The following is a 55,445-nucleotide window of genomic DNA, read 5'->3' as shown; positions in this document are numbered from 1 at the left end:
GGCAGAGACCTGTGAACATGATCAATAAACGCAGTTGAATTTTCAAAGAGCTCCTCATGACCGCAGTCGCCCGCCGGACCTTCCTTCTGTCTGCCCTCGCCCTTGCCGCCTGTGGCAACAAAACCGAAGTTTCCCGCAACCGCCCCTTCGATCCGCCGCTCTACCCCAATGAGACGCCGGAACTGCGGACGCTGATCAACAAATGGGCCGACCATTACGAGATTCCGCGCGAACTGATCCACCGTCAGGCGGTGCGCGAAAGCACCCACCGCCCCTGGGCGCGCAATGGACCCTATTGGGGCCTCCTGCAAATCCTGCCACAAACCGCCCGCACCATGGGCCACCGAGGTCCGGCCGAAGAGCTTTTGGACCCGAATGTGAACCTCGAATACGCGGGAAAATACCTGCGCGGCGCCTATATGGTCTCCGGCGGCGACATCGACAGCGCCATGGGCTGGTACGCACGCGGCTATTATTACGAGGCCAAGAAACAGGGGCTTTTGTATGAGACGGGGTTGCGCAGCTAACCCTTTCTTTTGTCCGGACATATCGGGTGCGCACAACAAGGGGGCAGAGCCCCCTTTTTCTTTGCCTGAACCACATAAAAAAGGCCGCCTCGTTTCCGAAGCGACCCTCTGTCCCTCGCTCTTTGGCGAGATGCCCTATCGGGCTTGTCTTATTCGTCGTCGAGGCTCTCGACGGCTTTTTCCAGCTCTTCTTTCGAGACTTCTTTCTCGGTCAGTTGAGCGTTTTCGGCGATGTAGTCGACCACTTTGTCTTCGAACAGCGGGGCCTGAATCTGCTGACGCATCTGCGGGTTTTGCTGAACGAATTCAAAGAACTGGCGCTCCTGGCCCGGGTACTGACGCGCTTGCATCATGACCGCTTGGGTGAACTCGGCGTCGGTCACTTGAATCTCTTGCTTCTGACCGATGTCGGCGAGCAGGAGGCCAAGGCGCACGCGGCGTTCGGCCAGTTTGGTGTGCTCTTCGGTGGTCTCGATTTCCGGGTGATCGTGACCGTGCACGTCCGGGTTTTCCTCGTGCCACAGCTGGTGCGCGATCTGGTTGGCTTCGGCTTCCACCAAGGACGGCGGCAGGTCGAAGGACACAACAGCGTCGAGCTGGTCAAGCAGGCCACGCTTCATCACAGCGCGGGCGGCACCGGCGTATTCGGCTTCGAGGCGCTCAGCGATCTGACCTTTCAGGGAGGCGAGATCTTCGGCACCGAATTTTTTCGCCAGTTCGTCGTCGATGGCGGAGTCAGCCGGGGCTTTGACCGCTTTGACTTTGCATTCGAACACGGCGTCTTTGCCGGCCAGGTTCTCTGCGCCGTATTGCTCAGGGAATTTCACTTCAACGTTCTTCTCGTCGCCCGCTTTCAGGCCCACAAGCTGCTCTTCGAAGCCCGGGATGAAGGAGCCGGAGCCCAGCACCAGCGGGTAGTCTTCTGCGGCGCCGCCGTCGAAAGCTTCGCCGTCAACTTTGCCGAGGAAGTCGATCACGACTTGGTCGCCATCGGCGGCTTCGCCGTCTTTGTCTTCAAAGTTCTGCGCGGTGGCCGCGAGGTTTTTCAGAGCGTCAGCGATCTCGTCTTCGCCCGCTTTGACAACGAGCTTTTCAAGCTTCACGCCCGACAGATCGGCTTCCGGGATCTGCGGCAGGGCTTCGTAGGACATGGTGACGACGACATCGTCGCCCTCTTTCCACTCTTCGCCGCCTTCCATGGTGACATTCGGCTGCATCGCCGGTTTGTCGCCAGAGGCTTCGAAGTGATCGTTCATCGCGCCATCGACAGCTTCCTGCATGGCTTCGCCAAGAACACGCTGGCCGAATTGTTTTTTCAGGAGCGCCATCGGCACTTTGCCTTTGCGGAAACCCTTCATCTCGACTTCGGGCTGGGCTTCCTTGAGCTTCTCGTTGACTTTGGTGTCAAGCTCAGCGGCGGTGATGGTGATCTGATAGCCGCGCTTCAGACCTTCGTTCAGGGTCTCGGTGACCTGCATCTTGGCGTCCTTTTTACGTTCTTACGTCTCTTCCGGCCGCTGGACCGCGACCTGATAAATCAGACGCTCTTCTAGGGGCAGAATCCCTATCGCGCAAGGCTATTCCGCCTGCATTTGCGCCTGTCGGCTCGCAATTCCCCCTGCGACGCCCCGTTCCGGGGAACGGGCTATGCAAAATGGACAGCCAAGACGTCACACCCGATAACCGAGGCACAGAAAACGCACATAATTGGGCAGGCAGTCGGTCTCCGAACGCAGGCCTTCGAAGCGCGAAGGTTAAGTTCCGCTTCTTTAAATGTCAGTGTGCAACACTTACATCTTTGGTGGACGTCCCTCAGAGCATGGATTTAAAAAAGAAAACTGTCACAGTGAGCACACAGAGGTCCTCTCGGGCATCAGGGCGTCGGCCTTTTCGGTGGGCATCCCCAATCAGTGAGCTACTCCCCATCCCTTGGACAGAATTTGGCGTAAATTAAGCTACTCTCTGCTCCTGCTGATCGGGTTGGGTTTTGTCATTTCTCAGCCAATAGACCACGGCTGGAGGCCTACCGCCAAGGGCTGAGTGTGGGCGTTGGTTGTTGTAGAAGGTCATCCATTTCCGGATGCCTGCCTTCGCTTCTGATCCGGTCTCCCAGGCATGCAGGTAGACGCACTCGTATTTCAGGGTTCGCCACAGCCGCTCAATGAAGATATTGTCGAGGGTGAGCTTGCGAACGCCCTTGCCATCCATCGAGATGCGGACGCCGGTCCGGCGCAGCCGATCCGTCCAGGCAAAAGATGTGAACTGAGATCCTTGGTCAGTATTCATGATCTCCGGCGGACCAAACTTGTGGATGGCCTCGTTCAGTGCCTCAACGCAGAAGTCCGCCTCCAGCGTGTTCGAGATGCGCCAAGCCAGCACCTTACGGGTGTGCCAATCCATAATGGCGACCAGATACAGAAACCCTCGGCGCATGGGCAGATAGGTAATATCCGAGCACCAAACTTGGTTCGGACGCTCCACCCGCAGACCTCTCAGCAGATAGGGATACGTCTTGTGCCCCTTCGCCGCCTTGCTGGTGTTGGGCTTTTGGTAGATCGGCATCAGCCCCATCAGGCGCATCAGCCGTCGTATCCGTTTCTCGTTCACCAAATGGCCGTCGTTGCGCAGGTGCCACGTCATCTGGCGGACACCGAAGAACGGCGTTTCCAGAAACTGCTCATTGATCCGCCTCATCAGGCCAAGGCTCTGCTCGGTCTCGCCTTTGGGCGTGTAGTAGAACGACGACCGCGAGAGCGACAGCAGCTTGCACTGCTTGCCGATGGACAGGTCAGGATTGGCGGGTTCAACCATCTTCCGCCTCACTTGCCGGTCCACGGTTTGAGCTTTCGTGACAACAAATCGTTGGCCACAGCCAGCTCCCCGATCTTGGCGTGCAGCTCTTTAACTTGCTCCTCGTCAATCTCGGGGACTTTCTTGCTACCACGTTCGAACACGCCGGATGCGCCTTCAAGCAACGCCCACTTCCAGATGTGGATCATCGTCAGGTGAATCCCGAACAGGTTCGCCAGCTCAGCCACCGTCCGTTCCCCCTTCAGCGCTTCAAGCGCCACCTTCGCCTTAAACTCAGGCGAATGCTGCTTCCGTTTCGACATCATTCGACCATTGTCCTCGGACCAATGGCGGACAAGGTCTCATTCTCCTTCTCGTCGAAGATCAGCAGACAACAAAGCGTAGCTTACGTCAGTGTCCGATTTTCTGGGGGTAGCTCAAAAACGAAATGCCTGGCTGGCTGGATCTGCCAACTAAAAAAGAACTCACAGATCGCGACTTGGATCAGATTGGTTTGCAAGAAGGGGATACTTTGCCATATCCGTCATATGCAATGGGCCTTAAAGACCAACTCAGGCTTTACAATGCCGCCCGAAATAGACGGGGCAAGGTGGAGGGGCAATAGCTTCTAGTCGTCCCGGAGAAACAAATTAAATGGAAGTCACTCAGCCGAGGCGAAAAGTTCCTTGCTGTCATCACAATTTCTGAACTGATTTTCACAGTCTTTTACTGGATCTCAGTTTTGCGGCATTGTAACCAATTGTCACTCTGAGCAGTTCCTGTTCCTCTGCGATATTTTTAAATTCATCAAATTAAAAATATCGCAACAGAACACCTCATGCTTCAGCTTTCAGAAACCCAACGTGTATTTCAAGTATTTCAAAACAATAACGACAAACCACACCACGAAAGCGCACAAAAGGAATAGGATCATCAACTCGCCCAAAAACATGCGAGACGCAGATAGGTAAAAAATCAGACTAACAACCACGCTAGAAGTTAAAATTGTAAAATAGTCCCTCCCATTCAGCGAAATTTTATCTCTTTTTTCCCGCTCAGCACGGTCCAGATTTTCAGCCTTAAGCAAATCCTCATCCGTTAGGGGAGTGTAAATATCGACAATATCATCAGGAATTTTTCGATAAGGTGTAGCAACCGCCCCATCACTCAACACTTGCCTAAATGCTTCAAGCAAGCGCTCCCGTTCTTTTTCATCAAGAATGTTGAAAAGAAATGATGGCCGTTCAACAGACTTAAAACGAAGTTCAACGCCAGTCGCATTTCTAGCCTTCGCTTTTTCAACTGCATTACGAACAGCAAGCCCAACGGCCAAGCCTGTACCACGCGCACTGCCATGTTGTGCCCCCTCATAGCCATATTGAGCAGTTTCGGGATCACACTCTGCAACACCACGGAGCGCTGAAAGAGGTTCAGCATGATCGAACCAATCTCCACCGACCTTTTGAAAAAGAATCATCCGTTGCTTCTTCATGTTGATGGAAATGCCAGCACCTTCATGAAAGAAAACCAGATCATCGTTTTGGAAATCGTCGATAAAAATTTCATCGTTCAACACGGAAACTTCCTTTCAGCAAACAACAAATATCCCCCCCCGGCTGTCCATCAACAAATAACTCAGGACAAATAAGTATTTCCCGTATGGGGCTCTGACACATCCCCTGATGAGCCTATGCGCTTCAATTTGGTGGTGCAAGCGTCGCTTGTTGACTGGCTTCCATTTGATCTCACTGCGTTTTTTCAGGAGATGCTCTGCGTACCCTTGTTAGACATCTACCAGCATCAGTTTCAGGATGCTGACCAACCGATAATGAAGAGACAAATAATGTTCTTCATTGCTGTGTTTCTCCGAGAACTCACCATTGGTCTGGGGTCTTGGGGGCAGGAACGCCCCTAAGTCGATGGGAAGGTTCCAAGGAAGGGAGCTATGACATGCTCCTGTCTTTGGCCTCCATGGAATGGTCTATGGGGTGTTGGGGAGAGATGACTTCTCCCTGACGAGCGATCAAACAGCGATATGTTTGCTGGCTGGCTCTGGGCTCAATGTCCTGATCCAGCCACAGCCGAGGGGATGCAACGGGGGCGCGCAGCGGGTCCCCTTGCCAAGAGGTGTGGCACTACCACACACATCTTGCGGTATCTCTTAATACCGGAAACGGCCCGAAGGGGCGCAGCGGAAGCGGGTCAGTTTGCCCCACATCTCGCCAAGATACTTAATGGACCAGTTATTGCAAAGCTGCTCCTGTCGAGGATGTCAGGTGACACCTTTGGCCGCAAAAGTTTTCGATTTAGCGTGCTGTTTACCCAACTCCTTAAAAAGAACTCCATAATTATCCGGAGCTTTTTGTCCCATTGTATAAGTTTGTCCCATTGTATAATACTGGGAAACCTTCTTTTGGGGACGAAATTTTCCTGCCATTCAAAATATGTGCGATCCCACTACGCTCATTTGAGAAAAAGCCGGTAAGCCGAATTTCAGAGTGGGACTCCCTAAATTCATAGAAACAGAAACCGCCTCGCCCTTCTGGCTCTCCTAAACCATACTCGATAAGCATCTTATTTTCATAGTGTGCGATTTGATGTTGTTCGTGGTGTGCAATCTCAATGACTTCTAACTCTTGATCAAATGTATATCCTGAAATTTCAAAGGCACGCTGCCCCTCAGCCGTATCCACGATAGAGATTTGGTATAGCCCGTAGGTATGGATTTGATCATTTTGCAGGCTGGTATTGATCCAAACTCCAATTTTATCGACTAAATTATTATGTGCGTTGAGTAAATTTTCTTTACCTTTCGAAAAACTAGTAAAAATGGGTTCACCCCACGTTTTTCGTTTCCACAATATATCGAACAGCTCCTCATAAAAACGCACGAGTTCGACACTGGAAGAGCGATACACATATGCGACCTCTTCATTAGAACGTGTGTCATGCTTTGACGAAAGCCAGCCCCAAAACACTTCCTGAGCACCACTCGCATATTCTAACAGAATAAAATTGGGGCAAGTGTTCTTATTACGGAAGACATGAATGGTGTGTTCTTTATGATTTTTACATCAATGCCTTGGCCGAGATTTACAAAACGTTTGTCAAAAACCTCTTCTGGAGTCACAACATCAAACCAGTCAACCTCGGCGTTACCGGACAACCATTTCTCGTAAAGCTTCCGAATGTCCATCGCCTCACGCCCATCAACACGAGCATTCGTTAAGTTTGGAAAATAGGTATTCTTAACTTGTTTCGCAGAGCCGATACGCGCCAAAAGCGCAGCGTTTACATCTTCACTTGTCTGAAATCGTGTAACTTTTAGAAGACCGTCGTTCTTATCTAGTGCTTCAAGAAGCTCTATGTGGTTGGAACGAAATGTCAGCAATAAACCAAACATCGTAAAACCTGCTGAAACAGTCACCCAGACGACATTATCAATGTTTGGCGCACCTTCAGCTTTAAAAGCCTCATATAAAGGCTTGAACACTAGAAAGACGGCTAAGGAGATTGCAGAATTTGCAACAGCAGAAATTTTCGTGTATGCTATTGATATTTTAAGGATATTTTTCTCATTTCCATATTTTACACTTTGAAGGGATTTATACTATGGAGCACGAACAGCGATTAGAAAATGAACGCATTGATTTAATTCACATAGGCATTACAGCGCTAACAATTCCAATATTTTTGGGCGGCCTCTATCTGTCAAGCAAGCAACAACAAACTACTACGGTCGAAATCAACTCACCCAGTGTGAGCTCTGCCCCATTTAAACCCACACCATGAGATGATTTCACACCTTGTTTTTCTAAGCTAGTTTTTTTGGGGGCTATGAGCTGTAAGATTGACGAATGCATAATTTTGCACCGCTCCAAATTGCCCTTACCCAAATCGCCGAAGTCATGGGCACACCCTATGAGCCAGAGCCCGAAATCAAGGCCCAACCAGACGATGGGTTCTGGGCTGTCGTCTCACGACCAAACGGCATTCCCTCCATCACCGTAAGCACCGGCTGCGAAGCACAGCTCCGCGCATTGTGGAAAGGCGGGTTGGATGACGGTCTGTTTCGCGGTCCAGACGGCAGCGCCATTGTCGATGATATCGACTGGCTGACCTCGATCTCCATGTCATGGCTGATCATGCATGAGCTAGAGCATTACACGCTCGGCCATTTCGACTTGGGCCGGACCCAAGCCCTGACCGAAGGGGCCGTGCCTGCACAATTCGATCTCGTGCAGCGCACTTCGTCTCGCAAGCCTGACTGGTGGCATAAACTCCCCGAACAAAACCGTCTCAAGGTGCAGCCCTGTCTTGAGCTGCAAGCCGATCATGAAGCCATCGAATACCTGCTGGATGCTTATTCTCCCGATCACTGGGATGAGTTGCGCGTCCGGGCTGCCTGTATTTCGGCGGTGATGGTGTTGATCGAACGGCAGGATTTGGCGAGTGGAACACATCACACCACGCATCCTCTGGCCGCAACACGGATATACCAGCTTCTGGGGCATCTCTCCGAGATGTGGTCGATCCCGGCGCGGATGTTGGCCGCAGAGCGAGGTGAGACCGTCCGCGCCGAAGACCTGCCCTCTGAGGAAGAAAAAGCGGCGTTTCGCACTCAGGTGGTCATTCCGACTTTTCTTGATGCGGTCACCTTGGCCCGTGTTGCCGATGTCCCGACCATTCGCAATGATCTGGGCGATCCCACGCCATTTTTCGAAGATATTGGCATCGCCAGGCGCGGGGATGTGGCGCGTTTTCCTGATCTGCAAACCAATGGCGCGCGAGAATGGGCGCGCTTGGTGGCGACCAACGTCAAAATCCTACCACTATTGTCGATTACGTCGCCTTAACCTCCACCCGAACGGCATAGAGATCGCATCTGTCCAGCCGCTCTGGGAGCTTGCCTTGGTTCATCAAATGATAGCGGTTGCGCGCGGTCAGGATCAGGAAGTGGTGCTATCCAGTGTCTTCGTCTTCGCTCAAGGATTCGGGCTGTCCCTCTGCCGTTTGCGGCAGAAGCTGCATACCTTCTTTGATCCGGCAGGCTTGTTCTTCGCCGTCTGCGCCAAGTGGAAGAGGGTGCCATTCTCCTTTGTAGCCTTGGAACGCCACGGCAAAGCCCGGGTTGATCGCATCCAACTCTAAGCAGAAGCTTTCGCCCAGTTCCAACACCGCATCTGGTGGCAAGTGCTGGCGTTTGCGTTTGACCAAACCCAGTTCGTCTGTCGTCGGCACGACATGTAATCGGCCTTGATGCGCTGCCTCTGTAATATAGGCCTCTACATCGCGCACCACCCGAAACGGGAATAGAGTCTCATTGGTCTTTTGCGCCAGCTCGTAATGATGTTCAGCCAGATAGTCGTAGAGCTTTTGGCTTTTCTCTCGTGCAAGCTTGCCATTGCGCAGATTGGCCATATCGCCCCAGTCATGATCGGAAGGCTGTCCCAACGCCGTATTCAGCAACACCTCAAGCGCTGTGCCGGTTGCCGAAGCAATCGCTTTAGTCACGGAAAACAGCTTCTTCCGCTCCGCGTTGCTCGCCTTGGACCAATCAAACGCCTGAGCGTCATTCTCTGTTTCTGTCATCAACATACCCCTCAAATAAATTACCCCAATTGACCCGCCCCTGACCCAAGAGGAGCGGGACTTTGACCAGTATCCTACCCCTGTCTGCTTGGGAAAAGTCAAAATAACGCTTTGAGAAATAGGATTTCTATCTTATTGTGTTCTATATTTGTTCTCATGCGGCACGATGATTGACGCGCACAGAAACAAAGCCCTTCCCCCAACCCAAAGGAGACACGAACCGCCAAAGGAGCCCAGCCATGTCCGCATCATCTTCCCCGCCCAACACAAAACCCCGCCTCACCATCGACTGGGACGCCTATTTGCCGTTCTTCGAAGACAGTGATATTCTCGAAGAGCAAAAGCGCGCCTTGATCGAAGCGCTCTGGTCTATTGTGATCAGCTTTGTCGATCTGGATTTCGAGCTGGGCGGCACATTGGCGCAAGCCTGTGGACAAGAGGTGTCTTTATCTCCTGCGCTCTCGCCTGATGTGGTAAACTCAGAGCATACACAGCAACAGCAAGAACAAAGTCCGTCTTTGGGAGACCTCCCACAGGCCGAAGAAGGGAGTCACCATGAGCAATAAGAATTCTACGCCACCCACCGCCGTCATTTACTGTCGTGTGTCCTCCAGTGCCCAAGAGGCCGAGGGCCACGGTCTCCAATCGCAAGAAACCCGTTGTCGCGAGTTTGCCGCCGCCAAAGGTTATGAAGTTGCGGCGGTGTTTCCTGACACCTTCACAGGCGGCGGCGACTTTATGAAACGCCCCGGCATGGTGGCGTTGCTGTCTTTCTTGGACGCCCAGCCAGATCAAAAATTCATCGTGATCTTCGATGATCTCAAACGCTTCGCCCGTGATACGCGTTTCCACCTCGATCTGCGTGAAGCCTTTCGATCACGAGGAGCCACCATCGAATGCCTGAACTTCAAGTTCGAAGACACGCCCGAGGGCGAGTTCATCGAAACCATCATGGCGGCACAAGGTGCGTTGGAGCGCAAACAAAATGGACGGCAGGTCTCGCAGAAAATGGCGGCCCGGATGCGCAATTGCTATTGGGTCCATAATGCTCCCATCGGTTATCGCTATAAAACCGTCAAAGGCCATGGCAAGCTGTTGATCCGAGATGAACCTCTGGCCTCGATCATTGTGGAGGCCTTCGAAGGTTACGCCTCGGGGCGGTTCCAATCACAAGCCGAGATGAAGCGGTTCTTCGAGACATTCCCAGACTTCCCGCGCGCCAAGAATGGCGAGATCAGACAGCAACGTGTCACCGACATTCTGACCCATCCGGCCTATACCGGGCATAACTGCTCCGAGGTCTATGGCATCAACTAGCTCAAAGCCCAGCATGAACCGCTGATCACGCTGGCTCTGTTCAACAAGGTGCAAGAGCGCCGCCAAGGGGTTGCCAAGGCTCCGAAGCGCCCCGACATCGGCGAGACCTTCGTTATGCGCGGTATGGTGACCTGTGCCTATTGTGGCGCGTCTTTGCGCTCCTCCATCACACGCGGTAAAGGTGGCCATTACCCGTATTATCTCTGTCAGACCAAAGGCTGTGAGGCTTATGGTAAGTCGATCCCGCGTGACAAGCTGGAAGGGGATGTTGGGGACCTGATCAAAACGCTGCAACCGACCGACACGCTTATGATATTGGCCACGGCTATGTTCCGCGATGCATGGAATGCGCGGCGTGATCAGGCGCAGGATATCATCAATGCCGCCAAACGGCGGATTACGACAATTGATAAAGAGATCGCCACGCTGCTGGGCCGCATCATGGCGGCCAGCAATCACATCGTGATTCAGAGCTATGAAACGAAGATCGGTGAGCTGGAACAGCAAAAAGCGTTGATGGCCGAAACGCTGCATCACCAACCGCAAAAACCAGACAGCTTCGAAGACAAGCTAGAACCAGTCCTGACCTTCCCCGCAACCCATTGGAAACTCTGGGAAATAGGTCACATCCATGCCCGCAGACTGGTCGCCAAACTGGCCTTTGCAGAGCGCGTTGTCTATGATCGAAAACTGGGTGCTAGAACCCCGGAAATAGCCTTGCCATTCAAGGCGTTGGGGGATGTTTATACCCTTCGAAAGAAGAGTGGTGCGGGTGGAGGGACTTGAACCCCCACGCCTTGCGGCGCCAGAACCTAAATCTGGTGCGTCTACCAATTTCGCCACACCCGCGTGGCGCGTCTGATAGCAAAAGGCATTCGGGAGGGAAAGAGACAATTCCACGCCAACTCACTGAGAGCCATCGCACTGCCCAAGAAAGTCCTGTTCGGTAACACAAAATTAACATATTCTATGGAGCATATGAGGCAGAGACATATAGAGGCCCTGACATGACCTATAAAGGCAGCGGGCACGATCATGAGCACAACGACGGGAGAAATCCGTCGAAATCGCTCCACGTGCGTGACATTTTACCCAATCATGACAAGGGCTTGCCCCTTGGCACCAAGGTGATGACCGCCGACGGCATCCTTCCTGTCGAATTTCTCGAACCCGGCGACCGGGTAATCACGCGAGCGGGCATGCGGACGCTTTTGGGAATCGACACACCTGCCCCGAAACGATTCAAGCTGAGTTTTGAGCGCGAGGAAGTGATCTATGCCGACGGGCTCATGGTGATGAGCGAAACGGGCATGCCCTTCGCCGCCTGAATTTTACGCGTTCCGGAACGAGAAAAGCCGCCCCTTTTGAGGCGGTTTTTGTTTTGAGTATTTGGTGCAGCAGAAGAAACCTGATGCACTTTTAAATTTTGAGCGCACGGAAAACCTTTGGCAGTTCGTCCGGCAGGTCTTCCGCAATCAGTCCGGGACCAAAGCTGCGGGCGGCCTCGACATGCAGCCAGGCGGCGCTTTCACACGCCTGATGCGGGGGGAAGCCACGCGCCAGGAGGCCAGTGATCAGCCCTGCGAGCACATCGCCGGAGCCTGCGGTGGCGAGCCAAGGCGCGGCGCGTTCATAGACCGCCGCGTTGATCGAACAGCGCCCGTTTGGAGACGCGATGACCGTGTCCGGGCCTTTGAACAACACCGTACAGCCGGCGCGTTTGGCGGCCTCAACCGTGGCGTCGACCTTGCTATAGGCCGGGCCTTGGATGGGCGGTTCGGCGAGCTTGGCGGCAAGGTCGGGAAAGAGGCGCTTGAACTCGCCCGCGTGGGGCGTGAGGACGCAATTTTCATGCAGATTGGCAAAGCCAGTTTCGCTTTCCGAGAGCGCCGTGAGTGCGTCGGCATCAATCACCGTGGCGCGTTTGGCGGCGAGTGCATGAGGCAGGAATTCCACAGCGCGTTCGACGCCGAAACCGGGACCGATGCAGAGCGCATTGAAGCGTTTGTCGGTCAGCACACGAGACAGGATTTCCGGCGTGTCGATCTCGGTCAGCATGATGGCGGTGATCTGGGCGGCGACTTCTGTGACGGCCTCATGCGGGGTGCCGAGGGTGACGAGGCCAGCGCCGACACGCAGCGCCGCGCGGGCGGCGAGACGGGCGGCCCCGGTTTTGCCAGAGAGACCGGAGAGGATCAGGGCGTGACCGAAGGTGTATTTGTGGGAGTCACCGCCCTTATCAAGCCAGGCTTTATGGATAGGCCCTACGGCTTTAACCGGGGCATCGAGCTTCGCTGGCCTGCCTTTTGACAGGCCGATGTCCACCACGGCAAGCTTTCCACACTTTTGAGGACCATCAAAAAGGTAATGCCCACGTTTTGCGCGGTGAAAACTCACCGTCAGATGCGCTGTTGCCGAAGCGCGCCACCAATGCTCCTCGATCTCGAAGTCCCGACCACTGTCCGCGCAGAGGCCACTGGGGATGTCGACCGCCACGATGGCTGGCCTCCCGAGGGGATGGTTCGGCTCGATGGCAAAACAATCGACCATGTCCTCCATATTCCAGAACAGCTCACCAAGCTCGGGCGCAGCGCGCGTGAGCCCAGTGCCGAACAGTGCGTCCACCATAAGGCTACAGGCCCAAGTCTTACGCTCCGAGTAAGACGTAAAAGGCAGGACCTCCCCCATCTGCCCCCATCGTTCATAATTCACCTTCGCATCCGGCGGCAGCTTTTCGGGGTCGCCATAAAGAAAGACTTCCACCTCCCAGCCGCGTTGCTTCAACAGGCGCGCGATGACGAAGCCGTCACCGCCGTTGTTGCCGGGGCCACAGAGGACGACGGCTTTATAGGAGGACTGCGCGAGGTCTGGCCATTCTTCCATGACGGCCTCCACCACACCCGCACCGGCGCGCTCCATCAAGTCGAGGCCGGTGACCTCTCCGCTGTCGATGGCCGCCTTCTCGATGGCACGCATTTGCGCGGCTGTGAGAATCTCGGTCATGGCCGGCCTCACTGCCCCATCGTCGCGACAGTGCCCAAAGTCACAAAATCAATGGCGCGCATTTGTGCACCGGTCAGCAATTCTGCCATAAAAAACCTCATAAGTTTTCAAATTGCCCTTTTTGAATCCACTTCGCACAAATAATATGCACAAGGTCGCGAATCCTGTGGGCGTTTTCGCTGGCGTCAGGTTAGTCGATTGTGGCCGGATAAGAGAAATGGTCTCACAGTCACCAAATGAAATTTAGGGAGTCGAAGGTCCATGAAAAAGATCGAAGCGATCATCAAGCCCTTCAAACTCGATGAAGTGAAAGAAGCGCTGCAAGACATCGGCGTACAGGGTCTTTCCGTGGTCGAGGTGAAGGGGTTCGGGCGTCAAAAGGGGCACACGGAGCTGTACCGCGGCGCTGAATATGTTGTGGACTTCCTTCCGAAAGTGAAAATCGAGGTCGTTCTGTCGGACGATCAGGTGGATGGTGCGATCGAGGCGATCGTGGCGGCGGCCAAGACGGACAAGATCGGCGACGGCAAAATCTTTGTCTCGCCCGTCGAACAGGCCATCCGCATCAGAACAGGCGAGTCTGGCGAAGACGCGCTTTAAGGGAGGCGCATGGCGCGGAGCCGTGGGGTAATCCGGGGTCGCGCCTTTCGCCAAAACGCAATACTTAACCAAAGGACAAGGTCAAAAATGAGCATCCAAGACGTTCTCAAGACCATGAAGGACGAAGACGTCCAATATGTAGACGTGCGCTTCACCGATCCGCGCGGCAAGCTTCAGCACGTGACGCTGCGCCACACGGAAGTGGACGAAGACTTCTTTGAAGAAGGCTTCATGTTCGACGGTTCCTCCATCGCTGGTTGGAAATCCATCGAAGAATCCGACATGAAACTGATCCCGGATCCGGACTCGGTCTACATCGACCCGTTCTACGCCGAAAAAACCCTCTGCGTGCACTGCACCGTGGTTGAGCCGGACACCGGCGAATCCTATGACCGCGACCCGCGCGGCTGTGCGCAACGCGCCGAAGCCTACCTGAAATCCTCCGGCATCGGCGACACCTTCTACTGCGGTCCGGAAGCGGAATTCTTCCTCTTCGACGACGTACGTTACTCCGTCACCCCGAACAAAGTGGGCTACCAGATCGACGCCGACGGCGCTGCCTGGAACACCGACGCTGAGTTCGAAATGGGCAACCTTGCGCACCGTCCGGGGTACAAAGGCGGCTACTTCCCGGTGAACCCGTCCGACGACGGCCAGGACATCCGTGGCGAAATGCTGACCACCATGGCCAACATGGGCATGAAGGTCGACAAGCACCACCACGAGGTGGCCACGTCGCAGCACGAGCTCGGCATGATCTTCGGTCAGCTCACCGAGCAAGCCGACAACCTGCAGAAATACAAATACGTGATCCACAACGTGGCTCTGGCCTATGGCCGTTCCGCGACCTTCATGCCGAAGCCGATCAAAGGCGACAACGGCTCGGGTATGCACGTGAACATGTCGATCTGGAAAGACGGCAAGCCGCTCTTCGCTGGCGACAAATACGCTGATCTCTCCGACGAAGCCCTGTGGTTCATCGGCGGCATCCTGAAGCACGCGAAAGCGCTGAACGCCTTCACCAACCCGTCCACCAACTCCTACAAGCGTCTGATCCCGGGCTTTGAAGCTCCGGTTCTGCGTGCGTATTCCGCCCGTAACCGCTCTGGCTGCGTGCGTATTCCGTGGTCGGAATCCCCGAAAGCGAAACGTGTGGAAGCTCGCTTCCCCGACCCGTCCGCAAACCCGTATCTCTGCTTCGCAGCGCTCCTGATGGCCGGCCTCGACGGCATCAAGAACAAGATCGATCCGGGCCCCGCGTCCGACAAAGACCTCTACGATCTGCCGCCGGAAGAACTGGCCGAAATCCCGACCGTTTGCGGCTCGCTCCGTGAAGCGCTCGAAGAGCTCGAAAAAGACATGGACTTCCTCACCGCAGGCGACGTGTTCACCAAGAGCCAGATCGAAGGTTACATCGACCTCAAATGGGAAGAAGTGTACTCCTACGAGCACACCCCGCACCCGGTCGAATACGAAATGTACTACTCCTGCTAAGCGGGACGCGACGTACAGATTTGGAAAGGGCTCCCTCTCGGGGGCCCTTTTCTTTATGGATCACACCTTTATGAATCAGCGTCTTTTGCGCAGTTTCTGAAGGGCAAACGCCGGGTCCACTTCGCAACGTTCCGCCCGGATTTGCGCCCAGATCAGCCCTGTGAAAATCACCGTCCCGCCGAGGATATTGCCAACCAGTGCAGGCAGGATGAAACCAAAGAGGCCCTCTCCAACCGTAAGATGATCGGTCAGCATCAGCAAAACCGCCTCACAAGTCCCGGCGATCACATGGGAGAACCCGGCCAGAGAAATGAGCCAGGTGATCAGGATGATCAGAAACAGCTTGGACGACCCGGCGTTGGGCATCATCCAGACCAGACAGGCGATGAGCCAGCCAGCCCCCACCCCCAAAAACAACGTCTGCCAGACACCGCCCTCGACCGCATGTTCCGAGATCGTCACCAGCGCCTCAAACACCTCCGGCTCTGTGAAACGGATGTGATAGACCGCCGCGGCAAAAAGCGCCGATCCGGCGAGGTTGAACACCAAAACAATGCCCCAAAGCTGCATGATCCGCACGAACACATGATGCGTCGGACGGGTCAGAAACGGCACGACGGCGGTGATGGTGTTCTCGGTGAAAAGCTGCATTTTCCCCATGATCACAATGACAAAGCCGATGGCATAGCCGAGGTTTTCCACCAGAGGACGCCACTGCGCATCCGGCAAATGCGCATGAAACAATGCCTTGCCCAGAACCGAAAACCCAAGCGCCAGCCCCGCGATCATCGCGGACATCGCCAGAGACGAGTTTGGTCGCTGCAATTCCTCGGCGCCTTCCCGGCGGATCACCTCAAAGACCAGAGGCGCGGCCATGCTCGACGCCTCTTCGAGCACCTCTTCCTGATGCGCTTCGGATTGATGTGTTGATGTTTTCTGCGACATGTTCCGCCCCGTCTTTCGAGAGTTCACTCCCATCAGGGTCAACGCCGCAGCGGTCGCCCCTGTTCCCATCTGTTTTCATCCGCGCGGCGCTGCGGTAAGCCTTCGCCATGACCATTTCACTGCGCCCGCATCACCTTTTGTGCCTCCTGACCTATGTCGGCAAAGGCTATTCCCCTGCCTTCGTCGCGGGCTATGACCGGATCGTTGCGCGTTTGAATGCGGGCGAAGAGATCGAGATGACGGCAAGCCCGGATGACATCTGCGCGCCGATTGCCTGCGATCTCAAGGAACATTGCCACGGCACCTCGGTGATCTCGCGGGACACCCGCGCCGCGCAAGACGTGGGCCGCCTGCTCTGTACGGACATTGCCCCCGGCGCACGTCTGACCCTGACGCCAGAGATCACCGCCGCCTTGCGCACCGCCTTTGCCACAGGCGACATCCGAAGCGCCTGCCCGGGCTGCGAATGGGAAAGCCTGTGCACGACTGTGGCCAAGGGCGGCTATCCCAATGTGCGGTTCAGGCCCACGGTCGCTTGATCCCAAAGATCGTCGGACCTATTCTGCTTCCAAACCAATAAATTAATGGAATTTCTCATGACTTGCTTCCGCCTGCCCCTCGCCGCCTCTGCCCTGATCGCGCTCGCTGCCTGTGGCGGCGATGTCACCCCGGATTACGAGAGCTACAAAACCGCCAACCCCTATGGGTCCGGCGCACGACAGGTCACACCGGCCCCGGCCCCCGTCGCCACAAGTGCCGCACCCTATGTCTCTGCTACGCCCGCTCCCGCCGTCGCGGCCCCGACACCGGTCGCATCATCGGGCGCAGCATCCCGCACACCGGCCACGACAGGCAGCCGGGTCGCGTTCAAAATGACCTATGAAACCAACCGCATGGGCGGCACCGCTCGCGTCAATGGCGAGACGGTCGAAGTGCGCCGCGCGGGCAAGGCCACCTCGGGCAATGTCACCTATGTGGTGATGTTCATGGGCAAATCCGGTCAACCGACGGCGATCGCACCTGTTCAACAGCCCGGAATCGCCGCAGATGTCGTGCGCGGCATGAGCCTGTGTCAGGTGACAGAACCGGCCATGGCCTCCAGCGGCGATGTCTTGTCCTTTGTCGGCGGCGTGCCGGAGGCGCGCTATATCGTCAAGGCGGTTTGCCCCTAAGCCCCCACATTTGCACGGGGGAGACCGGAAAGTCCCCTGCCACGTCTCTCGATATTTTCCCCCTGACAGCACGGGCGCGCAGACGCACACTTGCCCCATCAAGTCAGGGGGAGCCTCATATGAGCCGTGTAAAGAGTGTTGGTTTGGCCGGGTCGACCGGTCTGTTGGTTGTGTTGGCGCAGGCAGGCGTCGCGGAAAATGCCCGCATTGTCAGTTGCGAGGCCGGGCATGGCTGTACCTTGGAAGAGGCCACAATCTCGATCCAAGACGCCGCCATCGTCTATGGCATCGATCCGTCCACCGTGGCGCAGGACAGCCATGTGATCTTGCGCGCGCCCGACGGGATGGGCGGCACGATCATTGCCGCCGATCCGCAGCAATTGCACGAAGACAACGGCGGCGTGCTTGAGATCCCCCATATCATCCCGGTGATGCAGGACGGCGCAGAACAGGGCCCCATCGAGGTCTTTGAAGGGGACGCGGGCGCGGATGGCGAGATTGTCCCCGAAGACGGGCTTTGGACCGTCACCTTTCGCGAGATGAGCCAGAAAAATTGCAGCGCGATGATGATGAACATGCTGCAAGGCATGGCAGAGCAACCGCCGCAAAGCCATGAGATCGCGTGGCACGGCTCGAACCACCCCGACGCGCTCAATTTCCTCAATCCGCAGGGACAGAGCCTGAGTTGGACCCAGACCGGCCCGAACAGCTATGAGGGCGAAGTGCTGGCCAATGCGGGCGAGAATATGGATATTTCCGCCGATGTCGGTTTTGAGGTCAAAACGCCGACCCTGATCGAAACCTCCTCGGTGCTGAACCTCGCGATGATGTTGCAGGGCGACCCGGAGACGCTCGCCGTGTTTCAGAACATGGGGATGGCCGACTGCGCACTCACGATGCTCTTCGACATGACAAAGGGCTGAGCGCGCTTTTCCCCGATCCTGCCCAAATCCTGCCATGGCGCGGCGTTAACCTGCTTGCGAAGTGTTTAGGAAATGAGGCTCTAATGTTTGGCTCCAAATTTGGTCCCATATTTGGACTGTCGCGAGAGCTGCACCCGCTCGACAGCCGCCACCCGGACAACCGTAAAATCGACCGCGCCCTCAAAGCGCGGCGCGAGGGCTTTCGCACGGCGGAAAAAGGCCATGCGACGCGTCATTTTTTCCTGCCGCCCAAGGCCGACACCGCCCGCAGCCGTCTGGCGGAGTTGCGCGCCAAACCGCATCTCACCCACAGCCAAGAGCGCGAGGTCACAAGTCTCGAGGCCCGGCTCTACGCGCTGGACCGGGATCAGGTCGAAAAAGACACGCTCAAAAGCGTGCCCCTGCCCCTGCGTTTGATGTTTGGAGCCCCAATCCGCGCCTATGCGATGCTGCGCGGGCAATGGTCGGTACGCGGGCGCAAACAGCGGGACCGCTGGACGATCTGGCATGTGCTGGCGATCGGTGCGGTTCTCATCCCGATGATCATCAGGGAGGGCGGCCTTGTCCCGGCGATAGAGGCGTTGCTCGACGGGCTGAGGATCGGCAGCACCTCGCTGATCACCAAACCATGAAGGATCACCCGAGCCCCAGCCGCTTTGCCCGTTTCATCGATGGCGTCTACAGCATGGGCTTCTGGTTTCGCTTCAGCGGGTTCTTCATCTTTCTGGGCCTGCTGGTGGTTCAGGACGAGTTGCGTCACGCCATTTTCGGTCTGCTGCGGGATGGCATCGTCAACCTGATGGGGCCTTAAAGCGTCTCTCAAAAATTGAGTGCCGCAAGTTTTTTGAGAAACGCTTTAGCGCCAATAGCGGGTCTGAAACCGGTAATCCTTGCGCGGACCGGTGACGCGCCAATTCGCTGTCCAATTGGGCCAATCGGCAAATTCATAGCGCACCTGATAGCTATCGGGATCGCAGGCGTGATCGGCCTCGGGCGCGGAGGCATTCGGGTCGAAGCTATGAAAAAACCGCCCGTCGTCGAAGAACACCGTAATCTCTTGCGCCACCGCGCGCCAAAGATAGCGCCGCTCCGCCTGCAACGGCTTGTCGCGCCCCGGCAGATGCAAAAATCCGCGCTCTTCCTGCCGAAACCCGCCCTCTGCGTCGGGTACAAAATCGCAGGTGCCCGTCAGCTCTGACCGCGCATCGACACGAAAATCCTCGATCTCGCGCGCCATGGACCAGCGCCCGGCAAAGTCTTGCAATCGGATCATCATGCCCCTCTCGACGCCCCTCTCCAGGTCCTTATTCGGAACCGTTTGTCTCAGGATCATCGCGCTCAGGCCAGCCCTTTTTCGCCTGCCGAGCCAACCGTCCCTCAGCGATCACCTCATAGGCACGCGCCGCCCAACGCGCCGCATCAATGTCGGAGGCCGACCAATGTCTGCGATGTTGATGCACCGCCGAGATGCCGCCAATCACCTCACCGCCCAACCGACAGGGCACCCCGATATAGGCCATGATCCCCATGGTCTGCACCGCCCCGCTGCCTTGCACCAAAGGATGCGTCAGCGTGTCGTCGATCACAATCTCCTGCCCCATCTCGACCACCAGATGACCGATGGTATTGTCCGGCATGAGAATCCGCTCCAGCGGCTGGTTCACCGGCGTGCTGGTGTTGGCCAGCACTTCGAGCAGCGTCTTGCCGCCGTCCTGTCGCGCACGATAAAAAACGACCCCCGAGGGCCTGATCATGTCATGAAGCTGAAACGCCAAGGTCGTCAGCTTCGGATCCCCATACTCAAACAATCGCCATCCCACCGCAAAATGCTGTCGTCCAACCGGCTTTACCACGCGACGCCATTGCGCCAAAGCCTTTTGACACTGGCTTTTGAACCGCACCACATGCGTCAGACTTGCACGCCGCGCCCCATCCCCGTAAGAGAGCCGCGACGCGTTTGTATAACCTGAAAGGCCTGCCGATGATCCCCCGTTATGCCCGCAAAGAGATGGTCGACATCTGGGAACCCGCCACCAAGTTCAAAATCTGGTATGAGATCGAGGCCCACGCCTGTGACGCTCAGGCCAAACTCGGCGTGATCCCGCAGGAAAACGCGGATGCGGTGTGGAAAGCCAAGGACGTCGAATTCGACGTCGCCCGCATCGACGAGATCGAAGCCGTCACCAAACATGACGTCATCGCCTTTCTGACCCACCTCGCCGAGCATGTCGGCTCGGAAGAGGCCCGTTTCGTGCACCAGGGCATGACCTCCTCTGACGTCTTGGACACCTGCCTCAACGTTCAGCTCGTGCGTGCCGCCGACATCCTCCTCGAAGGTGTCGATAAAGTGTTGGCCGCGCTGAAAAAACGCGCGATGGAGCATAAGATGACCGTCCGCGTTGGCCGCTCCCACGGCATCCACGCCGAGCCGACCACCATGGGGCTCACCTTTGCGCGTTTCTACGCCGAGATGGACCGCAACAAGAACCGTCTCGAGAAAGCCAAATGGGAGATCGCCACCGGCGCGATTTCCGGCGCGGTCGGCACCTTTGCCAACATCGACCCGGCCGTCGAAGAGCATGTCTGCGAACAGATGGGCCTGCGCGCAGAGCCGATCTCGACCCAAGTCATCCCGCGCGACCGTCACGCCATGTTCTTTGCCACTTTGGGTGTGATTGCCTCCTCGATCGAGAACATCGCGATTGAAATCCGCCACATGCAGCGCACCGAAGTGCTTGAAGGCGCTGAGTTTTTCTCCATGGGCCAAAAAGGCTCCTCGGCGATGCCGCACAAAAAGAACCCGGTTCTGACCGAGAACCTCACCGGTCTGGCGCGTCTCGTGCGCATGACCGTGGTGCCCGCGATGGAAAACGTGGCGCTGTGGCACGAGCGCGATATTTCGCACTCTTCCGTCGAGCGCGGCATCGGCCCGGACGCCACTGTGACCTTGGATTTTGCGCTCAACCGTCTGGCGGGCGTGGTCGATAAAATGATCATCTACCCGGAAAACATGTTGGCCAACATGAACAAATTCCCGGGCCTCGTGATGTCCCAGCGCGTGCTTTTGGCGCTCACCCAAGCCGGTGTGTCGCGCGAAGACGCCTATTCCATGGTGCAGCGTAACGCCTTGAAAGTCTGGGAAGATCGCGTCGATTTCCGCGAACAGCTTTTGGCCGACGAAGACGTGGTCAAAGCCTTGGGCGTCGATGGCATCAACGCGAAATTCGACATGGAGTATCACACCAAACATGTCGACACGATCTTCAAAAGGGTCTTTGGCGAATAAGCCCGACAGGGGGTTCAGGCGCAAACCTCTGCGAAAATCACCGATTCTATGATATGATCTCCCGAAAGCGCATTTCGTTTTCGGGAGATTTTCATGTTGAAACGCACACTTCTCGTCACTGTCCTGCTCGCCCCCTCCGCCCTCTTCGCGCAGGACTATACCTGCCCCCATGAACAAAAACTCGCCTCCTGCGCGGACGGCTATACATGGGACAAGGAAACCGGCACCTGCGTCGAACAGGTTGTTGGATAAACGCATTTTTCGGTAAATTTCGCGCTGCTGGTCACTTTGCGTTAAGGCTCATCCTCCATGGTGATCCCAACAAAAGTGAATCGCTAAAATGGCTGTGAGGCGCGCGTGGACGGATTGCCGCAAATCTCTGACGATATGGGATCCCTGCCCGATTTGGGAGGCATGGGAAACATGGGGGGTTTTGGTGGGGGCTTTGACCTGCCACCGCCCGTGTCGCGCATGCCCGCCCGGCTCTCGAAAAAGGCCAAGGCCGCGATCATCGTCAAACTTCTTGCCTCACAAGAGGTCAAACTGCCGCTCGCGACCTTCCCCGAGGAGATGCAGGTTGAGCTGGCGCATCAGCTCACCGATCTGCGCTATATCGACAAAACCACGCTGACCTCGGTCGTCGAGGAATTCCTCGAAGAGCTTGAAGCCATCGGGCTCAGTTTCCCCGGCGGTCTCGAGGGCGCGCTTCATGTGCTCGATGGCACGATCTCGGCCACCACCGCCTCGAAACTGCGCTCGAACGCTGGGTTTTCGCTTACCGGCGACCCGTGGCAACGCATCTCGGATGTCGAAATTGCCCGCCTCCTGCCCATTTTGCAGGAGGAAAGCGTCGAAGTGGGCGCCGTGCTGTTGTCCAAACTCAAGGTCTCGAAAGCCGCGCAGCTTATGTCCATGCTTCCCGGAGAGCGCGCCCGGCGTGTGGCCTATGCAATTTCTCTGACCTCCTCGGTCTCGCCGGAGGTGGTGCAGCGCATCGGTATTTCACTTGCGGCCCAGCTTGACGCACAACCGTCTCAGGCCTTCTCCGACGAGCCGCCCGAACGCGTCGGCGCCATCCTCAACTTCTCCTCGTCGAGCACCCGTGACGGGGTGCTTGAGGGGCTGGATGAAACCGACAAAGACTTCGCCGAACAGGTCCGCAAGAATATCTTCACCTATGCCAATATCGCCACCCGCATCGATGCGCGCGATGTCGCCAAAGTCGTGCGTGGTGTCGAGCAGGATCTGCTGATCAAGGCGCTCGCGGGCGCCACCGGCGAGGCCGCCGCCTCCACCGACTTTATCCTGTCCAACATGTCCAAACGCATGGCCGACGGTTTGCGCGAAGAAATGGAGAACCTCGGTAAGGTCAAGGACACGGATGCCGAAGAGGCAATGAACGCCGTCGTCGCCGCAATCCGCGATCTTGAGGCCACGGGCGAGATTTTCCTTTTGACTGGCGACGATTAACGCGTTTTTCGTTTCATCTGAATCGGATTGAGCGAAAAACATTGCCACACCGAATTGATAGTGCTGCGTTTCTCAAAAATTGAGTGCCTCAAGTTTTTGAGAAACGCTTTAGACACGGGCACGGCTGTGATGCGGACCGCCTTTGCGGCGCCTCATATGGACAAAAGGCAGCGCCGCTCTTAGCGTCGCCCGGATGATCTGGTTTTCCCGCCTGCCGGCGCAGACGCGCGGCATTCTTTACATGCTGATTTCCGTTACGGTTTTCGCCACGATGGATATGACCGCCAAGCTTTTGGGGGAGCGCGTCAGCCTGCCCCAAGTGCTTTGGGCGCGCTATGGCGGGCAGCTTTTGGTGCTGATCCTGATCTTTGCGCCGCGGTTGATCCCTGCCCTGAAGACGGATCATCCCTGGCTGCAACTGTTGCGCGCCGTGATGCAGCTTGGCGCCACCGCGTTTTTCTTTGCAGCGCTCCAACATCTCGGCCTCGCCGAAGCGACCGCCATCGCCGAATTGTCGCCCATGCTGATCACTCTGGGCGCGGCGCTTTTCCTGAAAGAAAAGGTCGGTGTGCGCCGAGGGCTTGGCGTTGCCTTTGGCCTGATCGGCGCGCTCATGATCATCCGCCCCGGCTCGGAGATTTTCACCCCGGCGTCTTTATGGCCCTTGGCCACTGCGGCCTGCCTTGCGACTTACGTCCTCGCGACGCGGCACATCGGCCTCAAGGAAGGCCCGATCACCGCCCTGCTCTATTCCGCGCTGTTTTGCGCGGGTGTTCTGACCCTCATCGTCCCGTTCCATTGGGTGCGCCCCGATGCGACCGCTGTGGCTCTGATGTGCGCCATCGGCGCCTTGGGCACCCTCGGTCAACTGACGATGATCCGCGCCTATTCCGTGACCGAAGCCTCCGCCATCGCGCCCACGTCTCACCTCGGTCTTCTGGCCGCCGCCGGTCTGGGCTATGTCGTCTTCGGCAGTTTTCCGGATCTCTGGACGGCTCTGGGTGGTCTTGTGATCGTGGCCGCCGCACTCTATGTCTGGCACCGAGAACGCAAGGCTGGCACGGCGACGCCCGTGCCCGAAGAAATGGGTCAGCCATGAAAATCACACGCGGAGAGATCGAAGGGACGCTGGGGCAGTACCTTGGCAATCTCGCCACGCGTGGGCTTTTGGCACTGGCACTGTCTTTGCCCTATCGGACGCGCGTGCGCTTCATGGGCTGGTTCATGGCGCGCATTTTTGCCCCGCTGGCGGGTTATACCAACCGCGTGCGCGAGAACCTGCATCACGTCCTGCCCGATCTGCCCGAGGCCGAGGTCAAACGCCTGATGCGCGCCGTGCCGGACAATGCGGGTCGCACCCTGATCGAGATTTATTCCGGCCCGGAATTCATCGCCAAGATGAAAGACATCCGCTTTGATGGCCCCGGCGCCGAGATTCTGCGTGAAGCGCGGGACACGCGCCGCCCGGTCATTTTGCACACCGGGCATTTCGGCAATTACGACGTGCCGCGCGCCGCGCTCATCGCCCATGGATATGACGTCGGCTCGCTCTACAATCCGATGAAGAACAAATTCTTCAACGTGCATTACGTGAAAGCCATCGGGACCATCGGCCAGCCTCTGTTTCCGCGTGGGCGCAGAGGCTATGCGCAACTGTTGAAACATCTGAAATCCGGCGGGATGATCGGCTTTCTCTCCGACGTCTATGTCCACCAAGGCGCGATGTTGACGTTTTTCGGCAAACCGGCCCGCACCGCCTTGTCAGCGGCGGAGCTGGCGTTGAAATACGACGCGCTTCTGGTGCCGATCTATGGCGTGCGCGAAGAGGATGGGCTGAATTTCCGGGTGCAAGTCGAAGCCCCCATCCCACATGGCACGCCGGAAGATATGGCGCAGGCGCTGAACGACAGCCTTGAGGCCATCACGCGCCAGCATATGGAACAATGGTTCTGGATTCACCGCCGCTGGAAGCCAGAGCGCTTGGCGAAAGCTCTGGCCAAAGAAGCCGCGCAAGATCGCGCCTCTTAAAGCAGCAAATCCGCCACAACCCCCACCGTCACAGCACCGATCGGCTCGCCCGTGGCCGGATCCACGATGGTGGCCGAGACCTGTGCCTGTGAAATGCCGATCGAGGCATCGAATTCAATCTCGCCAATCTCCATGCCATCCTTGCCAGCGCCAAAGGAATTCTGGAACTTGGCCTCATCGCCCTGCCAGTAATCCGAGGTCGCCGCCGCAGCAACGACGTTCAGCCCCTGCGCATCCATGACAAATATTTCCGCAATCACACCACCGGCGCGGGCGATTTTATGCAGCAAACGCTCCGCCACCGCGCCTTCGACCACAGCATTGACCATGGGACGATCCGTCTCGCCCACCTGCGCGCGCCACTGTTGATCGAGATCGATGATTTCGGCCTCTGTCAGCCCCTGCATGCGTTCATTTTGCGCGCGAATGGCCCCCAGAATAGCGGGCTCCTGCACCAATTCGGCGATTTCCTCTTCGTAATATGTCCGAAGCACCTGCGCGATCTCCTCTTGGCTGATCGCCAGACCTTCCGGCTCAGCGGCGACCGCCGACAGGCTCGCGGCTCCGAGCACACCCAATGAGGCGCAGAAGGCCCGCAACACAGAGAGAGCAGAGGAAAAGAAACGGGGGGGCATCAGGCGCATATTGGTCTCCAGCAGGGTTGCGGCGTGCAACATCGGGACCTTGTTAGCGGCTAAGCCTTTACGTTGAATTAAATCAATTCGCCAAAATGCAAACGTTACTGCGAGGCGATTTGGCCCATGGGCGCATCTGTGCGCACAGCGGCAAGGATCGGACCGGGGCCTGCGGGGCTGATCGTTTGCAACAGCACGGCGGCACTTTCAGGCCCTTCGAGATCCAGAGAAACGGCCAGAGGCTCCTGCCCGCTCCAATCGGCCAGCGGTCGCCATTCCGTGACGATATTGGTGTAATCCACCTCACGGCCTGCGTTCTCACCACGGGTGATCGAAACACGTTCATGCGGATCGAAACGCACGATTTGCAAACGCATATTGGGCGGCAAAGGCCCCATCGGCACGGCGGTGATCCTGAGCGTTTTGCCCGATTGCGCCGCGGAAAGCGCCACAGGTGCTGCTGTTTGGTCGTGATGGCGCATGATCAGATCGGCCAAGCGCATGGGCTTGGCGCCCACGAGATGATCCGCGCCCTGCACGATGAGCTGCGGCGTATAGATCGTGCGTTTGCCCGCGGCATGGGCATAGGCCTTTTGGCGCTTGGTGAATTCGGGCTTGGCGAAATGATCGCGCCAGCCGATGTAATCCCAGTAATCGACATGCAAGGAGAGCGGCAAAACGCCGTCGCGCGTGGCCAGTTCGGACATCATCGCATCTGCGGGCGGACAGGAGGAACAGCCCTGAGAGGTGAACAATTCGACCACGATGAGGGGTTTGCTGCCCGGCCTCTGGGCGTCTTGCGCAGCGCCCGGAGCGGCGAAGGGAAGCGCGACAGCCAAGGCCAAAGCACCGCCTCGCAGAAGGCGGGCGGGGGAAAAAGGTCTCATCGCTGCAAAAATCTGTCGCATGTCGGCTCCGTCGGTTGCGCAACAGATGTAAGCCGATTGCGCGTTTCAGGCCAATCAAGGAATTGCGAGATGCTGTTACAGGGCGTTGAACGTGCCGTGAGGGCCACAGGCGCACGCCCCATTTTGAACGCAAAAGGGCGACACCTCAGGTGCCGCCCCCTTTGAATTCTCACCTCTGACGGATCAGAAATGCGCGGATTTCGCCGTGCTCGGCACCTGAAGCGGCGGTGCGAATTTGGTCAGGTCGATGCCTTCGACCGCGTGTTTGTACTCGTCGAGCGTCGGCGTACGGCCGAGGATCGCGGAGAGCACCACGACGGGCGTCGAGGCCAAGAGGCTTTCGCCTTTCTTCTCGGCACTGTCTTCCACAACGCGGCCCTGGAACAGGCGGGTCGAGGTCGCCAGAACGGTGTCGCCTTTGGCGGCTTTCTCCTGGTTGCCCATGCAGAGGTTACAGCCCGGACGTTCGAGGTAGAGCGTGTTCTCATACTCGGTGCGCGCGTTGGCCTTCGGGAAGAGATCGTCGAACTCGAAACCCGAGTACTTCTGAAGCACTTCCCAGTCGCCCTCTTCCTTCAACTCATCAATGATGTTGTAGGTCGGCGCGGCCACCACGAGCGGCGCTTTGAATTCGACCTTGCCGGTCTCTTTCTCGAGGTTCTTGAGCATCTGAGCGACGATTTTCATGTCGCCCTTGTGCACCATGCAGGAGCCGACAAAGCCCAGATCGACCTTCTTCTCGGCACCGTAATAGGAAACCGGGCGGATGGTGTCGTGGGTGTAGCGCTTGGACACATCGGCGTTGTTCACGTCCGGATCGGCGATCATCGGCTCGTCGATCAGGTCGAGATCGACCACAACCTCGGCGAAGTATTTCGCACCCTCATCGGGCGTCAGCGCCGGTTTCGCGCCCGAAGAAATCTCCGCGATGCGCTTGTCGGCTTTGTCGATCAGGCCCTGAAGCGTTTTCGCCTCGTTGTCCATGCCCTTATCGATCATCACCTGAATACGGGATTTCGCCAACTCCAGAGAGCCGATCAGCGTCTCGTCATTGGAGATACAGATGGAGGCCTTTGCCTTCATCTCAGCGGTCCAATCGGTGAAGGTGAACGCTTGGTCGGCCAGAAGCGTGCCGATGTGCACTTCGATCACGCGGCCCTGGAAGACGTTGTCACCGCATTGCTTGAGCATCTGCGCTTGGGTGGCGTGCACCACGTCGCGGAAGTCCATGTAATCCTTCATTTCGCCTTTGAAGGTCACTTTGACGGACTCGGGGATCGGCATGGTCGCCTCACCGGTCGCCAGCGCCAAAGCCACGGTGCCGGAGTCGGCGCCAAAGGCCACGCCTTTGGACATACGGGTGTGGCTGTCGCCGCCCACGATGATGTCCCAGTCATCCACGGTGATGTCGTTCAGCACCTTGTGGATCACGTCGGTCATGGCGTGATAGTGATCTTTCGGGTCACGCGCGGTGATCAGGCCGAATTTGTTCATAAAGGACATGAGTTTGGGGATGTTGGCCTGAGCCTTTTTGTCCCAAACAGACGCCGTGTGACAGCCGGACTGATAAGCACCATCAACGGAGGGCGAAATCACGGTGGCGGCCATGGCTTCGAGTTCCTGCGAAGTCATGAGACCCGTGGTGTCCTGCGAGCCAACGATGTTGACTTTCACACGCACGTCGGAGCCCGCCAAAAGCGGCTCTTTCGCCAGAACGCCCACGGCATTGCGGTTGAAGATTTTCTCAACAGCCGTAAGGCCTTGGCCCTCTTTGGTGATCTCTTTCGACGGCGCAAAGACCAGCGGCGCCTCGACGCCGAGGGTTTCGGCGGCGATGGTCTGGAGCTTTTTACCAAAGACGACGGCGTAGGAGCCGCCGGCCTTCATGAACTCGACCTTTTGCGGCGTGAAGGCGGAAGCGATGTCGGCCAGCTCGGTGCCGTCGGCGTCATAGAGCTTCTTGGTCTTGGAGTTGATGGTCAGCACCTTGCCGGTCTCGACAGAGTAGGCCTGCTCGAGGATCGGATCGCCGTTCTCATCCAGAACCGGCTTGCCATCGGCATCCACTTTCTTGACCCAGTTCTTGAGATCGAGGCCAATGCCGCCGGTCACGCCCACGGTGGTGAGGAAGATCGGAGAAATGCCATTGGTCCCGGCCACGACCGGCGCGATGTTCACGAAGGGCACATAGGGAGAGGCTTGCTTACCGGTCCAGAGCGCGACGTTGTTGACGCCGGACATCCGCGACGAGCCCACGCCCATGGTGCCTTTTTCCGCGATCAGCATGACGCGGGCATCCGGGTTGGCTTTTTGCAGCTCTTGGATTTCTGCTTGGGCCTCGGGCGTGATCATGCATTTGCCGTGCAGCTCACGGTCAGAACGCGAGTGCGCCTGATTGCCCGGGGACAGAAGGTCGGTCGAAATATCGCCTTCTGCGGCGATGTAGGTGACGACTTTGATCTCTTCTTCGACGTCCGGCAGCTTGGTGAAGAATTCAGCCTTCGCGTAGCTCTCCAAGATGTCTTTGGCGACCGCATTGCCGGCCTCATAGGCGGCTTTCAGGCGGTCGGTGTCGGCCTCATAGAGGAAGACCTGCGTCTTGAGCACGTCGGCGGCTTTCGCAGCGAGGTCAGCATCATCGCCCAGCGCAACATCAAGAAGCACCTCAACAGACGGCCCGCCCTTCATGTGGGACAAAAGCTCAAAAGCGAAATCCGGGGTAATCTCGGCCACTGCAACCTCACCCAGCACGATTTTTTTGAGGAAGGCCGCCTTCACGCCCGCCGCCGAGGTCGTGCCCGGCAGGGTGTTGTAGATGAAAAAGTTCAGCGCGTCTTTGCGCTGCGCGTTGCCCTCGTCTTCGATCAGGGAAATCAGTTCCGCAACCAGCGCGCCATCGTCGATGGGCTTCGGGTGCAACCCCTCACCTTTGCGCGTTTCGATTTCGGTTAGGTAGTCGGTGTACAAGCTCATGACGGTCCCTGCGATTTGGTATGCGATTTGAGATGCGAGTTGGTGACGAAAAACTCGAAATCCGGGCGGCGCAGACTTGCATTTCCCGACTCTCGAATTATTTGTATGCAAAAGTATACGAAGCGTTTCGCAGATGCAAGATATGCGAGCGCTCTCAGATCAAATCTCTTGTAGCGCCCTGCCATCGGCCCTGTCCATCGAAACAAACCTGTTGCACGCCCCTGTTGCGTGCCGTGTCATGGACATGACGTCAGAATGCGCTAAGACTTGAGAGAGCCACGTCAGGCGCAACAGACCGTTGCGCCACGCAGTTTTAGTAAGACCCGGAGGCATCCCATGACTGTTGTTGTCGGTCAAGACACCGCAAAAACCCGCCGCACATTAGAGGTGAACGGCAAAACCCTCGCCTATTATTCCATCCCCGCCGCCGAAGAGGCCGGATTTGGGGCCTTCTCGAAACTCCCCGCCGCGCTCAAGGTTGTGTTGGAGAACATGCTGCGGTTCGAGGATGGCGGCTTTTCCGTCTCCACCGATGACATCAAGGCGTTCGGCGAATGGGCCGACAAAGGTGGTCAGAACCCGCGCGAGATCGCCTACCGCCCCGCCCGCGTGTTGATGCAGGATTTCACCGGCGTCCCCGCCGTGGTCGATCTGGCCGCCATGCGCGATGGCATCAAAGCGCTGGGTGGCGATGCGAAAAAGATCAACCCGCTCGTCCCCGTCGATCTCGTCATCGACCACTCTGTGATGATCGACGAATTCGGCAACCCGCGCGCTTTCCAGATGAACGTGGACCGCGAATATGAGCGCAATATGGAACGCTACCAGTTCCTCAAATGGGGCCAGACCGCCTTCGAGAACTTCCGCGTTGTGCCGCCGGGCACCGGGATTTGCCATCAGGTGAACCTCGAATACCTCGCCCAGACCGTCTGGACCGACACGGACCCGGATGGCGTGGAAGTTGCCTACCCCGACACGCTCGTGGGCACAGACAGCCACACCACCATGGTGAACGGCGCCGCCGTTCTGGGCTGGGGCGTCGGAGGGATCGAGGCCGAAGCGGCCATGCTCGGCCAGCCGATCTCCATGCTGATCCCCGAAGTTGTGGGTTTCAAACTCACCGGCGAGATGGTCGAAGGCACCACTGGCACCGACCTCGTCCTCAAAGTCGTCGAAATGCTGCGCGAACACGGTGTTGTCGGCAAATTCGTCGAATTCTACGGCGACGGTCTCGACAACCTGCCGCTTTCGCAACGGGCGACGATTGCCAATATGGCGCCGGAATATGGCGCGACCTGTGGTTTCTTCCCGATTGACGCCGAGACGCTGCGCTATCTGGAGCAAACCGGCCGTGACAAGGACCGCATCGCTCTGGTCGAGGCCTATGCGAAAGAAAACGGCTTCTGGCGTGGGACGGATTACGATCCGATCTATTCCTCGACGCTCGTATTGGACATGGGCACCATCGTTCCGGCGATCTCCGGCCCGAAACGCCCGCAGGACTATGTGGCGCTGACCTCTGCTGCCTCGTCTTTCGCAAAAGTGGTCGCCGATTACCGTGGCATCGACGTCTCCGACGCCGCCAAGGACATGGTGGGCGAAGGCCCCGCCGCGACCAAATCCGTCGACATCAACAAATCTCAGGCCGTCAAAGGTCAGGATTACGAGCTGCATGACGGCTCCGTCGTGATCGCCTCGATCACGTCCTGCACCAACACCTCGAACCCCTATGTGATGATCGGCGCTGGCCTCGTGGCCCGCAAAGCCCGCGCTTTGGGCCTTAACCGCAAGCCTTGGGTGAAAACCTCGCTCGCGCCCGGCTCTCAGGTGGTGACCGAATATCTGGAGGCCGCTGGCCTGCAAGAAGACCTCGACGCCGTGGGCTTCAACCTCGTGGGCTATGGCTGTACGACCTGTATCGGCAACTCCGGCCCCATCGCGCCGGAACTCTCCGAGGCCATCGCGGAAGGCGACCTGATCGCCACCTCCGTGCTGTCGGGCAACCGCAACTTCGAAGGGCGGATTTCGCCGGATGTGCGCGCCAACTACCTCGCCTCCCCGCCGCTCGTGGTGGCCTATGCGCTGGCGGGCGATATGAACATCGACCTGACCTCTGAACCTTTGGGGCAAGACAAGGACGGCAATGACGTCTTCCTCAAAGACATCTGGCCGTCGAACGCCGAAATCGCGGAACTCGTTGAGAAAACCGTGACCCGCGCAGCGTTTCAGGCAAAATATGCCGATGTGTTCAAAGGCGATGAGAAATGGCAGGGCGTTGAGGTTTCGGGTGGCGAAACCTACGACTGGCCGCCGGAATCGACCTACATCCAGAACCCGCCCTACTTCCAAGGCATGGGCGCCGAGAAAGGCACGATCCAGAATATCGAAGGCGCGAAAGTCATGCTCATTCTGGGCGATATGGTCACCACCGACCACATCTCGCCTGCTGGCTCGTTCAAGGAAAGCACCCCTGCCGGCAAATACCTCACCGAGCGCGGTGTGCCGGTGCGGGAGTTCAACTCCTACGGCTCGCGTCGTGGCAACCACGAGGTGATGATGCGCGGCACATTCGCCAACATCCGCATCAAGAACGAGATGCTGGACGGCGTCGAAGGCGGCTACACCAAAGGCCCGGATGGCGCACAGACCTCCGTGTTCGAAGCGTCGATGGCCTATCAGGCGGCAGGCACGCCTTTGGTGGTCTTTGGCGGCGAACAATACGGCGCGGGCTCTTCGCGTGACTGGGCCGCGAAAGGCACCGCGCTTTTGGGCGTCAAAGCCGTGATCGCGGAAAGCTTTGAACGCATCCACCGGTCGAACTTGGTGGGCATGGGCGTTGTGCCCTTTGAGTTCACCGGCGGCGATACGCGCAAAACGCTGGGCCTGACGGGCGACGAGACCGTCACCATTCTGGGTCTCGACACGGTGAAACCGCTTGCGACGCTCGACTGTGCGATCACCTACGCGGACGGCACGACCAAGACCATCAAGGTCAAATGCCGCATCGATACAGCGCCGGAGATCGAATACATCGAAAACGGCGGCGTGCTGCACTACGTGCTGCGGAACCTGGCGAAAGCGTAAGCGAAAGCCCAATCGCACCTGTTGTGAAATGAGAAAGCCCCGCCAGACCGGCGGGGCTTTTGTTTTGAGTATTTCCGGCAACAAAGGAAACGGGTTAGGTTTCTCCAAAAGGAGAACGGCATGCGGTTTGGATTGGTTCTGACAGGTGGGATGATGCTCTGGGCACAGGGGGCGTCTGCGGAGTATGAAACCTGTATCAGTTTGAACGCCAATCGGCAGCCGGCCGAGACAGTGGAGGCCTGCACCGCCGCACTTGAGACCGATCTGTCGGACTATGAGCTGGCCGAAGCGCTGGCCGCGCGCGGGGTGGCGTGGCGGCAGTTGGGGGAAAATGGAAAATCTCTCCGAGACTTGCGCCGCGCGAAACATCTGGAACCCTCGCACAACACCCAGCGCATGCTGGCCTGGACCTGGCATGAGCTGGGCTATGACAAGACCGCGGAATGGCTATACACGCGGGTGCTGAATCAGGCGCCGACGATGCAGGGTTATCTGTCGCGCTGCGTGGTACGCCAAGAGCTTGGCAAGGATGAATTGGCCGTGGAGGACTGTGGCGCGGCGATGGATCTCGACAGTGAAAGCGAGGATGTGACCTCTTTCTACGCCCGCGCTTTGAACATCGTGGAGCGCCCGCAAGACGCGCTTGTCGTGGCGGAACGCGGACTGGAATTTCACGCCAAAACCAGCGCGCGGCTTTATACACAAAAGGCGATCGCGCTGGTTGGACTGCGCCGGATCGATGAGGCTATGGCCACGGCTGAGGCCGCGCAAAAACGCTTTCCCGAAGATGACAGCCTCGCCAAGTTTCTGACGCTCTCAAAGGAGTGGTGATCAATCCGCGAGGCGGATCGGGCGCGCGTCCAACGCGGCGGCTTGGTCCGGGGTCAGTGCCTCTGGCAACACGACCTGCGTGTGGATCGTAAACACCACCGCGCGGGTCTCAGGCAAACGCACAAGGCTTTGACGCTCCACCCGGATGTATTTTGACGTGTTCGTGCCGTGACGGTATTCGCCCTCGGAGCGCGGATCGCAGAGATGCGCGTCTGACCGCGAGGCCGTGCCCCGCATCAGCCCCCGGCCCACCTGCACGCCATTCATCATCCGCTGCACCCGCGCGGCGAGATCGGCGGTGTAGACTTCGATCGGTTGGTGAATGCGCAGCATCGGTTTCATGAATTTCTCGGGCAGCCGCCAACCGGAGGGAAAACAGAGCACGCCGCCTGTGAGTACGCTCTCTTCCGTCGCGCCGCTCGGGTCGGGCTGCATCAGGCAAATGTCGCATTGCAAAAGCCGCCCCAAGCTGTGCATTGGCCGGTCGCGATCAAGCGGCACGGGTATACCACCGGGGCGCGTAACTTCGGTCTGTGTGACGACAAACCCTAGCCGCGGCAAAAGCCCTAAAATCATGTCGAGCAATTCCAGAGCCGCCGGCCGCGCACTGTCATCCAGCGCGATGACCTCTTCCGGCATCGTGGCAATCAAATGATCGCGCAAGGCCATTTGCGCCCCGTAAGCCGTGTCCACCTCAAGCCAGTCGTCCAGCTCAAAGGGGATCACCCCCGGCAGCCGCGCCGTGCGGGGATCGGCCCAGGGGGCAAAGCTCAGTTTTGTCTGTAGAATCGGCTCCATGACGACATGCTGCACCGGATTTCCCGGCACCGGAAGGGACCAGATCCGCGCAACCTTGAGACCAGCCCCCTAGCCTTTGAAGACCGTCTCAATCGGCGGCGCGGTGAGCACGAATTGCGCGTCTGAGCCCACGTAATTGTCGCCATGCAGCCGCGCGATGGGCTGATACACTGCCGGGTTCACATAACGCCCTTCGGCATCGAGACAGTCGCGCCGCACATGCATCTGCACCACCTCGCCAATCACCAGAACGCGGTTCGGCCAGTCGAGCAACCGCTCGGTCTTGCACTCGAACACACAGGACGCGCCGGTGATGCGCGGCGCGGAGATCATCGTACAGGCCTCCGTCTCCACCCCCGCCAAAGCCAATTCATCGACCCCCGTCGGCACCGCAAGACCGGCGATCAACATGGCCTCTGAGAGCGCCTTATCGACCATGTGAATGGCAAACTCGCCGGTGCGGCGGATGTTGGCGGCGGTGTCTTTTTCCTGCTCCGGCTTGGAGGCGATGCCCAGAACCAAAAGCGGCGGCTCGGACGACATCACATTGAAAAAGCTCATAGGCGCGGCGTTCGCGCTGCCGTCCGGGTTCACCGTCGTCACAAGCGCGATGGGACGCGGGCCGACGAAATTCGTCAGCAAACGATAGCGGTCGCGGGCGGGAAGCGTGGTGAAATCGAACTGCATTTCATGTCTCTCTGGCGTGGATGCCGCCAGAGAGACACAGGACGACTGGAAAGTCCATCAAACGGGGACACGCCCCATGTCTTGAAGCGCCTTGGCATCAAAACTCGCCGTTTCTTTCATCACAGGCTCTGCCCCACAGCGCGCCACCCAATCGCGGATCACGGGAACGTCCGGCGTCGCCTCCGGGAACCACAAAAACGGCGAGGCGATCAACAGATCGGCGGCGCTAAAGTGATCGCCCATGAGAAACTCACGCCCCTCACCAAGCCCGGCCACCAGATAGGCCACCGCCTCTGGCATGCCCCGGAACGTGGCCGTCAGCACCGGGTGCGAAAGGCCCGCGACCTGATGGACATAGGCGGGTTCCAACACATTGCCGTACCAGAACAGCCAGCTCAAATAGGCGCCCCGCCCCGGCGCCCCGACAGCGGGCGCCAGATCGGAGGGGAAACGGTCGGTCAGATAGAGCATGATCGCATTGCTTTCGCGGATCATCTCGCCGTCTTCCGTGACCAGAAGCGGCACTTTGCCCTCGGGATGCGGGTTGTTCGGATCGCGCGCGCCAGAGCCGTCCTGACGCGGAATATCGGTGAGGCGGATGTCCACCTCCGACATCGCGTCGAGCGCCATCAACAACGTGACGATCCGCGAGCTGCGCGATTTGGGGGCGTGGTAAAGGGTGAGCATGATCTTTCCTCTCAGGACTTTGCAATTGAGGCGGACCATGGCAGGTTCCTGCTGTCAGAAACCGTCAGCAGAGCTTTGGCACCTTCGGATCAAAGCCGGATCGAAAAGGAGGCCCCATGGCCAAATCGGATCGCCTGTTTCGCCTCATGCATCTCATGCGAAGCCTGCGCCCGCCGGTGACGGCGACGCTCTTGGCAAAGGAGCTGGGCGTGTCACAACGCACGCTCTATCGCGACATTGAAGCATTGCGCTGTGCCGGTGCGCGGATCGAGGGAGAGGCGGGATTTGGCTATACCCTGACCGAGGATTACGCCCTGCCGCCGCAAAGCCTGTCACAGCTGGAAATCGAGGCTCTGGTCTTGGGCCTGGCCGAGGTGCGCCTGCGCGGAGATCCGGCGCTATCCCAGGCCGCAAGCGATGCGCTGAGTAAGATCACCGCCAGTCTGCCTGAGACGAAACGCGCACATATCGAACATTCTGTGGGGTTGGTGCATCGGTATCAGCCACAAAAACAGTACGAAGCCGACCTTTCCCTCATTCGCCAAGCCTGTTGGGAGGAACGCGCCCTGCACCTGCGTTACCGCGACCGGGAGGGACGAGAGAGCACGCGCACAATTTGGCCTCTGGCGATTGTCTATCTCGATCAAGAGCTGATGCTGCTCGCCCATTGTCGTTTGCGCGGCGCGTTTCGGCAGTTTCTCGTGGGATCAATCCAGTCGCTCACCTTGGGCGACGAATTCTTCCGCCCGCGCCGCGTGCCGATGCTGCGCGACTATATGTCTGAGCTGCGCGCACGCTACCAGATCTCCCCCGCCTGCGACGACGGGCGTCGGATCATGGCGGAAGAAGGGCTTACAACACGGACCTGACCGCTTCGGGCGGCCGGCCCAAAGCGACGCCCCTGTCGCTCTCCACAATCGGCCGTTCCATCAAACGCGGATGCGCAGCGATGGCGTCCAGAATCGCCTCCGGGTCGGAATTTGCCGTCACGTCGAGCGCCTTGGCCTCATCTTCTTTCGCCCGCAGAAACGCGCTCGCAGGCAGACCGGAACGCGTCACGAACTCCGCCAGTTTCTCGCGCGACACGGGCGTTTCAAGATAGAGCACGACCTCGGGCGTGATGCCTTCCGCCTCGATCAGCTTGAGCGTCTCGCGCGATTTGGAGCAGCGGGGATTGTGGTAAATCGTTGTCATCTCAGGCACCTCTTCGTTGCGCCTAACCTGCGCCTTGGGCGGCGTACAGACAACAAGAACAAAAGAGAAACTTATTGTTTCCCTCTCACGTTGCTTAAGGTGAGTTTTGGTTAACCATTGCCCTGTAAGCCTAGGAGCATGAAACAGATCATGTCCCATATCCCGTTGCCGCAAAGCCCGCTCCCCCTCACGGAGCTGATGCTTCTTCTGCCCTTTTTCGCGCTCATGATCCTTGCCGGGTGATGGCAAAATTGCGGACACGTCGCAGACACGTAGAGCCGTTGAATCACGCTCATGATCTTGTTGCGCAGACTCCCTGTTGAAAGGACATCCCCCCGCGCGTAATGTCGCAGGGATTTTGCGATTAGGGAGGACAAAATGTCCGATAAAAAACAAGGCTTTGACACGATCCAAGTGCATGCGGGCACGGAACCGGACCCGGCGACCGGCGCGCGTCAGGTGCCGATTTACCAGACCACGGCCTATGTCTTCAAAGACGCGGCCCACGCTGCGCGGCTGTTCGGCCTCGAAGAGGTCGGCTACATCTATTCGCGCCTGACGAACCCGACCGTGGCCGCTTTGCAAAATCGCATGGCCGCCCTCGAAGGTGGGGCTGGTGCCGTGTGCTGCTCCTCCGGACATGCCGCCCAAATAATGGCGCTCTTCCCGCTCATGGCGCCGGGCAAGAACATCGTCGCCTCGACCCGTCTATATGGCGGCACGCTGACGCAATTCACCCAGACCTTCAAACGCTTTGGCTGGTCGGCCAAATTCGTGGATTTCGACGATTTCGACGCCGTCCGTGCCGCGATCGACGAGAACACCCAGGCGATTTTCTGCGAAAGCCTCGCCAACCCGACAGGTGCGATCATGGACCTCGACGCGTTGGGCGAGATCGCCAACAAGGCGGGCATTCCGCTGATCGTCGACAACACCTCGGCGACGCCTTACCTGTGTAACCCGATCAACCATGGCGCCACTCTGGTGGTGCATTCCACGACGAAATATCTGACCGGCAATGGCACCGTGACCGGCGGCTGCATCGTTGACAGCGGCACCTTCGATTGGTCCGCCTCGGGCAAATTCCCGTCGCTCTCCGAACCCGAACCCGCCTATCATGGCCTTGATTTCCATGAGACTTTCGGCCCGCTCGCCTTTACCTTCCACGGCATCGCCGTGGGGCTGCGTGATCTCGGCATGACGCTGAACCCGCAGGCGGCGCATTACACTTTGATGGGGATCGAAACCCTGTCGCTGCGGATGCAGAAACATGTTCAGAACGCCCGCGAGGTCGCGAATTGGCTCGAAGGCGATGATCGGATCGAGGCCGTGACCTACAGCGGCCTGCCCTCGTCGAGCTATTACGACCGCATGACCCGCATCTGCCCGCGCGGCGCCGGTGCGCTCTTTACCGTGGCGCTCAAGGGCGGCTATGACGCCTGTGTCGACACCGTTGCCAAGCTCAAGCTGTTCTCGCATGTGGCGAACCTGGGCGACACCCGCTCGCTGGTCATCCACCCGGCCTCCACGACCCATAGCCAGTTGACGCCGGAAGAACAGATCAAGGCGGGCGCTGGCCCGAACATCCTGCGCTTGTCCATCGGGATCGAAGATGCCAACGACCTGATCGGCGATCTGGATCAGGCACTGAGCTGATCCTTCGCAACGACAAAAACGCAAAACCCGCCGTGTTCGGCGGGTTTTCTTTTATGAGCTCTGTGCAGAACCTGTAAGCCGCCGCCCCAGCCAGATAAGGCCAAAAGCGATGAGCAAGGTGATCCAAAACGGCCAAAAGCCAAAGATCATCGTCCTGAACAACTCCGCAGAGCTTTTCGAACAGCCCGTCGTACTCATGCCACAGCCCATGGCGATAAGCCAGAAATTGGCATAGCTGCCGAGCGGGATCAGCACCACGCCAAACACCATTAGGACACGACCAAAACCCCGCCTCATTGCGCCGCTTTCTCAATCTCGGGTTTGATGTATTTTTCCATGATTTCAACCGTGATGGGGCCAGCAAACCGATAGGCGATATGACCTTCGGCATCGAGAACATAGGTCTCTGGCACACCGTAAAGGCCCCATTCAAGCGCTGTGCGCCCGGGTTCATCCTGAGCGACTGCGGTGAAAGGATCTCCAAGTTCATCCAGGAATTTCAAAGCATTCCCCGCCCCGTCCTTATAGTTGACGCCATAGATGGTGACGCCCTCCTCGGCCAAGGTTTCGAGTTGCGGATGCTCTGCGCGACAGGGCGCACACCAGGAGGCCCAGTAGTTCACCAATTTGACGCCGCCCGTGCGCAACATCTCATCCGAAAGCGGCGCCAATTCCCCCAAGGGCGTGACGGCCGCAATCGACGGCGCCGCGCGCCCGATCTGAGAGCTGGGCAATTGCTCTGCATCCTCGCGCCCCATGCCGAACATGAAAAGCCCGGCGAGACCCGCAAACACCAAGGGCGGCAAAGCGATCATCGGATTGAATTTAGCCATGATTTTTGCGCTCCTCAGCCGCTTTCAATAGTCGTTTCACCTTGGCCGACCGGATCAGAGATCCCGCAATCAGCCCGGCCAAAAGCAAAAATGTCGCCCCATAGGCCAACAAAACGTCGCCCGCGTATTTCCCGAGATCAGGCATCTTTCACCCTTTCGCGCATCTCAAGCGCGTGCAACCGGCGCGCGCGGATTTCCGTCCGGGTGCGCAGAAGCACCAGCGAGACAAACAGCAAAATGAACCCCGCAATCGCCACGAGCGCAGGATACCAATAGACGTCATCGACATTTTCCGCGGCGTCGAGCGACAGGGAGGCACCTTGATGAAGCCCTTGATTCCAAAAGAGAACAGCATAGCGCGAGAGGATCGCAAAGACCGAACCGACAAGGCAGAGCACAGAGGTCAAATCGGCCGCCGTGTCCGGGTTATCAATCGCCTCCCAAAGCGCCATATAGCCGATGTAGAACAGCAAAAGGATCAAAAACGAGGTCAGCCGCGGGTCCCATTCCCAATAAGTGCCCCACATCGGCTTGCCCCAGACGGCACCGGTGATCAGCGCAATCAGCGTCATCGTCATGCCAATCGCGGCGGCGGATTTCGCCGCCAAGGCCGAGACATGATGCCGCCGCACGATCCAGATGAGAGAGGCCACCAACATCATCGCCCAGATGTTGATCGCCATCATCGCACTTGGCACGTGGATGTAGAAAATCTTAACCGTGGAGCCTTGGCGATAGTCATCGGGCGTGAAGAAAAACCCCCAAACGAGTCCACTCACGAAAATCACGGCGGCCAGAACCGAAATCAGGGGCAAGGCCCGGTCGGTCCAGCGCATGAATTTGCGCGGGTTTGCCCATTCCCAAAAGGCATTCCAGTTGATGGCCATTCTTGCTCTCTCCCCAATGCCCACGCCAAATTTTGTGCCAGATTAGGCATAAGCGCGGATGATCTCAACTCACCTTAAAGCGACTCGGATGGCCGCCGCTGCGGCAAAGGGCAGCAAGGCGATGGCCCCCAATGTGATCCCCGCCTGCATCGCCAAAGGCGTGGCGACCAGAAAGCCGCCTGCCCCACGCCGCACGACTTCGGCGCCGAAAATCAGCGTCGGAATGTAAAGCGGCAGCACCAGAAGGCTCATCAACAGCCCGCCGCGTTTCAGCCCCACGGTCAGCGCCGCCCCGAAAGAGCCGATGAAGGACAGCGCAGGCGTGCCAATGAGCAGCGTCACGATCAGCCAACGATAGGCCGCACTGTCGAGATGCAAAAGGAACCCAAGCGCAGGTGCCGCGAGCACCAGAGGCAGACCGGTGGTGATCCAATGCGCCAGCGCCTTCATCGCGACCACGCCTTCCAGAGGGATCGGCGCAGTGGCCAAAAGGTCGAGCGAGCCATCCTCGAAATCCAGCGCGAAAATCCGGTCCAGCGACAGAAGGCAGGCCAGCAAAGCGCCGACCCAGAGGATGCCCGGCGCAATCGCGCTCAGCATCTCACCATCGGGGCCCACGCCAAAGGGCACCAGCGTCACGAGGATCAGAAAGAACCCGAGGCCCAGCCCGAAACCACCGCCAGAGCGGAACGCCAGAGTGATGTCGCGCCACAACAACCGGATCATAGGAAAGCCTCGTCAAAATCGTCGCGGACCACATCCATGCGGGCTTTGAACGGCGTCACGTCAAAAACGGTTTCCTCAAAACCCAAATCGATATGGGTCGCGATCACGGCGGCGCCGCCTGCCGCAACATGGGCTTTGACCGCTGAGGCAAAGAGCGCCACGGAGGCCGCATCCAACGACACCGTCGGCTCGTCCAACACCCAGATCGGGCGTCCTGTCACCATGAGCCGCGCAAGACCCAAACGCCGCTTTTGCCCCGCCGACAGGTTCCCCGCCGGACGCTCGCGCAACGCGTCGAGATTGAAATGCAGGAGCGCAGGCTCAATGTCATGCCCACCGTAGACCCCGGCCCAAAAGCCAAGGTTCTCCGCCACGCTCAAGGTCGCTTTCAACCCGTCCGCATGGGCCGCATAGGCCACGCTCTCGGGCTCGGCCATCACCTCCCCGGCATAGGGCGGCTGCAACCCCGCGAGCGTGCGCAACAGCGTGGTCTTGCCAGAGCCATTCGGGCCACGCAGCACCAACACCTCGCCTGCGGAGACGGCAAAGCTCAGCCCTTCGAGCACCGGCATGCCGCCACGCGAGACGGTCAAATCTTTTACAGAAATCAAACTCATGCGGCCTTGTTTACAGCGATTCTAAGATTTTCATCTGACTTGTATCAAGCCCCAGACAAAACGTGGCTCAAACAGGCAGCAATGCGACGGCCACCCGCCGCCCCTCTGAAGCCAGCACATTATAGGTGCGCGCCGCCGTGGGCGTCGCCATCGGCTCCAAACCGATCTCGGCGGCGTCCAGTGCCTCGCGGAAACTTTGCGGCAGATGGGTCATCTCCGGTCCCGTGCCCACCACGATGAAATCGATCCGCCCGCGCAGCTCAATCAGAGAGGCCGTGTCGGCATAGCCGCCCCAAGGCACCACCATGTTGCCACAGACCAGCATCGCACCCTGATAGGCCTTGCCGTCGATGCGAAACATGTTCGGGCCATAACCATCGACCGGCACGGCATCCTCGAACGGCATTTCATTGAATTGCATGGCTGTCTCCTTGATAAAAAGGCCCGCGACGCGCGCGAGCCTTTCCTTTGTGCTTAAAATACTCGACCCCGCGCGTCAAACCGCACTGCCGTCGGTTTGGATGCCTTTGGCCGGTTCTTTCTTGTCCCAGTCGCGCTTGACGCCCAGCCACAACAGGATGTTGGAGGCGACAAAGACCGACGACCAGGTGCCGACCACGACGCCCAGGGTCATCGCGAAGACAAAGCCCCGGATCACGTCGCCGCCCAGCACCAACAATGCGATCAGCGCGATCAAAGTGGTGCCGGAGGTCATCACCGTCCGCGACAGGGTCTCGTTGATCGACATGTTCAACACGCCCGCGAGGTCCATCTTTTTGTAACGGCGCAAGTTCTCACGCACCCGGTCGAACACGACCACGGTGTCGTTGAGCGAATAGCCGACGATGGTCAGCAAAGCCGCAATGATCGTGAGGTCGAACTGGATGCCAAAGAGCGCGAAGATGCCGATGGTGATCGCCACGTCATGCACCAACGCCACCACGGCGCCCACGGCGAATTGCCATTCGAACCGCAGCCAGATGTAGAACAACACAGCGGCGATGGCGGCGGCCACGGCCTCGACCGCGGTCCAGATTAACTCGCCCGACACCTTCGGCCCGACGGATTCGACCGAAGGAAAGGTGATCGAGGGATCGACGGTTTTGAGCGCGTCTTCAACCATTTGGATGGTCTCCGGCGTGATCGCTTCAACATCGTCCTGGGCCTGAATGCGGACCATGGCGACGTGTTGGTTCTCATCGAAATTCGGATCGAAGACTTCGGTGATCGAAATGTCGCCCAAGCCCAGATCGGTCATCGCCGCACGGTAATCGCCCACATCCACGGCGGATTCGGATTGCGTCCGAATGGTCGTGCCGCCTTTGAAGTCGATGCCGAAATTGAGGCCGATGGAGATGAACGCCGCCAAAGCGACCGCGACCATCGTCGCGGAGAAGCCAAAGGTCAGCTTCGCCCGTTTGAAGAAATCGATCGCAGTCTCAGCGGGCACCAGATTGATACCGTTGAGTTTCCACCCCTTGCGGTTCTTGCGGCCGTACCACGCAACCACCATGGCGCGGGTCACATAGATCGCGGTGAACACGGAGGTGATCAGACCCAGCACCAGCGTCACGGCAAAGCCTTTGACCGGGCCGGAGCCCATGACAAAGAGGATCGCAGCGGTGATGAAGGTGGTGATGTTGGCATCGATGATGGCCGACAGCGCCTTTTCATAGCCAAGTTCGATGGCACGGCCCGTCGATTTCGAGTTCTTCAACTCTTCGCGGATGCGCTCGAAAATCAGCACGTTGGCATCGACCGCCATCCCGACGGTCAGCACGATCCCGGCGATCCCCGGCAGGGTCAGCGTCGCACCGATGGAGGACAACAGCCCGAACAACAGCCCGACGTTGATGATGAGCGCGATATTCGCAAACATCCCGAAGAGCCCGTAACACGCGCCCATAAAGATCAGCACGGCGGCAAAGGCCACCATGGTGGCGATGCGACCGGCCTCGATGCTGTCGGCGCCAAGCTCCGGCCCGATGGTGCGTTCTTCGAGGAAGTTGATCTTGGCGGGCAGTGCCCCTGCACGCAAAAGCACCGACAATTCGGTCGATTCCTCAACCGTGAAAGAGCCGGTGATCTGGCCGGAGCCGCCCCGGATCGGTTCCTCAATGCGCGGTGCGGAGATCACTTCGTTGTCGAGCACGATGGCGAACAAAGCGCCTTTATTCGCGGCGGTATAATCGCCAAACTTGCGCGCCCCCGTCGGGTTGAACCGGAAGGTCACCGAAGGCCGCCCGTTCTGGTCAAAGGCCGGTTGGCTGTCGGTCAACTCGTCGCCCGAAACCACAAAGCTCTGTTCGAGAATATAATAGATGCCCGGCTCGTTGATCGAGGGCGCGAGGAAATTGCGTGCGCCCGGCGCTTCGTCCGGGTTCGTGGTACGTCCCACGACCGGGTTGAACGTCAGCTTTGCGGTGGTGCCGATCAGGTCTTTCAACTCAGCAGCGGAGCCGATGCCCGGCACCTGAATGAGAATGCGGTCCTCGCCCTGACGCTGGATCGTCGGCTCGCGGGTGCCGACCTCGTCGACGCGGCGGCGAATGATCTCAAGAGATTGCTGCATGGTGCGGTCGTCCGTGGCGGCTTTTTCAGCCTCCGAGAGCTGCACCGTGATGATGTCCCCTGTGGCGGACACCGCGATGTCGCGTTCGCCTGCAGCGGTCAGCGACACCACCGGCGTGCCCAGAGCGCGCACGGTCGCAAGCGCCGTTTCCATACCGGAGGATTCGGAAATCCGCACGCGAAGCTGGCCTGCAGGGGCATCGAGACGGCGGATCGTGCCGACCACGTCGCGTTCGTCACGCAGCGCGTCACGCACCTCCGGCCAATAGGCATCCATACGCGCGGCATAGACCTCAGACACCTCGACCTCGCCCAAAAGATGCGCGCCTCCGCGCAAATCGAGGCCCAGATTGACCAAATTCGACGGCAAAACCGACGGCCAGGCATCCCGCGCGGCGGCGCGCTCGGGCGTCTCACCGGCTCTCTCGATGGCGATAACCGCATCGTTATGGCCTTCGACCCGCGGGTAGAAGGCGTTGGGGAGCGCGGCCAAAAGGCCTAGGGCCACGAGGCCCCAAATCACGATCCGTTTCCAGAGAGGCATTTGCAACATGGGAAGGTCCTGAGACGTCTTTGAATGGGAAAGGCCCGCTGATGCGCGGGCCTTGGAAGCGTTTTAAAACTGGGGCTTAGGCGCCAGCGGCCGGTTCGGTTTTCGACACCACATTGGCGAGCGTCGCCTTCTGGACCTTGACCTTGACGCCATCGGCGATCTCGACCTCGACGAAACCGTCTTCGCGCACCTTGACGACCTTGCCCATGATGCCACCGGCGGTCACGACCTCGTCGCCGCGACGCACGGCTTCGATCATCGCCTTATGTTCCTTCATCTTCTTTTGCTGCGGGCGGATCATGAGGAAATACATGATCGCGAAGATCAGGATCAGCGGCGCGAACTGCATGATCGGGTTGGCGGCGGCGCCACCTGCGGCCTGCGCATAAGCGGGGGTCACGAGCATCTGTTGGTCCTTTGTCTCTAGGTATCTCTGAGCGGGCTTTTCACCCATGAAAGTCGCCGCGCACCCTATAGCGGGGCTTTCCCCTTGTCCAGCAAGGGGCGTAGGGTTTCACGACCCTGTTAGCGGATTACAAAAACCGCCCGCCGCGCTGGATCACTTCGATCTTGTAGCCGTCCGGGTCGGTGATGAAAAAGAACTTCGCAACGCGGGTGCCAGCAGGCGCGAAATCGACGATCTTGCCGGGAGTGAGACCAGCCTTGTCCATCCGCGCGTGCTCCGCCTCCAAGTCCTCGACCGACACCGCAAAATGCCCGTAGCCATTGCCGAGATCATAGGGCTCTGAGGTGCCTTTGTTGACGGTCAACTCCAGCTCAAACTCGGAGAGCGGGTTCGACATGTAGATCAGCGCAAACTCCGGAAAGTCGAGCTTTTCCGCGATCGTCAGCCCAAACGCCGCCTCATAAAACGCAACAGACCGCGCCTCATCGAGAACGCGGATACAGGAGTGAATGGCTTTGGCTGGCATGGTGGGTCCTTTGGGGTTGGTGGTTTGGGCTTGGCGGAACGCGGGGTTGTGGGGGATATAGGGATAGATTTGACGAATGGAATTGCGAGATGTCAGAAAAGAACAGTTTTTGGGAATGGCTCGGTTACACACGTACTCCAGATTGGGGGAAAGCACGTGGACTTGGTGGTTTCTTGGGCTTTGCGTTGTTCTTAGTGGCACTTGTTATTGGCATTGCTGGCCTTGCCGGACTGATTAAGGCACTGACACTCTACGTCATAAACGGCGATGAAAGCGGAGACCCGTCCGCTGCGGCACGCAATATCGGCCTCTTGCTCGCCGCCGCCTTCGGTGCGCCATTCGTAGCATGGCAAGCGATTGTGCGTCAGAAGCAGACGGATATTGCGGAGCAAAGTCATTTTGCAGATTTGATCAATAAAGCCACAGAAAACTTATCCAAAGTTCAGCCTACGGCACCAGAGAGCGACAAAACCTTACCTGTCATGGAAGCTCGTATCGGCGGCCTCTACGCTCTGGAAAGACTAATGCTTGGTCGCGAACAAGATGCCATTCAGGCAATTGATTTGATCTGTGCATATATCCGCACAAATGCTCCGGTAGAAACAGCAGCTTCTTACAATACACAAATTTATCATACCGAACTTGGCCGTGGCGCATCGGAATATGATGCTTTATCAGCAGCAGGTTTAGGCCAAGCTCCATTAGGTGAACTAAACGCCAACTGGAGAAGATTCATTCGTCCTCGTCCGGACATTCAGACCGCCATTGAAATTCTCTGCAATGGCCCAATTCCAGAAGGATATGGCTTCAACCTTTCAGAAACCAACCTCCAAGGCGCAGTCTTTTCCGAAACAATTGAGGCGGTAACTATTAATTTCAGAAATGCTCGTCTCGAAGGTGCACAGTTCCACAACTTCCGCTTCAAAAACACAAATTTTCGCGACGCCAATGTGGACCTTTGCCTATTTTTAGAATGCGAATTCTCGGAAGGGACAGATCGCGTTAACACTTGCTTTGACTATGCTGCCTTCAGAAAATGTGACAGCTCAAACCTCCAACTAACAGCATCTCAACGGAAATTCATTTTCACAGATCGCGAAACAGTTTGGTCAGATCGTATTTTGGAGAACCTGAAAACCCGGCCAGACCTATCACATGTCTGGGAAAAACAATGGCATGACGGACAATTTATAAAAGCCTATGAAAAATGGCTTGAGCGAGACGTCTAACCCCTTCCCTCCTTTCGCCCCCTGTTGCATAAGCCTTCGCAAACCCAACCAACGACCCCGAGGACCCAACCGATGCATGACATCAAGGCCATTCGCGAAAACCCCGAAGCTTTCGACGCCGCCATGGCGCGCAGAGGGTTGTCTGGCGTGTCTTCCGAGGTCCTCGCGCTCGACGCCGACCGCCGGGCCAAGATTGCCGCCGCGGAAGAGGCCAAGGCCGAGCAGAACAAAGCCTCCAAAGAGGTTGGTGCCGCCAAAGCGAAAGGCGACGAGGCCGAGTTCGAACGTCTTCGCGCGCTTGTGGCCGAGAAAAAGGCCGAAATTGCCCGGCTCAATGACGAAGCCAAGGCCGAGGACGAGCGCCTGCGTGACATTCTCATGGGCCTACCCAACATCATGGCCGCCGACGTGCCGGATGGCGCGGATGAGGACGACAACGTCGAGATTCACCGCTGGGGCACGCCTGCGACCTTCGATTTCGCGCCGAAAGAGCATTACGAGATCGACGGCGTCAAAGCCGGGATGGATTTTGAAACGGCGGCGAAACTCTCCGGCGCGCGCTTTGTCCTGCTCTCCGGCGCCGTGGCCCGCATCCACCGCGCGCTGGCGCAGTTCATGATCGACACCCATGTCGACAACCACGGGCTGACCGAAACCATGACCCCCGTTCTGGTGCGCGAAGAGATGCTCTACGGCACAGGGCAATTGCCGAAATTCGGCGAGGACAGCTATCAAACCACCGATGGCTGGTGGCTGATCCCGACCGCCGAGGTGACACTGACCAACATCGTCAACAACGTGACCGTCGACGAAGATTACCTGCCGCGCCGCTATGTCGCCGACACGCAGTGTTTCCGCTCTGAGGCCGGTTCTGCGGGTCGTGATACCTCCGGTATGCTGCGCCAGCACCAGTTCGAAAAGGTCGAGATGGTCTCCATCACCCGCCCCGACGAGTCTGAGGCGGAACACATCCGCATGACCACGCAAGCGCAGAATATCCTCGAGGCCCTCGGCCTGCCCTACCGCACCGTCAAACTCTGCTCTGGTGACATCGGTTTTGGCGCCGTGCGCACCCATGACATCGAGGTCTGGCTGCCCGGTCAGGACAAATACCGCGAAATCTCCTCGGTCTCGACCTGTGGCGATTTCCAGGCGCGCCGCATGAACGCGCGGTTCAAGCCCAAAGACGGCGGCAAACCGGAATTCCTCCACACGCTGAACGGCTCGGGCCTCGCGGTCGGTCGCACACTCATCGCCGTGCTGGAAAACGGTCAGAACGCCGACGGCTCCGTCACCCTGCCCGAGGCGCTCTCGCCCTACCTGCGCGGCAAGCTGACGCTGACAGCCGAAGGCCAACTCGTCTGAACCTCCTTTGCTGCGACAAATACTCATCAAAAACGGCGTCCTTTACGGCGCCGTTTTTCGTTCTAGATCAAGCCTATGAGGAACACACGCCTGATCGCCCTTCTCCACCTCGCAGCCGCATTGGCCTTTGCCATCGCCGGACCGCTTCTGGCGCCCGATTTCCGCGGCTACGACCCGGCCGACTTTCCAATCCCGCAAGACAATGCGCCCGTGGGCCCTGCGGGATATGCGTTCTCGATCTGGGGTGTGATTTATCTTTGGCTCATCATTTCCGCCGCCGTGGGCCTAAAACGCCACGACGCCCCCGACTGGGCTCCGATGCGGGGACCTTTGATCATCGCGCTCCTCATAGGCACACCTTGGCTGAGCGTCGCGGTCGCCAGCCCGATCCTCGCCACAGTGATGATCTTTGCCATGCTGGCCTTTGCGCTCAAAGCCATGAGCCGCGCGCCCGTGCTCGACCCGTGGCTCGCCCGCGCACCGAATGCTCTGTTTGCGGGCTGGCTGACGGCGGCGTCCTTTGCATCTTTGGGCTATGTCGGCGCGGGCTATGGCATTATTTTCGGCGCGGTCGGCTGGGCCTACATCTGCCTCATTGGCGCGCTTGCGGTGGCCTATGCGGGCACGCGCCTGCGCCCCGACGCGCCGCTTTATGCTCTGGGCACGGCTTGGGCTTTGATCGCCATCGTGGTGAAAAACTGGGGCTCGGAATGGGGCATTGCAGGGCTGGCCGCACTCGGTGCAATCCTACTTTTGTGTTTAAGTTTCAATGCCTTCAGACGAAAGCATCACCTCACTTAATTTACGTCTCGAACAACCGATGTGCTTAAAATGACTTTTGAAAATTGAAGATTTCGGCATAAAATCTTAGCGATTTCCTTTAAGTCATCTTATTCAACATGCCCAAATCACTCACTGAAATTCTTAATAAATTAAAATCATGCCTCACCGGGGTTGTGATCGTGTTGGTCGTCATACCGGTTCTTCTACTCTTGTTCTTCGCCATGCATTCTTTGGCATATGGCGTTTTCAAACTTTTGCACCCTAACACGGCGACCAGCTACACAACGCCAGGCCATTTCTTTGCGCTGACCTGGATCTTAACTTTGTTGGCGGCCATCTTTATCATCTGGTTCGCCTCGCTCCTGCGCGACCTCTCCCCCCTTCTCAAAAAAAAACGTACCAAATATGTAAAAACAAAAATCTCGGAGGTCAGGCGAGGACTGATCACGAGTGCATCCTTTGGCGTTTTTCTCCTCATGCTGTCCCTCTGGTGCCTTATCCCTGCAACGCGCATTTCAATAACAAGCATCACACAGGTCGGAGCATTCGGGCAGCGCAGCATATACCAAATGTCGGACATAACAGAGGTAGCATTTGAGTATCAAAGAGGCACACGATCAAGCATTCAATCCGCTCGCATCCATTTTACAAATGGTGATGACATCAAGCCTCAGCTCTCTACACGCGCGCTCGCTCTGATTGTTTTTCTTGCTCCAAATAACATCACATGTACGGCAAATAGTGGCTTTCTGTACAGCGGCCTTCTTGCCGACACACCACGCGAAAAGCTCGCAGCCCTGCTGAGGCCGAACGCGACGCATATCCCATCGGGCTGCCAATGGATTATAGACCCGGCGCTAGATATTCCCCGAAATGACCGAAAGTCATAACTGAGAGTTCAAAGCCCTCCGCGCCACACGTGTCACGTCCTGTGACAGCTCCCGCGTGGTCGTCAAAAGCTCGTCGAGGCTCATCCAATCCACATCCGCCGCATCGTCGGCGGCGACCGCTTCGCCAGACACGTAGTCGCAGCGCACCGCCATGAGCAGAAAGTGGTAGGCCCCCGCTTCGATCAACTCGACATGGTCGATGACAGCACCCGCAGTCGCCACCACACCGGTCTCCTCATGAAGCTCGCGCACCGCTGCCTCGGCCAGAGGCTCGCCGAATTCCACATGCCCGCCGGGAAAGCCCCAAGAGCCGCGCGCGGGCGCTTTGCCGCGCTGGACCATGAGGAATTTTCCGTCGCGTTCACAGACCGCAAGCACCGCGAGTTTTGGCGTTCCTATCGTCGGGGCCGTCATTCCGCCGCCTTCCGACTGGCGGCTTTGTCCAGCATTGGCTTGAGGTAGCGCCCGGTGTGGGACGCCGCGACCTCGGCCACCTTTTCGGGCGTGCCGGAGGCCACAATTTGCCCGCCGCCGTCACCGCCTTCGGGACCGATGTCGATGATATGATCTGCGGTTTTGATCACGTCGAGATTGTGCTCGATCACGATCATCGAATTGCCCTGATCGACCAGCTCGTGCAGCACTTCCAAAAGCTTTTTCACATCCTCGAAATGCAGCCCCGTGGTCGGCTCGTCGAGGATATAAAGCGTCCGCCCGGTGGAGCGTTTCGCCAGCTCTTTCGACAGCTTCACCCGCTGCGCCTCACCGCCCGAGAGCGTCGTCGCCTGTTGCCCGACTTTGATGTAGCCTAGCCCCACGCGCATCAGCGCATCCATCTTTTCGCGGATCGACGGCACGGCTTTAAAGAACTCCTGCGCATCCTCGACCGTCATATCAAGAACGTCGGCTATGCTTTTGCCTTTAAACTGAATTTCCAGAGTTTCGCGATTGTAGCGCTTGCCCTTACAGGTCTCGCATTCGACGTAAACGTCAGGCAGAAAATGCATCTCGATCTTGATCACACCGTCGCCCTGACAGGCCTCGCAACGCCCACCTTTGACATTGAAACTAAACCGGCCCGGTTTATAGCCCCGCGCTTTCGATTCCGGCAGACCGGCAAACCAGTCGCGGATCGGGGTGAAGGCGCCGGTGTAGGTCGCCGGGTTCGACCGCGGGGTGCGGCCGATGGGACGTTGGTCGATGTCGATCACCTTGTCGAGATGCTCAAACCCTTTGATGGTTTCGCAGGGCGCAGGCGTCTCCCGCGCGCCGTTCAGACGGGTCGCAGCGGTCTTATACAGTGTCTCGATGGTGAGCGTCGATTTGCCCCCGCCCGACACGCCGGAAACGCAGACGAATTTGCCCAGCGGGAAGTCGGCGGTGACCTCTTTGAGGTTGTTGCCGGTCGCTTTCACCACGGTCAATTTCTTGCCATTGCCCTTGCGGCGCTCTGTCGGCACGGCGATCTCGCGCGTGCCCGACAGGTATTGCCCGGTGAGCGAAGCGGCGTCCCCTTCGATCTCCTGCGGCGTGCCTTTGGCGACCACCTGACCGCCATGCACCCCCGCGCCCGGCCCCATGTCAAAGACGTAATCCGCCTCGCGGATCATGTCCTCGTCATGCTCGACCACGATCACCGTGTTGCCCTGATCGCGCAGGTTCTTGAGCGTGCCGATCAGCCGGTCGTTGTCCCGCTGGTGCAAGCCGATGGATGGCTCATCGAGGACATAAAGCACACCCTGAAGCCCCGAGCCGATCTGCGACGCCAGACGAATCCGCTGGCTCTCGCCGCCCGAAAGTGTGCCCGCGTTGCGGCTCATCGTGAGGTATTCGAGACCGACGTTGTTGAGAAAGCCCAAGCGCTCGCGGATTTCCTTGACGATGGCCCGCGCGATCTCCTGTTTCTGCGGGCTGAGCGTCTCCATCACCCCGTCGATCCAGAGAAACGCCTCTTTGATGGATTTCTCCACCACCTGCCCGACGTGATGCTGGTCGATCTTAACGGCCAGAGCCTCCTCACGCAGGCGGTAGCCGCCGCAATGGCCACAGGGCCGGTTGTTCTGGTAACGCTCGAATTCTTCGCGCACCCAATTGCTGTCGGTCTCGCGATAGCGCCGCTCCATATTGGGGATCACACCCTCAAAGCTGCGCTCGATCTCATAGACCCGCCCGCCGTCGTCATAGCGGAATTTGATCTCTTCCTCACCGGAGCCGTAGAGGAACATGTTCTGCACCTTGGCGGGCAAGTTTTTCCACGGCGTCGAGGGTTTGAACCCGTAATGTTTCGCAAGCGCCTCAATGGTTTGCAGGAAATAGGGCGTCTTGCCCTTGCGCCAGGGCGCAATCGCCCCATCCGCCACTTTCAGCGCCGCATCCGGCACCACGAGGCGTTCGTCAAAGAACAGCTCGACACCAAGCCCGTCACAATGCGGACAGGCCCCGAAGGGCGCATTAAAGGAAAACAGCCGCGGTTCAATTTCAGGGATCGTGAACCCAGACACCGGACAGGCGAAATTCTCGGAAAATGTGATGCGCTCCGGCTCGCCCTCTTTCGGCGCAGTTTCCAAAATGGCGATCCCGTCAGCCAGGTCCAGAGCCGTGCGAAGACTGTCCGCCAGACGCGTCTCCAAGCCCTCACGCACCACGATCCGGTCCACCACCACGTCGATATTGTGGCGGAATTTCTTGTCCAACGTGGGCGGCTCGTCGAGGTCGTAGAACTCGCCGTCGACCTTTACGCGCTGAAATCCCTGCTTCCTAAGCTCCAGAAATTCCTTGCGATATTCGCCTTTTCGGTCACGTACGATGGGCGCCAAGAGGTATCCGCGCGTGCCCTCCTCCATCCGCATGGTGATGTCCACCATGTCTTGCACCTGCTGCGCCTCAATCGGCTCGCCGGTCGTGGGGCTATAGGGCGTGCCCGCGCGGGCAAACAGCAAACGCAGGTAGTCGTAAATCTCCGTCACCGTGCCGACGGTCGAGCGCGGGTTCTTCGACGTGGTCTTTTGCTCGATGGAAATCGCCGGGCTGAGACCGGAAATGTGATCCACATCCGGCTTGCCCATCATGTCGAGGAACTGCCGCGCATAGGCCGAGAGACTTTCGACATAGCGCCGCTGCCCCTCTGCATAGATCGTATCAAAGGCCAGCGAGGATTTACCCGAGCCGGACAGCCCGGTGATCACCACCAACTCGTCGCGCGGGATGTCCACATCCACGCCTTTGAGGTTGTGTTCGCGCGCTCCGCGCACTTCGATCGATTTCAACTCGGCCATCGGGCACCCCACTCGGTTTCTGCCCTCATATCTAGTGGAGAGCTTGCGCCGTTCCAACAGGAAATTGAGAACATAACAAGAACTATCGCACAGATCGCCCCTTTTTTCACCGATCCCACATTTAGGACAACCCACCTGCCCCATCTGAGTGATTTGGTCACAGACGCCCCCCTCGTCGCCGCGTTACAAAGCGTCAAACAAGAACACTGACTGCAAAGGTGAAACGATGTTTGGATTGTTTGGCGGCAGCGCTCCGAAAATCTCTGTGGACGATGTCAAAGCCGGGATGGCACAGGGCACTTTGGTGCTGGTCGACGTGCGCGACGGGATGGAGCTGCATATGTCCGGCACCGCGACAGGCGCGCTGCATATTCCGTTGCAAGGGCTTCAGGCGAAATGCGATCCCGCCTCGCCCGGCTGCCTGCCGGAAATGAAGGACACCAAGACGACGAAAGTGCTCTATTGCGCCTCGGGTGCGCGGTCGTCGGGCGGAGTGCGCCTGTTGAAATCTCTGGGCCACGAAGACGTGCAAAACCTTGGCGGGCTGCACGATTGGGTCTCGGGTGGCGGCGAGTTGCACAACGTTTGAGACAACAATCACGTCACAGATATGAAAAAGCGGCCCTGAGAGGCCGCTTTCTTATTCCGCAATCTCGCTGGCGATGCCTTCGAGCTTCGCTCCATCCGACCGCGTCGCCGCATTGGCCGAGCTTTCGTCCGGCCCCATGTAGAGCGCGCGGCGGGCCGTGATTCTATTGGCGATAAAGCGCATGAATTCCGTCACCCGCGGCACATGGCGCAGGTCGGGATGGGTCAGCACCCAGATCGGGATATGATCGGACAGCGGCACGCCCGGCACCCGCACCAGTTTCGGATCGCTCGACCCCAAAAGATGCGAGGTGCGCACCATCCCCATGCCCTGACGCGCCAGAGACATGGCCGAGACCATATCGTCCGTCTTGATCGCCACCCGCACCGGCGGCAAATCGGTGAACAACCCGGCAGGTGTCGAGGCAAACCACGAGGAAAATCCGATATAGGGCAACGCCGTTTCCATATCGCGGCGCTCCAGCACATCCTTGTACTGCTCGATAAACGCGGGCGAGGCAAACCAACCCGCGCGTTGCGGCGTCACCATCCGGCCCCAAAGACTTTCTTCCGGCGCCTGAGTTACACGAATGGCCACATCCGCCTCGCGCCGGTGCAGGTTCAACACCTCGGTCGCCCCCAGAAGATGCACGTCGATCCCCGGATGCAGCGCCTTGAATTCCTTGATGTCTTCGGCAAAATTGTCTTCCGCCATCAAGGGCGGAATGGTCACTTTTAGCTCGCCTTCTTCGGTCTCGTCCCGCGCCGCCAAGGCCATATCGAGCGCGACCATCCGCGCCTCGACTTCCTCGGCATGTGCAATGGCGACCTGCCCGGCTTCGGTCGGCTGAAGACCAGAGGCCAAACGGGTGAAGAAACGAACCCCTGCGGCATCTTCGGCCTTGGCCAATTGCCGCGACACGGTCGCATGGTTCACGCCAAGCACACGCGCCGCGCCCGAAAGCCCGCCCTCGCGCGCCACGGCGAGAATGTAACGAAGAGAATCCCAATCAGTCATAAGCGTCAGATTACATGACCTACATTTATGCACAAGAGGGGCGCATATAATATCACCCATCACAGATATTGATACATCACGCCATTGGCATGCTTTCATCGACCACACGGAACCGTGGAAAAGTCGCATTGAAATGCACCGGCACCACGCCGAACAGGAATGAGATCACCACAAGAGGAACGGCCAGAGGCCAACGGAGGCGAAATTCGTGCTTCGGCGCGATCTCCGCCAAGAGTGCAGTGGCCTCTTTCCACCGGCTGGCAGGTACAGTGATCGGCATACCACCGAAAGCGAGCGCCATCTCTGAACGGATCATGTGGGTCTGCGCCCCATGCAGGAACAGCGGAATATCCGTCGCGCCAAATGCCGCCTCGAGAAGCGCGAAATCAGCCGCACCATAGGCGCGACCAATCTCGATTAAACAACAATGTTTCAAAGGGGTTACTTTCTAAGAGAATACCCCTCAAATATGCAGCGCCCGTCCGTAAGCTGCAAGCACCGCTTCATGCATCATTTCCGACATCGTCGGATGCGGGAAGACCGTGTTCATCAGTTCTTCTTCCGTCGTCTCCAAAGTC

58 protein-coding genes and 1 tRNA gene are annotated in these 55,445 nt (G+C 58.2%); 27 read left to right on the top strand and 32 right to left on the bottom strand.

What is annotated here, in order from left to right:
* Positions 1-56: 56 nt before the first annotated feature.
* Positions 57-527: a lytic transglycosylase domain-containing protein gene (locus LC094_RS03865; RefSeq protein ID WP_226550421.1), complete on the top strand. Its 471-nt coding sequence runs from the start codon at positions 57-59 to the stop codon at positions 525-527.
* 149 nt (positions 528-676) lie between these two features.
* On the opposite strand, the gene tig is transcribed toward LC094_RS03865, so the two are convergent.
* The 5 genes from tig to LC094_RS03840 all read right to left on the bottom strand — a co-directional run bounded on the left by tig (position 677) and on the right by LC094_RS03840 (position 6,810).
* A complete protein-coding gene (gene tig, locus LC094_RS03860; protein WP_226550420.1) occupies positions 677-2,005 on the bottom strand; it encodes a trigger factor in 1,329 nt (442 codons plus the stop codon).
* Between the two features lie 472 nt (positions 2,006-2,477).
* Positions 2,478-3,643 (bottom strand): IS3 family transposase gene (locus LC094_RS03855; protein ID WP_404814962.1). Its coding sequence is split into 2 segments (ribosomal slippage): positions 2,478-3,373 and positions 3,373-3,643, totalling 1,167 coding nucleotides; the frame shifts between segments, so codons are not numbered across the junction.
* Positions 3,644-4,167: 524 nt separating this feature from the next.
* Positions 4,168-4,893: a hypothetical protein gene (locus tag LC094_RS03850; RefSeq protein ID WP_226550419.1), complete on the bottom strand. Its 726-nt coding sequence runs from the start codon at positions 4,891-4,893 to the stop codon at positions 4,168-4,170.
* A gap of 772 nt (positions 4,894-5,665) precedes the next feature.
* The gene (locus LC094_RS03845; RefSeq protein ID WP_226550418.1) at positions 5,666-6,235 is read right to left on the bottom strand and encodes a hypothetical protein; all 570 of its coding nucleotides are present in this window, start codon (positions 6,233-6,235) and stop codon (positions 5,666-5,668) included.
* An 83-nt stretch (positions 6,236-6,318) separates the two neighbouring features.
* The gene (locus LC094_RS03840; protein ID WP_226550417.1) at positions 6,319-6,810 is read right to left on the bottom strand and encodes a hypothetical protein; all 492 of its coding nucleotides are present in this window, start codon (positions 6,808-6,810) and stop codon (positions 6,319-6,321) included.
* 364 nt (positions 6,811-7,174) lie between these two features.
* Here LC094_RS03840 and LC094_RS03835 point away from each other — a divergent pair, with 364 nt between their 5' ends.
* On the top strand, positions 7,175-8,173 hold the full coding sequence (locus LC094_RS03835; protein ID WP_226550416.1) for a hypothetical protein: 999 nt from the start codon (positions 7,175-7,177) through the stop codon (positions 8,171-8,173).
* Positions 8,174-8,279: 106 nt separating this feature from the next.
* Here LC094_RS03835 and LC094_RS03830 read toward each other — a convergent pair whose 3' ends face one another.
* Positions 8,280-8,909, bottom strand: a complete 630-nt coding sequence (locus tag LC094_RS03830; protein ID WP_226550415.1) for a hypothetical protein — start codon at positions 8,907-8,909, stop codon at positions 8,280-8,282.
* Between the two features lie 239 nt (positions 8,910-9,148).
* Between LC094_RS03830 and LC094_RS03825 the strand changes: the two genes are divergently transcribed.
* From LC094_RS03825 to LC094_RS03815, 3 genes are read left to right on the top strand one after another with little or no spacing between them, the layout of a single operon-like run.
* On the top strand, positions 9,149-9,475 hold the full coding sequence (locus LC094_RS03825) for a hypothetical protein (protein ID WP_226550414.1): 327 nt from the start codon (positions 9,149-9,151) through the stop codon (positions 9,473-9,475).
* Positions 9,465-10,226 (top strand): recombinase family protein, encoded by a 762-nt coding sequence (locus tag LC094_RS03820; RefSeq protein ID WP_226550413.1) that lies wholly within the window; start codon positions 9,465-9,467, stop codon positions 10,224-10,226. Before LC094_RS03825 ends, LC094_RS03820 begins: the two co-directional genes overlap by 11 nt.
* A gap of 48 nt (positions 10,227-10,274) precedes the next feature.
* Positions 10,275-11,012, top strand: a complete 738-nt coding sequence (locus LC094_RS03815) for a zinc ribbon domain-containing protein (RefSeq protein ID WP_226550412.1) — start codon at positions 10,275-10,277, stop codon at positions 11,010-11,012.
* On the opposite strand, the gene LC094_RS03810 is transcribed toward LC094_RS03815, so the two are convergent.
* Positions 10,991-11,075 (bottom strand) — tRNA-Leu (locus tag LC094_RS03810). The genes LC094_RS03815 and LC094_RS03810 overlap by 22 nt on opposite strands.
* 158 nt (positions 11,076-11,233) lie before the next feature.
* Between LC094_RS03810 and LC094_RS03805 the strand changes: the two genes are divergently transcribed.
* Positions 11,234-11,554, top strand: a complete 321-nt coding sequence (locus LC094_RS03805; protein ID WP_226550411.1) for a Hint domain-containing protein — start codon at positions 11,234-11,236, stop codon at positions 11,552-11,554.
* 91 nt (positions 11,555-11,645) lie between these two features.
* On the opposite strand, the gene LC094_RS03800 is transcribed toward LC094_RS03805, so the two are convergent.
* Complete coding sequence (locus tag LC094_RS03800) at positions 11,646-13,229, bottom strand: NAD(P)H-hydrate dehydratase (protein ID WP_226550410.1); 1,584 nt, start codon at positions 13,227-13,229, stop codon at positions 11,646-11,648.
* A gap of 261 nt (positions 13,230-13,490) precedes the next feature.
* Between LC094_RS03800 and LC094_RS03795 the strand changes: the two genes are divergently transcribed.
* Together LC094_RS03795 and glnA are read left to right on the top strand one after the other, a co-directional pair.
* Positions 13,491-13,829 (top strand): P-II family nitrogen regulator, encoded by a 339-nt coding sequence (locus LC094_RS03795; RefSeq protein WP_226550408.1) that lies wholly within the window; start codon positions 13,491-13,493, stop codon positions 13,827-13,829.
* Between the two features lie 87 nt (positions 13,830-13,916).
* Positions 13,917-15,323 (top strand): type I glutamate--ammonia ligase, encoded by a 1,407-nt coding sequence (glnA, locus tag LC094_RS03790; RefSeq protein WP_226550406.1) that lies wholly within the window; start codon positions 13,917-13,919, stop codon positions 15,321-15,323.
* A gap of 75 nt (positions 15,324-15,398) precedes the next feature.
* On the opposite strand, the gene LC094_RS03785 is transcribed toward glnA, so the two are convergent.
* Positions 15,399-16,268 carry a formate/nitrite transporter family protein gene (locus LC094_RS03785; RefSeq protein WP_226550405.1) on the bottom strand — a complete coding sequence of 290 codons (870 nt, stop codon included), beginning with the start codon at positions 16,266-16,268 and terminating at the stop codon, positions 15,399-15,401.
* A 107-nt stretch (positions 16,269-16,375) separates the two neighbouring features.
* On the opposite strand from LC094_RS03785, the gene LC094_RS03780 reads away from it, so the two are divergent.
* The 5 genes from LC094_RS03780 (at position 16,376) to LC094_RS03760 (ending at position 19,174) form a co-directional block, all read left to right on the top strand.
* Positions 16,376-16,807 (top strand): DUF1284 domain-containing protein, encoded by a 432-nt coding sequence (locus tag LC094_RS03780; RefSeq protein ID WP_226550404.1) that lies wholly within the window; start codon positions 16,376-16,378, stop codon positions 16,805-16,807.
* A 57-nt stretch (positions 16,808-16,864) separates the two neighbouring features.
* On the top strand, positions 16,865-17,440 hold the full coding sequence (locus LC094_RS03775; RefSeq protein ID WP_226550403.1) for a hypothetical protein: 576 nt from the start codon (positions 16,865-16,867) through the stop codon (positions 17,438-17,440).
* A 119-nt stretch (positions 17,441-17,559) separates the two neighbouring features.
* Entirely contained in the window at positions 17,560-18,363 is an 804-nt protein-coding gene (locus LC094_RS03770) for a hypothetical protein (protein WP_226550402.1), read from the top strand.
* Positions 18,364-18,446: 83 nt separating this feature from the next.
* Entirely contained in the window at positions 18,447-18,995 is a 549-nt protein-coding gene (locus LC094_RS03765) for a hypothetical protein (RefSeq protein WP_226550401.1), read from the top strand.
* Positions 18,992-19,174, top strand: a complete 183-nt coding sequence (locus LC094_RS03760; RefSeq protein WP_226550400.1) for a hypothetical protein — start codon at positions 18,992-18,994, stop codon at positions 19,172-19,174. The genes LC094_RS03765 and LC094_RS03760 overlap by 4 nt, the downstream gene beginning before the upstream one ends.
* A 45-nt stretch (positions 19,175-19,219) precedes the next feature.
* Here LC094_RS03760 and LC094_RS03755 read toward each other — a convergent pair whose 3' ends face one another.
* Both LC094_RS03755 and LC094_RS03750 read right to left on the bottom strand, forming a co-directional pair.
* Positions 19,220-19,639, bottom strand: a complete 420-nt coding sequence (locus LC094_RS03755) for a DUF6314 family protein (RefSeq protein ID WP_226550398.1) — start codon at positions 19,637-19,639, stop codon at positions 19,220-19,222.
* Positions 19,640-19,667: 28 nt separating this feature from the next.
* Entirely contained in the window at positions 19,668-20,171 is a 504-nt protein-coding gene (locus LC094_RS03750; RefSeq protein ID WP_226550396.1) for a GAF domain-containing protein, read from the bottom strand.
* Positions 20,172-20,344: 173 nt separating this feature from the next.
* On the opposite strand from LC094_RS03750, the gene purB reads away from it, so the two are divergent.
* The 5 genes from purB (at position 20,345) to LC094_RS03725 (ending at position 25,147) form a co-directional block, all read left to right on the top strand.
* Complete coding sequence (purB, locus tag LC094_RS03745; protein WP_226550395.1) at positions 20,345-21,649, top strand: adenylosuccinate lyase; 1,305 nt, start codon at positions 20,345-20,347, stop codon at positions 21,647-21,649.
* 93 nt (positions 21,650-21,742) lie between these two features.
* The gene (locus LC094_RS03740; RefSeq protein ID WP_226550394.1) at positions 21,743-21,901 is read left to right on the top strand and encodes a hypothetical protein; all 159 of its coding nucleotides are present in this window, start codon (positions 21,743-21,745) and stop codon (positions 21,899-21,901) included.
* 171 nt (positions 21,902-22,072) lie between these two features.
* Positions 22,073-23,119 carry a flagellar motor switch protein FliG gene (locus LC094_RS03735; protein ID WP_226550393.1) on the top strand — a complete coding sequence of 349 codons (1,047 nt, stop codon included), beginning with the start codon at positions 22,073-22,075 and terminating at the stop codon, positions 23,117-23,119.
* A gap of 193 nt (positions 23,120-23,312) precedes the next feature.
* Complete coding sequence (locus LC094_RS03730) at positions 23,313-24,218, top strand: DMT family transporter (RefSeq protein ID WP_226550392.1); 906 nt, start codon at positions 23,313-23,315, stop codon at positions 24,216-24,218.
* Entirely contained in the window at positions 24,215-25,147 is a 933-nt protein-coding gene (locus tag LC094_RS03725) for a lysophospholipid acyltransferase family protein (protein WP_226550391.1), read from the top strand. The genes LC094_RS03730 and LC094_RS03725 overlap by 4 nt, the downstream gene beginning before the upstream one ends.
* Here LC094_RS03725 and LC094_RS03720 read toward each other — a convergent pair.
* From LC094_RS03720 to LC094_RS03710, 3 genes are all read right to left on the bottom strand, one after another.
* A complete protein-coding gene (locus tag LC094_RS03720) occupies positions 25,144-25,791 on the bottom strand; it encodes a hypothetical protein (RefSeq protein WP_226550390.1) in 648 nt (215 codons plus the stop codon). The two genes, LC094_RS03725 and LC094_RS03720, sit on opposite strands and share 4 nt — an antisense overlap.
* A gap of 95 nt (positions 25,792-25,886) precedes the next feature.
* On the bottom strand, positions 25,887-26,690 hold the full coding sequence (locus LC094_RS03715; protein WP_226550388.1) for a DUF1223 domain-containing protein: 804 nt from the start codon (positions 26,688-26,690) through the stop codon (positions 25,887-25,889).
* A 183-nt stretch (positions 26,691-26,873) separates the two neighbouring features.
* Positions 26,874-29,663 (bottom strand): bifunctional aconitate hydratase 2/2-methylisocitrate dehydratase, encoded by a 2,790-nt coding sequence (locus LC094_RS03710; protein WP_226550387.1) that lies wholly within the window; start codon positions 29,661-29,663, stop codon positions 26,874-26,876.
* A gap of 336 nt (positions 29,664-29,999) precedes the next feature.
* Between LC094_RS03710 and acnA the strand changes: the two genes are divergently transcribed.
* The gene (acnA, locus tag LC094_RS03705) at positions 30,000-32,747 is read left to right on the top strand and encodes an aconitate hydratase AcnA (RefSeq protein ID WP_226550386.1); all 2,748 of its coding nucleotides are present in this window, start codon (positions 30,000-30,002) and stop codon (positions 32,745-32,747) included.
* A gap of 120 nt (positions 32,748-32,867) precedes the next feature.
* Positions 32,868-33,578: a tetratricopeptide repeat protein gene (locus LC094_RS03700; protein ID WP_226550385.1), complete on the top strand. Its 711-nt coding sequence runs from the start codon at positions 32,868-32,870 to the stop codon at positions 33,576-33,578.
* On the opposite strand, the gene LC094_RS03695 is transcribed toward LC094_RS03700, so the two are convergent.
* The 3 genes from LC094_RS03695 to LC094_RS03685 form a co-directional block, all read right to left on the bottom strand.
* Positions 33,579-34,376 (bottom strand): heme-dependent oxidative N-demethylase family protein, encoded by a 798-nt coding sequence (locus LC094_RS03695; protein WP_226550384.1) that lies wholly within the window; start codon positions 34,374-34,376, stop codon positions 33,579-33,581. It abuts the gene before it with no gap.
* Positions 34,377-34,445: 69 nt separating this feature from the next.
* Positions 34,446-35,063, bottom strand: coding sequence for a flavin reductase family protein (locus LC094_RS03690; RefSeq protein ID WP_226550383.1), 618 nt, complete (start codon positions 35,061-35,063; stop codon positions 34,446-34,448).
* A 57-nt stretch (positions 35,064-35,120) separates the two neighbouring features.
* On the bottom strand, positions 35,121-35,750 hold the full coding sequence (locus LC094_RS03685) for a glutathione S-transferase family protein (protein WP_226550382.1): 630 nt from the start codon (positions 35,748-35,750) through the stop codon (positions 35,121-35,123).
* Positions 35,751-35,866: 116 nt separating this feature from the next.
* On the opposite strand from LC094_RS03685, the gene LC094_RS03680 reads away from it, so the two are divergent.
* Positions 35,867-36,619 (top strand): helix-turn-helix transcriptional regulator, encoded by a 753-nt coding sequence (locus LC094_RS03680; protein ID WP_226550380.1) that lies wholly within the window; start codon positions 35,867-35,869, stop codon positions 36,617-36,619.
* Here LC094_RS03680 and arsC read toward each other — a convergent pair.
* Complete coding sequence (gene arsC, locus LC094_RS03675) at positions 36,603-36,944, bottom strand: arsenate reductase (glutaredoxin) (protein WP_226550379.1); 342 nt, start codon at positions 36,942-36,944, stop codon at positions 36,603-36,605. The two genes, LC094_RS03680 and arsC, sit on opposite strands and share 17 nt — an antisense overlap.
* 378 nt (positions 36,945-37,322) lie before the next feature.
* Between arsC and LC094_RS03670 the strand changes: the two genes are divergently transcribed.
* Complete coding sequence (locus tag LC094_RS03670; protein WP_226550378.1) at positions 37,323-38,600, top strand: O-acetylhomoserine aminocarboxypropyltransferase/cysteine synthase family protein; 1,278 nt, start codon at positions 37,323-37,325, stop codon at positions 38,598-38,600.
* Between the two features lie 51 nt (positions 38,601-38,651).
* Here LC094_RS03670 and LC094_RS03665 read toward each other — a convergent pair whose 3' ends face one another.
* From LC094_RS03665 to LC094_RS03620, 10 genes are all read right to left on the bottom strand, one after another.
* On the bottom strand, positions 38,652-38,897 hold the full coding sequence (locus tag LC094_RS03665) for a hypothetical protein (RefSeq protein ID WP_226550377.1): 246 nt from the start codon (positions 38,895-38,897) through the stop codon (positions 38,652-38,654).
* Positions 38,894-39,433 (bottom strand): DsbE family thiol:disulfide interchange protein, encoded by a 540-nt coding sequence (locus LC094_RS03660; RefSeq protein ID WP_226550376.1) that lies wholly within the window; start codon positions 39,431-39,433, stop codon positions 38,894-38,896. Before LC094_RS03660 ends, LC094_RS03665 begins: the two co-directional genes overlap by 4 nt.
* On the bottom strand, positions 39,426-39,578 hold the full coding sequence (gene ccmD / locus LC094_RS03655; RefSeq protein WP_226550375.1) for a heme exporter protein CcmD: 153 nt from the start codon (positions 39,576-39,578) through the stop codon (positions 39,426-39,428). Before ccmD ends, LC094_RS03660 begins: the two co-directional genes overlap by 8 nt.
* Entirely contained in the window at positions 39,571-40,320 is a 750-nt protein-coding gene (locus LC094_RS03650; RefSeq protein WP_226550374.1) for a heme ABC transporter permease, read from the bottom strand. Before LC094_RS03650 ends, ccmD begins: the two co-directional genes overlap by 8 nt.
* 69 nt (positions 40,321-40,389) lie before the next feature.
* A complete protein-coding gene (gene ccmB / locus LC094_RS03645; protein ID WP_226550373.1) occupies positions 40,390-41,046 on the bottom strand; it encodes a heme exporter protein CcmB in 657 nt (218 codons plus the stop codon).
* On the bottom strand, positions 41,043-41,663 hold the full coding sequence (ccmA, locus tag LC094_RS03640; RefSeq protein WP_226550371.1) for a heme ABC exporter ATP-binding protein CcmA: 621 nt from the start codon (positions 41,661-41,663) through the stop codon (positions 41,043-41,045). Before ccmA ends, ccmB begins: the two co-directional genes overlap by 4 nt.
* A 67-nt stretch (positions 41,664-41,730) precedes the next feature.
* Positions 41,731-42,084 carry an Mth938-like domain-containing protein gene (locus tag LC094_RS03635; RefSeq protein WP_226550370.1) on the bottom strand — a complete coding sequence of 118 codons (354 nt, stop codon included), beginning with the start codon at positions 42,082-42,084 and terminating at the stop codon, positions 41,731-41,733.
* 75 nt (positions 42,085-42,159) lie between these two features.
* A complete protein-coding gene (gene secD, locus LC094_RS03630; RefSeq protein WP_226550369.1) occupies positions 42,160-44,787 on the bottom strand; it encodes a protein translocase subunit SecD in 2,628 nt (875 codons plus the stop codon).
* A 76-nt stretch (positions 44,788-44,863) separates the two neighbouring features.
* Positions 44,864-45,193 (bottom strand): preprotein translocase subunit YajC, encoded by a 330-nt coding sequence (gene yajC / locus LC094_RS03625; RefSeq protein ID WP_226550368.1) that lies wholly within the window; start codon positions 45,191-45,193, stop codon positions 44,864-44,866.
* 127 nt (positions 45,194-45,320) lie between these two features.
* Positions 45,321-45,719, bottom strand: a complete 399-nt coding sequence (locus tag LC094_RS03620) for a VOC family protein (protein WP_226550367.1) — start codon at positions 45,717-45,719, stop codon at positions 45,321-45,323.
* Between the two features lie 89 nt (positions 45,720-45,808).
* On the opposite strand from LC094_RS03620, the gene LC094_RS03615 reads away from it, so the two are divergent.
* From LC094_RS03615 to LC094_RS03600, 4 genes are all read left to right on the top strand, one after another.
* Complete coding sequence (locus LC094_RS03615) at positions 45,809-46,948, top strand: pentapeptide repeat-containing protein (protein WP_226550366.1); 1,140 nt, start codon at positions 45,809-45,811, stop codon at positions 46,946-46,948.
* Between the two features lie 72 nt (positions 46,949-47,020).
* The gene (gene serS / locus LC094_RS03610; RefSeq protein ID WP_226550365.1) at positions 47,021-48,313 is read left to right on the top strand and encodes a serine--tRNA ligase; all 1,293 of its coding nucleotides are present in this window, start codon (positions 47,021-47,023) and stop codon (positions 48,311-48,313) included.
* 75 nt (positions 48,314-48,388) lie between these two features.
* Entirely contained in the window at positions 48,389-49,114 is a 726-nt protein-coding gene (locus tag LC094_RS03605) for a hypothetical protein (protein ID WP_226550363.1), read from the top strand.
* 98 nt (positions 49,115-49,212) lie between these two features.
* Entirely contained in the window at positions 49,213-49,986 is a 774-nt protein-coding gene (locus LC094_RS03600) for a hypothetical protein (RefSeq protein WP_226550362.1), read from the top strand.
* Here the strand turns inward: LC094_RS03600 and LC094_RS03595 are convergent.
* Together LC094_RS03595 and uvrA are read right to left on the bottom strand one after the other, a co-directional pair.
* Positions 49,981-50,400 carry an NUDIX hydrolase gene (locus LC094_RS03595; RefSeq protein WP_226550361.1) on the bottom strand — a complete coding sequence of 140 codons (420 nt, stop codon included), beginning with the start codon at positions 50,398-50,400 and terminating at the stop codon, positions 49,981-49,983. The two genes, LC094_RS03600 and LC094_RS03595, sit on opposite strands and share 6 nt — an antisense overlap.
* Positions 50,397-53,261, bottom strand: coding sequence for an excinuclease ABC subunit UvrA (uvrA, locus tag LC094_RS03590; protein ID WP_226550360.1), 2,865 nt, complete (start codon positions 53,259-53,261; stop codon positions 50,397-50,399). Before uvrA ends, LC094_RS03595 begins: the two co-directional genes overlap by 4 nt.
* A 226-nt stretch (positions 53,262-53,487) precedes the next feature.
* Here uvrA and LC094_RS03585 point away from each other — a divergent pair, with 226 nt between their 5' ends.
* Positions 53,488-53,850, top strand: coding sequence for a rhodanese-like domain-containing protein (locus LC094_RS03585; protein ID WP_226550359.1), 363 nt, complete (start codon positions 53,488-53,490; stop codon positions 53,848-53,850).
* Positions 53,851-53,901: 51 nt separating this feature from the next.
* Here LC094_RS03585 and LC094_RS03580 read toward each other — a convergent pair whose 3' ends face one another.
* A complete protein-coding gene (locus LC094_RS03580) occupies positions 53,902-54,867 on the bottom strand; it encodes a LysR family transcriptional regulator (protein WP_226550358.1) in 966 nt (321 codons plus the stop codon).
* Between the two features lie 76 nt (positions 54,868-54,943).
* Positions 54,944-55,303, bottom strand: coding sequence for a hypothetical protein (locus tag LC094_RS03575; protein ID WP_226550357.1), 360 nt, complete (start codon positions 55,301-55,303; stop codon positions 54,944-54,946).
* Positions 55,304-55,445: the final 142 nt, after the last annotated feature.

Source organism: Celeribacter naphthalenivorans (genome assembly GCF_020524585.1).
In the GTDB taxonomy this organism is placed as follows: domain Bacteria; phylum Pseudomonadota; class Alphaproteobacteria; order Rhodobacterales; family Rhodobacteraceae; genus Celeribacter; species Celeribacter naphthalenivorans.
The sequence above is the reverse complement of the archived record's forward strand: the minus strand, read 5'-3'. Positions and strand labels throughout refer to the sequence as shown.

What these genes read in the sequence shown, in the direction of transcription:
- LC094_RS03635 (WP_226550370.1), bottom strand. Translation starts at nt 42,084, where the DNA reads ATGCAATTCAATGAAATGCCGTTCGAGGATGCCGTGCCGGTCGATGGT.
- secD (WP_226550369.1), bottom strand. Translation starts at nt 44,787, where the DNA reads ATGTTGCAAATGCCTCTCTGGAAACGGATCGTGATTTGGGGCCTCGTG.
- tig (WP_226550420.1), bottom strand. Translation starts at nt 2,005, where the DNA reads ATGCAGGTCACCGAGACCCTGAACGAAGGTCTGAAGCGCGGCTATCAG.
- LC094_RS03700 (WP_226550385.1), top strand. Translation starts at nt 32,868, where the DNA reads ATGCGGTTTGGATTGGTTCTGACAGGTGGGATGATGCTCTGGGCACAG.
- LC094_RS03865 (WP_226550421.1), top strand. Translation starts at nt 57, where the DNA reads ATGACCGCAGTCGCCCGCCGGACCTTCCTTCTGTCTGCCCTCGCCCTT.
- LC094_RS03605 (WP_226550363.1), top strand. Translation starts at nt 48,389, where the DNA reads ATGAGGAACACACGCCTGATCGCCCTTCTCCACCTCGCAGCCGCATTG.
- LC094_RS03690 (WP_226550383.1), bottom strand. Translation starts at nt 35,063, where the DNA reads ATGCAGTTCGATTTCACCACGCTTCCCGCCCGCGACCGCTATCGTTTG.
- LC094_RS03685 (WP_226550382.1), bottom strand. Translation starts at nt 35,750, where the DNA reads ATGCTCACCCTTTACCACGCCCCCAAATCGCGCAGCTCGCGGATCGTC.
- LC094_RS03620 (WP_226550367.1), bottom strand. Translation starts at nt 45,719, where the DNA reads ATGCCAGCCAAAGCCATTCACTCCTGTATCCGCGTTCTCGATGAGGCG.
- LC094_RS03765 (WP_226550401.1), top strand. Translation starts at nt 18,447, where the DNA reads ATGTTTGGCTCCAAATTTGGTCCCATATTTGGACTGTCGCGAGAGCTG.
- LC094_RS03755 (WP_226550398.1), bottom strand. Translation starts at nt 19,639, where the DNA reads ATGATGATCCGATTGCAAGACTTTGCCGGGCGCTGGTCCATGGCGCGC.
- LC094_RS03730 (WP_226550392.1), top strand. Translation starts at nt 23,313, where the DNA reads ATGATCTGGTTTTCCCGCCTGCCGGCGCAGACGCGCGGCATTCTTTAC.
- LC094_RS03795 (WP_226550408.1), top strand. Translation starts at nt 13,491, where the DNA reads ATGAAAAAGATCGAAGCGATCATCAAGCCCTTCAAACTCGATGAAGTG.
- LC094_RS03585 (WP_226550359.1), top strand. Translation starts at nt 53,488, where the DNA reads ATGTTTGGATTGTTTGGCGGCAGCGCTCCGAAAATCTCTGTGGACGAT.
- LC094_RS03720 (WP_226550390.1), bottom strand. Translation starts at nt 25,791, where the DNA reads ATGCGCCTGATGCCCCCCCGTTTCTTTTCCTCTGCTCTCTCTGTGTTG.
- glnA (WP_226550406.1), top strand. Translation starts at nt 13,917, where the DNA reads ATGAGCATCCAAGACGTTCTCAAGACCATGAAGGACGAAGACGTCCAA.
- serS (WP_226550365.1), top strand. Translation starts at nt 47,021, where the DNA reads ATGCATGACATCAAGGCCATTCGCGAAAACCCCGAAGCTTTCGACGCC.
- LC094_RS03580 (WP_226550358.1), bottom strand. Translation starts at nt 54,867, where the DNA reads ATGACTGATTGGGATTCTCTTCGTTACATTCTCGCCGTGGCGCGCGAG.
- LC094_RS03595 (WP_226550361.1), bottom strand. Translation starts at nt 50,400, where the DNA reads ATGACGGCCCCGACGATAGGAACGCCAAAACTCGCGGTGCTTGCGGTC.
- LC094_RS03660 (WP_226550376.1), bottom strand. Translation starts at nt 39,433, where the DNA reads ATGGCTAAATTCAATCCGATGATCGCTTTGCCGCCCTTGGTGTTTGCG.
- ccmD (WP_226550375.1), bottom strand. Translation starts at nt 39,578, where the DNA reads ATGCCTGATCTCGGGAAATACGCGGGCGACGTTTTGTTGGCCTATGGG.
- LC094_RS03775 (WP_226550403.1), top strand. Translation starts at nt 16,865, where the DNA reads ATGACTTGCTTCCGCCTGCCCCTCGCCGCCTCTGCCCTGATCGCGCTC.
- LC094_RS03600 (WP_226550362.1), top strand. Translation starts at nt 49,213, where the DNA reads ATGCCCAAATCACTCACTGAAATTCTTAATAAATTAAAATCATGCCTC.
- LC094_RS03780 (WP_226550404.1), top strand. Translation starts at nt 16,376, where the DNA reads ATGACCATTTCACTGCGCCCGCATCACCTTTTGTGCCTCCTGACCTAT.
- LC094_RS03695 (WP_226550384.1), bottom strand. Translation starts at nt 34,376, where the DNA reads ATGGAGCCGATTCTACAGACAAAACTGAGCTTTGCCCCCTGGGCCGAT.
- LC094_RS03825 (WP_226550414.1), top strand. Translation starts at nt 9,149, where the DNA reads ATGTCCGCATCATCTTCCCCGCCCAACACAAAACCCCGCCTCACCATC.
- LC094_RS03670 (WP_226550378.1), top strand. Translation starts at nt 37,323, where the DNA reads ATGTCCGATAAAAAACAAGGCTTTGACACGATCCAAGTGCATGCGGGC.
- LC094_RS03760 (WP_226550400.1), top strand. Translation starts at nt 18,992, where the DNA reads ATGAAGGATCACCCGAGCCCCAGCCGCTTTGCCCGTTTCATCGATGGC.
- uvrA (WP_226550360.1), bottom strand. Translation starts at nt 53,261, where the DNA reads ATGGCCGAGTTGAAATCGATCGAAGTGCGCGGAGCGCGCGAACACAAC.
- LC094_RS03805 (WP_226550411.1), top strand. Translation starts at nt 11,234, where the DNA reads ATGACCTATAAAGGCAGCGGGCACGATCATGAGCACAACGACGGGAGA.
- LC094_RS03740 (WP_226550394.1), top strand. Translation starts at nt 21,743, where the DNA reads ATGTTGAAACGCACACTTCTCGTCACTGTCCTGCTCGCCCCCTCCGCC.
- LC094_RS03725 (WP_226550391.1), top strand. Translation starts at nt 24,215, where the DNA reads ATGAAAATCACACGCGGAGAGATCGAAGGGACGCTGGGGCAGTACCTT.
- LC094_RS03715 (WP_226550388.1), bottom strand. Translation starts at nt 26,690, where the DNA reads ATGCGACAGATTTTTGCAGCGATGAGACCTTTTTCCCCCGCCCGCCTT.
- acnA (WP_226550386.1), top strand. Translation starts at nt 30,000, where the DNA reads ATGACTGTTGTTGTCGGTCAAGACACCGCAAAAACCCGCCGCACATTA.
- yajC (WP_226550368.1), bottom strand. Translation starts at nt 45,193, where the DNA reads ATGCTCGTGACCCCCGCTTATGCGCAGGCCGCAGGTGGCGCCGCCGCC.
- LC094_RS03835 (WP_226550416.1), top strand. Translation starts at nt 7,175, where the DNA reads ATGCATAATTTTGCACCGCTCCAAATTGCCCTTACCCAAATCGCCGAA.
- LC094_RS03650 (WP_226550374.1), bottom strand. Translation starts at nt 40,320, where the DNA reads ATGGCCATCAACTGGAATGCCTTTTGGGAATGGGCAAACCCGCGCAAA.
- LC094_RS03800 (WP_226550410.1), bottom strand. Translation starts at nt 13,229, where the DNA reads ATGACCGAGATTCTCACAGCCGCGCAAATGCGTGCCATCGAGAAGGCG.
- LC094_RS03785 (WP_226550405.1), bottom strand. Translation starts at nt 16,268, where the DNA reads ATGTCGCAGAAAACATCAACACATCAATCCGAAGCGCATCAGGAAGAG.
- LC094_RS03710 (WP_226550387.1), bottom strand. Translation starts at nt 29,663, where the DNA reads ATGAGCTTGTACACCGACTACCTAACCGAAATCGAAACGCGCAAAGGT.
- LC094_RS03615 (WP_226550366.1), top strand. Translation starts at nt 45,809, where the DNA reads ATGTCAGAAAAGAACAGTTTTTGGGAATGGCTCGGTTACACACGTACT.
- arsC (WP_226550379.1), bottom strand. Translation starts at nt 36,944, where the DNA reads ATGACAACGATTTACCACAATCCCCGCTGCTCCAAATCGCGCGAGACG.
- LC094_RS03830 (WP_226550415.1), bottom strand. Translation starts at nt 8,909, where the DNA reads ATGACAGAAACAGAGAATGACGCTCAGGCGTTTGATTGGTCCAAGGCG.
- LC094_RS03680 (WP_226550380.1), top strand. Translation starts at nt 35,867, where the DNA reads ATGGCCAAATCGGATCGCCTGTTTCGCCTCATGCATCTCATGCGAAGC.
- LC094_RS03770 (WP_226550402.1), top strand. Translation starts at nt 17,560, where the DNA reads ATGAGCCGTGTAAAGAGTGTTGGTTTGGCCGGGTCGACCGGTCTGTTG.
- LC094_RS03735 (WP_226550393.1), top strand. Translation starts at nt 22,073, where the DNA reads ATGGGGGGTTTTGGTGGGGGCTTTGACCTGCCACCGCCCGTGTCGCGC.
- ccmA (WP_226550371.1), bottom strand. Translation starts at nt 41,663, where the DNA reads ATGAGTTTGATTTCTGTAAAAGATTTGACCGTCTCGCGTGGCGGCATG.
- LC094_RS03820 (WP_226550413.1), top strand. Translation starts at nt 9,465, where the DNA reads ATGAGCAATAAGAATTCTACGCCACCCACCGCCGTCATTTACTGTCGT.
- LC094_RS03665 (WP_226550377.1), bottom strand. Translation starts at nt 38,897, where the DNA reads ATGAGGCGGGGTTTTGGTCGTGTCCTAATGGTGTTTGGCGTGGTGCTG.
- purB (WP_226550395.1), top strand. Translation starts at nt 20,345, where the DNA reads ATGATCCCCCGTTATGCCCGCAAAGAGATGGTCGACATCTGGGAACCC.
- ccmB (WP_226550373.1), bottom strand. Translation starts at nt 41,046, where the DNA reads ATGATCCGGTTGTTGTGGCGCGACATCACTCTGGCGTTCCGCTCTGGC.